Here is a 52,447-nt window from a genome sequence, read left to right as displayed (position 1 = left end):
TTCCCGGAAATGAATTCCCCAGGTAATTCGAAAAAGCGTGCAGTTGCCTTTGCAGCCATTTCCGGATGGGATGTGAATTTCCATTCCGAAGGGCTCCGACCACCATGCCTGTGCTCACCCGGCTCGTCCTGCCGCACGCCGCTCCCCGGGTGACCACCGCGCGCCCCGCGGACGAGGGGGACGTGGTGTTCGGCCTGCTGCGCGCCCGCTGGCACGACCGCGGCCTGGAACTCACCGGCTTCGCCCGCCCCCAGGGCCTGGACACCCGCCGCCCCGGATCCGCCTGGACCTGGCTGACCCTGCGCCACGAGGACGCGGACGCACCGCCGCTGCACCTGCGCTCCAGACCCCGCAGGATGCCCGAGGTCACCGACGACAGCGCCCGGCCCGAGCACAACCACGACTGGTCCGGTTTCACCGTCCTGCTGGCGCCCGGCCGGCTGCGCCGGGACGGCCGGTGGCTGCTCGGCGACTGGCGGATCGAGACCACCCTCTTCACCCGCCCGCGCGCCGTCCGGGTGCGCCGCCACTACGGCGCCCTGGCCCCGCACTGGTGCGGCTCCGGCGAGTACCCGCCGGCCTGCTGGGTGGACCACGACGTCCGCCTCCAGCCGTACTTCGAGGACGGCCGGCTGCGGCTGCGGCTCGAACGCCCGGCCGTCCGGATCACCCGGGCCGCCCGCACCGCCGTCGGTCTCGGCCTCGGCGGCGTCGCCGACTCCTGCCCGGCCGGCACCGTGCTGCGGCTGCGCCACCGGCAGAGCGACGCGGTGATCGAGCAGCCGCTCACCCGTGGCGGCGACAGCTTCACCGTCCGGCTGCCGTACCGGCCGTTCACCGCCGAGGGGCGCGGCCGCGGGGACCTGGAGCACTGGGACGCCGAACTGCTGCGGCCGGACGGCGGCACCGAGCAGCTGTGCCTCGACGAGCGCGGCGGCCCGGTGGCCGGCCAGCACCCGCTGCCCGACACCCACGACCGCGTGCTCTACCTCAAGCACCTCGCCGACGGCCGCCTCCAGCTCTGCGTCCAGCCCGCGGTCGGCCTGGTCGACCGGATCGCGGTGCGGGCCGACGGCTTCGAGCTCTCCGGGCACTGCCCGGAGCCGGCCGCGGACCGCCTGGAGCTGGTGCTGCGGCACTCCGGCACCGCGAGCGAGGTCCGCGGCCCGGTCGCGAGCGGCCCGGACGGCCGCTTCCTGGCCCGGGTGCCCGCCACCCGCACCGGCTCGGACGGCGCCGCACTGCCGCTGCGCAAGGGCATCTGGGAGGCCTCGCTGGAGCCGCCCGACGGCGCCGGGCCGGGCCGGTCGCTGCTCGCCGCCCCCGCCGCACTGCCCGCCGTCCCCGCCGCCGCCACGGCCGGCGGCAAGCGGATCCTGCTGCAGCGCCGCTGGCACGACACCCTGCTGGTGGACTCCACCCCGGTGCTCAGCGCCGCCGAGCGCAGCGCCTGGACGCAGCGCCGGCAGCGCGCCGAGCACTACCCGGCCGCCCGCCGCGCACCGCTGCGCGACGCGGTGCTCTACGACGTGTTCGGCGGCCGCGGCTACGCCGACTCCCCGCGCGCGGTGCACGCCGAACTCGTGCGCCGCAGCGCGCCGTTGGCGCACCTGTGGGCCGTCGACGACGCGCAGGCCGCGGTGCCGGCCGGGGTCACCCCGGTGCGGGTCTGGAGCCCCGAGTGGTACCGGGCGCTGGCCACCTGCCGCTACCTGGTCGGCAACACGCACTTCCCGGACTTCCTGGAGCGCCGCCCCGGCCAGGTCGTCGTGCAGACCTGGCACGGCTCGCTGCTGAAACGGATCGCCCACGACGTCGAGAACCCCTGGCTGGCCGACCACGGCTACCTGGCGGCGCTCGACCGGGAGACCCCGCAGTGGAGCCTGCTGCTCTCCCCCAGCCCGTTCGCCACCCCGATCCTGCGCCGCGCCTTCCGCTACGGCGGCGAGGTGCTGGAGTCCGGCTACCCGCGCAACGACGTGCTCGCCCGCCCGGACCCGCGGACCGCCGCGGCCGTCCGCCGCCGGCTCGGCGTCCCCGACGGCAAGCGGATCGTGCTGTACGCGCCGACCTGGCGCGAGGACCAGCGGCGCGGCGACGGCGACGGCTTCCGGCTCGACCTGCGGCTGGACCTCGACCACGCCCGTCGGCTGCTCGGCCGGGACCACGTGCTGCTGGTCCGCCCGCACGCGCACGTGCGCGAGCCCCTGCCGGGCGCGGGGGACGGCTTCCGGTACGACTGCGGCGACTACCCCGACCCGCAGGAACTGCTCCTGGTCGCGGACGTGCTGGTGACCGACTACTCGTCGATCATGTTCGACTTCGCGATCACCGGCCGTCCGATGTACTTCTTCACCTACGACCTGGAGCACTACCGCGACACCCTGCGCGGCTTCTACTTCGACTTCGAGCCGAACGCCCCGGGCCCGCTGGTGCCGACCTCCGCCGAACTGCTCGGCGCGCTGCGCGAACTCGCCGACCGCGGCGGCGGGTTACCCCCCGGCTACGCCGAGCGCTACCGGCGCTTCCAGGCCGAGCACTGCGCGCTGGACGACGGCGGTGCGGCCCGCCGGGTGGTCGACCGGATGCTCGGGGCGCAGCCCGCCGCGGGCCGGTCCCGGGCGGCGCCGGGAGCGCGCCGGAACCGCCGTCAGGAGAAGGAGTAGCTCCGCCAGGGCCGCCAGACCTCGTCCGCGTCGAACCGGGAGAGACCGAAGCCCGGCACCACGAAGGACGCCCGGAAGCCGCGCGCCTGCTCGTACGCCTGGTCCAGCACGTCGTCCGGCAGGCCGTGGGCGACCGTCACGTGCGGGTGGTACGGAAAGGCCAGCTCGCGGGCCAGCGGGCCGGAGCGGACGTCCGCCTCCAGCAGCCGGCACTCCTGCGCGCCCTCCTCGACCCGGACGTACACCACCGGGGAGACCGGGCGGAAGGTGCCGCTGCCGCGCAGCAGCATCCGGAACGGCCGGTGCGCGGCGGCGACCGCCGCCAGGTGCTCCTCGATCTTCGGCAGCGCGTCGGCCGGCACCTCGGTCGGCGGCAGCAGCGTGACGTGCGTCGGTATCGACCGGGCCAGCGGATCGCCGTGCCCGGCCCGGGCGTCCTGGATCGCCGCGCCGTGCGGGTCCGGGACGCTCACGGACACGCCGATGGTGACGACCTCCGGGAGGTCGCCACCACCGGGCAGGTGTGTGAGGGGAGTCACCGCTTGGCGGCCGGGAGGAAGCCGATCCGGTCGTACACCGTCTCCAGCGTCGCCGACGCCACGTCGCGGGCCTTCTCGGCGCCGATCGCCAGCACCCGGTCCAGCTCGGCCGGGTCGTCCAGGAAGGTGCGGGTGCGCTCCTGGAAGGGGGTGACCCACTCGGTGAACAGCTCGGCCAGCTCGGTCTTCAGGGCGCCGTACATCTTGCCCTCGAAGTGCGCGACCAGCTGCTCGACGGACTGCCCGCTGAGCGCGGAGTGGATGCGCAGCAGGTTGGAGACGCCCGGCTTCTCCTCCTCGTCGTAGGACACGACGGTGCCGGTGTCGGTGACGGCGCTCTTGAACTTCTTGGCGCTGACCTTCGGGTCGTCCAGCAGGCTCACCAGACCCTTGGGCGAGGAGGCCGACTTGCTCATCTTGACGGCCGGGTCCTGGAGGTCCTGGATCTTCGCCGTCTCCTTGAGGATGTACGGCTTCGGCACCGTGAAGGTCGGGCTGTAGCGGGTGTTGAAGCGGTCGGCGATGTCGCGGGTGATCTCCACGTGCTGGCGCTGGTCCTCGCCCACCGGCACGGCGTCGGCCTGGTAGAGCAGGATGTCCGCGATCTGCAGGATCGGGTAGGTGAACAGGCCGACGGTGGTGCTCTCGGAGCCGTAGCGGGAGGACTTGTCCTTGAACTGGGTCATCCGCGAGGCCTCGCCGAAGCCGGTGAGGCAGTTCATCACCCAGGCGAGCTGCGCGTGTTCGGGCACGTGCGACTGGACGAAGAGCGTGCAGTGGTCCGGGTCCAGGCCCGCGCCGAGCAGCTGGGCGGCGGAGATCCGGGTGTTCTCGCGCAGCGTCGCCGGGTCCTGCGGCACCGTGATCGCGTGCAGGTCGACGACCATGTAGAAGGCGTCGTTGTCCTTCTGCAGGTCGACCCACTGGCGCACCGCGCCCAGGTAGTTGCCGAGGTGGAACGAGCCGGAGGTGGGCTGGATGCCGGAGAGCACCCGGGGACGCTCCTTGACCGGACCGGTGACCGCTGCGTTGACCATGCGGGCCATTCTTCCAGTTCCACCGGTCGCTCAGGAAACGTCCGCCCCCGGAGGTTCGGCCAGTGTGACGGCACTCACCCTCACCCGGGCGATCCGCCGGCCCTCGACCTTGGCCACCGTCAGCAGCACCCCGCCGCCGCCGTCCAGCGGGACGCGCACCTGGTCGCCGTCCCGGGGCAGCCGGCCGAGCGAGGCGACCAGGCAGCCGGCCACCGTCTCGTAGGGACCCTCGGGCAGGGTGACGCCGGTCTCCTCGGCGAAGTCCCCGAGGTTGAGCAGGCCGTCCAGCTCCATGCCGCCGCCGGCCAGCCGACGGGTGGGGGCGGACTCCGGCCGGTCGTACTCGTCGCGGATCTCGCCGATCACCTCCTCGACCAGGTCCTCCAGGGTGACGATCCCGGCGGTGCCGCCGTACTCGTCCACCACGATGGCCAGGTGGTGGCCCTCGCGGCGCATCTCGCCCATCGCCTCCAGCACCCGCTTGGTGCCGGGCAGCAGCTTCACCGGGCGGGCCAGGTCGCGGACCTTGGCGGCCTGCCCGCCGCGCGCGCCGTACAGGTCGCGGACGTGGACGAAGCCGACCACCGCGTCGGCGCTGCCCTCGACCACCGGGTAGCGCGAGTGCGGGGAGGTGTCGGCCTGGTGCCGCACGGCGGCCAGCGGGCGCTCGGCGTCCAGGAAGGTCACCTCGGTGCGCGGGACCATCACCTCGCGCAGCTGGCGCTCGCCGGCGGCGAACACGTCGGCGATCAACGCCCGCTCGTCGCTGCCCAGTTCGGTGTTGGCGGCGACCAGGCCGCGCAGCTCCTCGGAGCTCATCGAGCCGCGCCCGGCCGTCGGGTCCCCGCCGAGCAGGCGGACCATCAGGTTGGTGGAGTGGCCCAGCAGCCAGATCACCGGGCGCAGCACGACCGACATCACGTCCACCACCGGGGCGGCGATCACCGCGATGGACTCGGCGCGCTGCAGGCCGATCCGCTTGGGGGTCAGCTCGCCGAGCACCAGCGAGACGTAGCTGATCACCAGGGTGAGGCCGACCAGGGCGACCGCGTCGGCCACGCCCTCGGACAGGCCCGCCCGGACGAACACCGGGGCGAGCTTGCCCGCCAGGGTGTCAGCGCCGAAGGCGGCGGACAGGAAGCCCATGCAGGTCACCCCGACCTGGACGGCGGCCAGGAAGCGGTTGGGGTCGGCGGCCAGGTGCGCGGCCCGCGCCGAGCGCCGGGTGCCGTGCGACTCCAGCGTCCGGATCTGGCCCTCGCGCAGCGAGATCAGCGAGATCTCGGCGACGTTGAAGAGCCCGCCCAGCAGGATGAAGACGAGGACGAGCGCGGCGTCCCCGAGGGTTTCGTTCACAGCGGGCCAGTGTAGGGCGGCCGGTGCGGGGCCCCGAGGCCGGACACGGCGGCGGCCCGCCGCTTCCCCGGGGGGAAGTCGGCGGGCCGCCGGTGCTGCGGTGCGGGCGGGCTCAGATGAGGCCCAGCTCCTGGACCGCGTCGCGCTCCTCGGTCAGCTCCTGGACCGAGGCGTCGATGCGGGCGCGCGAGAAGTCGGAGATCTCCAGGCCCTGGACGATCTCGAACTTGCCGTCCTTGGTGGTGACCGGGAAGGAGGAGATCAGGCCGGCCGGGACGCCGTAGGAGCCGTCGGAGACGACACCCATGGAGGTCCAGTCACCCTCGGCGGTGCCGTTGACCCAGGTGTGGACGTGGTCGATGGCGGCGTTGGCGGCCGAGGCGGCCGAGGAGGCGCCGCGGGCCTCGATGATGGCGGCGCCGCGCTTGGCGACGGTCGGGATGAAGTCGTTCTCCAGCCAGGCCAGGTCGCTGCCGACGGCCTCGAAGGCCGGCTTGCCGGCGATCTCGGCCTGGAAGACGTCCGGGTACTGGGTCGCGGAGTGGTTGCCCCAGATGGTGACGCGCTTGATGTCCGAGACCAGGGCGCCGGTCTTGGCGGACAGCTGGCCGACGGCGCGGTTGTGGTCCAGGCGGGTCATCGCGGTGAAGCGCTCGGCCGGGACGTCCGGGGCGTTGCGCTGGGCGATCAGGGCGTTGGTGTTGGCCGGGTTGCCGACGACCAGGACCTTGATGTCGTCCGCGGCGTGGTCGTTGATGGCCTTGCCCTGCGGGCCGAAGATGCCGCCGTTGGCCTGCAGCAGGTCGCCGCGCTCCATGCCGGCGGTGCGCGGACGGGCGCCGACCAGCAGCGCGACGTTGGCGCCGTCGAAGGCCTCGTTCGGGTTGTCGGTGATCTTGATGTCGCGCAGCAGCGGGAACGCGCAGTCGACGAGCTCCATGGCGGTGCCCTCGGCGGCCTTCAGGCCCTGCGGGATCTCCAGGAGGCGCAGGTTCACCGGCACGTCGGCACCGAGCAGGTGGCCCGAGGCGATGCGGAAGAGCAGCGCGTAGCCGATCTGGCCGGCGGCTCCGGTGATGGTGACGTTGACGGGGGTGCGGGTCATTTCTACCTTCTCCAGCAAATCGCCAGGTGCCCCAGGCACACCGGCGCACTGGAGCCGAGGATGGTCTCTCGACATCGAGAGACCGGCGTCAGGTTATCGCAAAGGGAAGCGTACGCCGCGTGTGCGGGCGTGGCTGATGCGTCACAGACGCACCGCGGCCCCCGCCCCGCCCCGGGAGTCCGGGGAGTGGGGCGGGGGCCGCGGCGGGCCGGACCGGTCGGCGCCCCGGCCGGTCGGTGCTGCCGGTCAGTGCTTGGGCCGGCCCATCAGCTGGCCGATGTTGTCCAGCAGCGGAATCTGCACCCACGGGTTCGGCTGGGCGACCAGGGTCAGCAGCACGATCGAGGCGCCCAGGAAGGTCAGCACGATCACGTCGGTGAAGCGGCTGCGCACCGCCAGCATCCCGACCTCGGGCAGCACCAGGCGCAGCACCGCGCCGAGCAGCACGCCGCCGCCGAGGATCAGCAGCCCGTACTTGAAGCCGTCCTTGAAGTCGGCGAACCAGGTGACCGCGAGGCCGGCGCCGACCACCAGCAGGACCAGCGTTATCGGCCACTGCCGGACCGGCAGGGCGTGCTCGCGTCCGAGGGCCGCGGCCGAGCCCTCGGGCGGCAGGGTGCCGGTGGTCTTCACCGGCCTGTGCCGGGACCGCGCCGGTCGCGGTTCAGTCATGTTCGCCGTCCCAGGGGTGTCAGATGCCGGCGCGGCGCTCGGCCGCCTCGACGATGTTGTTGAGCAGCATCGCGCGGGTCATCGGGCCCACGCCGCCGGGGTTCGGGGAGATCCAGCCGGCCACCTCTGCCACGCCCGGGTGGACGTCGCCGACGATCTTGCCCTCGCTGCGGCTGACGCCCACGTCCAGCACCGCGGCGCCCGGCTTGACGTCCTCCGGCTTGACCAGGTGCGGCACGCCGGCGGCGGCCACGATGATGTCGGCCTTGCGCAGGTGGGCGCTCAGGTCCCGGGTGCCGGTGTGGCACAGGGTCACCGTGGCGTTCTCGGAGCGGCGGGTCAGCAGCAGGCCGATCGAGCGGCCGACCGTGATGCCGCGGCCGACCACGACCACCTCGGCGCCGTTGATCTCGACGTCGTGGCGGCGCAGCAGCTCGACGATGCCCAGCGGGGTGCAGGGCAGCGGGCCGTCGATGCCCAGGGCGAGCCGGCCCAGCGAGGTCGGGTGCAGGCCGTCGGCGTCCTTGTCCGGGTCCATCAGCTCCAGGACCGGGTTCTGGTCCAGGCCCTTGGGCAGCGGCAGCTGGACGATGTAGCCGGTGCAGGACGGGTCGGCGTTGAGCTCGCGGACGACGTTCTCCACGTCCTCCTGGGAGGCGGTGGCGGGCAGCTCGCGCTGGATCGAGGCGATGCCGACCTCGGCGCAGTCCTTGTGCTTGCCGTTCACGTACCAGCGGCTGCCCGGGTCGTCACCGACCAGGACGGTGCCGAGGCCGGGCGTGACGCCCTTCGCCTTGAGGGCCGCCACGCGGGCGGCGAGTTCGGACTTGATCGCGGCGGCGGTGGCCTTGCCATCGAGAATCTGGGCAGTCATGACCCCATTCTCCCGGATCGCGGCAGGGAGCCGTACCACGGGCGGCCGGGTCCCGCGGCGGCGGCCGGTCGGACGGCCGGACGGGTACGGAACGTCCGTACCGCATTGCGGTTGCGCCACAGTCTCGACCCGGCGCCGGAACCGGCTGGACAGGGCGCTGCCGTCCGGATGACGATGTTGCCCGCATACCCTGCCGCAACCAGGCCCGGTGACGGGCCGACGGATACCGCGGCGGGGCGTATCCGGGGGAAAGAGCCAGTGATCCGACCACAGCAGTCCGAGCAGCCCGACCGCCGCAGCGCCGCGTCCGCCGCACTGCGCCCGTCCCGGTCCGCGCTCGCCCGTTCATCACGCTGCTGAGCCGGTCGTACCGCCCGCCACCGCCGCCGGGCTGTCACCGCGCCCCGATACCGTCCCGTGCTGTCGCCGACCCGACTCGCGACCGCACCAGGGGCCTCCGCCGTCCCGTCCCCGCGTCCCCGTAACTGCCCGGAGGCATCGATGAGTTACCCGCCCGACCCGAACAACCCGTACGGCCAGCCGCCGGCCGCCCCGGGCTACGGCTACCCGCAGCAGGCCCCGCCGGCCGCGTACGGCTACCCGCAGCAGCCCCCGGCGTACGGCTACGCGCCGGTGGCGCCGCCGCGCTCCATGCCGGGCCTGGTGATGACCGCCCGCGTCCTGCTGTTCGTCGTGGGCGGCGTGCAGGTCCTCCTCACGGGCCTGCTGCTGATCGTGGCCGCGAGCGCCAAGACGGTCGCCAACCAGCACAGCACCAGCAGCGACACCGCGATCTTCGGCAACGCGGCCGCGGGCGTGCTGCTGGTCCTCGGGATCCTGTACCTGCTCGCCTCGGTGCTCTCGATCACGCTCGGGGTGAAGTTCGGCAAGGGCGGCCCGGCGACCCGGATCACGACCATCGTGTACGGCTCGGTCGCCCTGCTGCTCGGCGCGCTCGTGACGATCAGCGCGATCACCGGGAGCACCCAGGCCCAGGCCGCGGGCAGCGGCTTCGGCGTGGTGGTCGGCGTGCTGTGGATCGGGATCTGCGTGCTGTGGATCGTCGCCATGAGCACCCGGGAGGGCGTCGACTGGTTCAACCGGCCGCGGTACTGACCGGCCCGTAGGAACCCCGCCCGTACCGCATGACAGAGCGGCCCGGCTCCCCTCGGGGGCCGGGCCGCTCTGTCATGCCGTCACGTCATCAGTGGAAGAAGTGCCGCGCACCGGTGAAGTACATGGTCACGCCGGCCTCGGCGGCCGCCGCGACGACCTCCTCGTCGCGGATCGAACCACCGGGCTGGACGATGGCCCTGACCCCGGCGGCGATCAGGATCGCCGGGCCGTCCGCGAACGGGAAGAAGGCGTCCGAGGCCGCGTACGCGCCCTTGGCCCGCTCGCCGGCCCGCTCGACCGCGAGCTTGCAGGAGTCGACCCGGTTGACCTGGCCCATGCCGACGCCGACCGAGGCGCCGTCCTTGGCCAGCAGGATCGCGTTGGACTTGACAGCCCGGCAGGCCCGCCAGGCGAAGGCCAGCTCGGCCAGCTCGGCCTCCGACAGCGCCTCACCGGTCGCGAGCGTCCAGTTCGCCGGGTCGTCGCCCTCGGCGTGCACCCGGTCGGCGTCCTGCAGCAGCACGCCACCGGAGATCGGGCGGACCTCCTGGCGGTTGGCCGGGGCCTCGGGGGCGAGCAGCACCCGCAGGTTCTTCTTGCGGGTCAGCACCTCCAGGGCGCCGTCCTCGTAGCCGGGGGCCACGACGACCTCGGTGAAGATCGGGGCGATCTGCTCGGCCAGCTCGACGGTGACCGGGCGGTTGACCGCGATGACGCCGCCGTACGCGGAGACCGGGTCGCAATCGTGCGCCTTGCGGTGCGCCTCGGCGACGTCGGCGCCGGTCCCGATGCCGCACGGGTTGGCGTGCTTGATGATCGCCACGGCCGGCTCGGCGTGGTCGTAGGCGGCGCGGCGGGCGGCGTCGGTGTCGACGTAGTTGTTGTACGACATCTCCTTGCCGTGCAGCTGCTGCGCGCCGGCCAGGCCGCCGGTGCCGTCGCTGTAGAGCGCGGCGCCCTGGTGCGGGTTCTCGCCGTAGCGCAGCACGTTCTGCCGCTCCCAGGTCGAGCCCAGGAACTCGGGGAAGTGCTCGTCGCTCGGCGCGTAGCCGGCCTCGAACCAGGAGGCGACGGCCACGTCGTAGGCGGCGGTGTGGGCGAACGCGGCACCGGCCAGGCGCTTGCGGGTGGCCAGGTCGAAGCCGCCCTCGCGGACGGCGGTCAGCACGTCCTCGTAGCGGGCCGGGTCGACCACGACGGCCACCGAGGGGTGGTTCTTGGCGGCGGCGCGGACCATGCTCGGGCCGCCGATGTCGATCTGCTCGACGCACTCGTCCGGGGTGGCGCCGGAGGCGACGGTGGCCTTGAACGGGTAGAGGTTCACCACGACCAGGTCGAAGGGCTCGACGCCCAGCTCGGCCAGCTGCGCGCGGTGCGACTCCAGGCGCAGGTCGGCCAGCACACCGGCGTGCACGCGGGGGTGGAGCGTCTTCACGCGCCCGTCCAGGCACTCCGGGAAGCCGGTCAGCTCGGAGACCTCGGTCACCGGGACACCGGCGGCGGCGATCCGGCCGGCGGTGGAGCCGGTGGAGACGATGGCGACCCCGGCGGCGTGCAGGCCCTGGGCCAGCTCCTCCAGACCGGTCTTGTCGTACACGCTGATCAGCGCGCGACGGATCGGACGGACGTTCTCCGAAACGGGCGTGGTGGTGGAGCTGGCACTCATGCCGGGATCCATACCTTTCGGTCCTCGATGCGGTGACCCTCGCGGGCCAGCCGGCCCACGACGTCGACGAGCAGCTTGCGCTCGACAGTCTTGATGCGCTCGTGCAGCGCGTCGCCGCCATCGGCGTGGTCGGCGTCGACGACCTCGACGACGCCCTGCGCGATGATCGGCCCGGTGTCCACGCCGGCGTCGACCAGGTGGACGGTGCAGCCGGTGACCTTCACGCCGTACGCGAGCGCGTCGGTGACGCCGTGGGCGCCGGGGAAGGCGGGCAGCAGTGCGGGATGGGTGTTGACGATCCGCCCGGCGAAGGCGGCGATGAACTCGGGGCCGAGGATCTTCATGAATCCGGCCGTGACCACCAGGTCCGGCTCGTACTCGGCGACGGAGGCGGTCAGCGCGCGGTCCCAGGCGGCCCGGTCCGGGAAGTCCTTCACCCGGTGAACGAAGGTCGGCAGGCCCGCCTTCACGGCGCGCTCCAGGCCGGCGATCCCGTCCCGGTCCGCCCCGACGGCGAGGACCTCGGCGCCGTAGGCCGGATCCGCGACGGCGTCCAGCAGCGCCTGCAGGTTGGTTCCGGAGCCGGAGACCAGCACCACCAGGCGAGCCGGTCCGGACGTACGGGGCGGGAAGTGCTGGGCGGGGGCGGCGGCCACTGCGCGATTCTCCGTAGGTCGGGCGCCGTGCGCTGGTACGTCCACCGGCGGTGGGGCCACTACGAACGGCAGGTCGAGCGAGGGGGAACACCAGGAAAACCCGCCGCGACGCGGGCCCCGGGAACCGATGTGAGCTGCTGACCGTCACCACGATAACGGCTGGTCGGACGGCCTCCGAACCCTCCCGGCGGCGCTACGCGCGTAGTTGAGACGGGGATCTCCTCGGGCCCGCCGCACCGGAGTTGTGCCCGGCCCGGCGGGGGCCGACCGGGCCCGGGCACCGGCCCGCCGGTCGGTCGGCGAACGGCTGCGGGATCATTGGGGGGCGCGGGAGACCGCGCCGACCGCGCCGACCGCGGGACCGCGACGACCGCGGGCCCCGGCCCGGCTCCCGCCGAGCTCCGGCCGAGCTCCGACCGACAAGGATTGGCTGAACCCATGAGCAGCGGCGACGACACCGACGAGCGCAACCCCTTCGCGCCGCCGCCGGCGGACGCCCCGGACCAGCCGTGGCAGCCGCGCAGCCCCTGGACCGGCGGGGACGGCTCCGGCGGTCAGGGTGGCGAGCGCCCGCAGCTCCCGCCGCCGTGGGGCTCCGGCCAGGGCGAGGGCGAGCCCGGTCGGCGGCCCCCGGCCCCGCAGCCGCCCCGGCTCGACCCCACGAACCCGGCCCACCGCCGGGCCCGCAACGCCGCGCTGGCCGGGCCGTTCGCGCTGGTCTGCCTGTTCACGGGGTTCCACTGGATCGCCCTGCTGGTCGGGGTGCTCGGCATCGTCTGGGGCGTCGCCGCCCTGCGGAGCCCGCGGCCCGCCCCGGGCGCGGCCGGTGCGCCGGCGGGTCCGGCCGCCACGGCGAGCCCGGTCGGCCCGGTCGGCCCGGCCCGCGGGGGCTCGGCGCCGAACCCGCTCGTCCCGGCCGCGCTCGCCGGGATCCTGACCGGTGCGATGACCGTCGTGGTCGCCACCTCGGTGGTCGGCCTCAACTACCACTACCGCGCGTACGTCACCTGCGTCCGCGACTCGCTGACCTCCGTCGGAGCCCAGAACTGCGACCGCTACGCGCCGCCGTGGTACGTGGACTTCACCGGGAACGCCGAGTAGCCCGGGCGGCCCGCCCGCGCGACGGTCCGTCAGTCGAGCGGGTCCGCCTCCGGCTCCGCGGGCTCGCGGGCGGGCCCGGACAGGTGCAGCACGAGGGCGTACGTACGGGCGCGCAGTCGCAGTGCGCCCCGGTGCGCCTGCCGCGCGAGCCTCGCGTACACGCCCCCGCCGTCCGCGGGGGCGAGCACCAGGTGCCGGACGAGCAGGGCGCCCGGGACGGCCACCAGCGCGAACCAGCCCGCCGCCGCCAGGCCCGTCGACCACGGCACCGGCCCCAGCCGGGCCATCCGCCCGCCCGCCAGCGCCCCGCCGGACAGCCAGCCCAGCAGCGCCGCCCCCGCCCCCACCACGAGGGCCGCCGCCAGCGCGGCCGTCACCGTCGCGGCGGGCGGCCAGGGCCCGGCGCCCTCCTCGTCGCCTCCGGTCGCCCCGGCCGGGCCCCGCCGGCCCGCCGCCGCCCGGCCGAGCAGCACCGCCGGCACCACCCCGGCCAGCAGCGGCAGCACCAGCGCCGCCCACCGCCAGCCGCCCGGACCGTCGGCCGGCAGCAGCGCGAACAACGGGAACTCCGGCACCGGCCCCAGCGCCGTACCGTCCGGCGACACCACCGTCCCGGCGCCCACCGCGAACCCGGGGCCCAGCGCGTACGCCGCGCCCCACAGCACCGCGTTCGGCAGCAGCACCAGCGCGAGCAGCGACAACCCCAGCACCGCGGCGGGCCCTCGCCCCAGCAGCGCCATCCCGCGGCCGCCGCCGGTCGCCGCGTCCAGCACCGCCGACAGGGCCACCAGCACCCCACCCGCGGCGACCAGCCCGGCCCCGGCCGCCACCGCCGCGGCACGCACCACCGCCGCGCCGCCGGCCGGACGGCACGGCGGCGGGAGGCGGTCCAGCGGGAAGCCGGCGAACGGGCCGCCCCCGGCGTCGACCGAGCGGACCCCGGCAGCCGTCGCGAGGGCCGCCACCAGCGCGACCACCAGGACGTCCGGCATCACCCTGCTGCGGAACAGCCCGGCGCCCGCACCGTGCAGCGCGACCGCGACCGCGACCGCCACCGCGCAGTAGCCCGCCCACAGGGCCACCGGCCCGCCCCAGCGCGAGCGCAGTCCGCGCCGGGCCGCCACTGCGGCGCCGGCCCGGTGGAGCCGGACCACGGCCAGGACGCCCAGCAGCAGCGGAGTGACGGTCAGTGGGGTGTCCGCCTCCCCGCGCAGCACCGGCGCGCCGTGCCCGAGCAGCCAGAGGACCCCCGCCAACCGGGTGGCAGCGGCCGCGCCGTCGTCCGCGTACGGCGTCACCACCCACAGGCCGAACACCGGCGCCCCGACCGCCGCCAAGCCGACCAGCGCCGTCCGCACCCCCGCCAACAGGTCGGCCAGCGCGGGGCGTCCGCCCAATTCTCCCGGCGCCTCCAGGATCGGACGGCCCATCAGCTGCGTCATGCGCCACATCGTGCCAAGGCGACTCGCCATGCTCCGTGAAGCGGCAAACCGCCGCCGTGTCCCAGATTATTGGCTTATGCGCATTTTCAGACCCTGCCCCCGCACCGTCGGCACCCCGGCCCGGAGTGTCTGATGACCACGCCGCCGACCGCGGACTCCCCCACCCCCGAGCGCCACCGCGACCCCGCCCGCGCCGACCACTCCCCGGCGCGCCTGCTGCGGAAACTGACTCCCCGTGAGGCCCAGACCCTCGCCCACCTCGCCGCCGGCCACGACCTCCCCCGCACCGCCGCCTCCCTCGGCGTCACCCCCACCACCGCCCGCAGCTACCTCCTGCGCGCCATGCGGAAGCTCGGCGCCTCCAGCGCGGCCGAGGCCGTCACCCTCGCCGCGGGCTCCCTGCCGTACGTCCCGCCCCCGGGCCCGGCGAACTTCGCCGGTCTCACCCCGTCCTCCCTCGGCCCCGTCTCCTCCAACGGCCGGCCGACCGCCTACGGCGCAGCCGCACCGACCGGCGCGCAGGCGTCGGGGCGCCCCGACGCCGCGGGCGCGCCGGACGGGCTCCCGGTCTCCGGGAGCGGCGCCGGACGCGACGCCGGACGCGACGGCGGACGCGACGGCGGACGCGACGGCGGACGCGACGGCAACGCCCGCGTGGCACCAACCGGGCCGACGGCGGCGCCCCCGCCCGCGAACCCCCGGGCCGCGGCCCCCACGGTCCCGGACCGGGAGGAGGCGCCCACGGCTGACGGGCGGGGCCCGGCCACCGGCGCCCGACGCGGCCGGTCGGCGCAGCGCGCCCGGCCGGAGCGCGGAGACACGGCGCACACGCCCGCGCGCGGGCGTCCGGCCACCCGTCCCGACCGCGCCACCCCGCCGAACCGCCCCGACACCGCTCCGGCAGCCGACGAGGGGCCGCGCACCGGCGCCGTCAGCGGCCCGGCACCGTCGGCCGCCGCACGGCGAGGACGACGGGGCCGTACCGCACCGGTCGTCGCGACTACGGCACCGGTCGTCGCGAAGGAGACCGCACCGGCTGAGACGGCGGCACACGGGAGAAGCGGTGCCGCGGACGAGGACGGACCGCGACCGGCCGACGTCGGCCGCGCGCAGCAGGCCGCCCGGGAGGAGCGCGACGGCAAGGCCGAAGCTCCCGCTCCGGAGCACCGGCAACCCCCCTCCGCCGACCGCACGGCCCCCTCGGGCGCCGTACCGGACCGCGAGGAGCCGACGGGGACTCCCCAGGCCGCCACGGCGGAGGGGCCGCAGCGCCGCTCCGGCGGCGGGCGGGCGCAACCGGGTCCGGACACGCCCCCGCCCGCCGCGGCCGGGCAGGACCGCGACCCGTCACCGGCCGTCCCGCCGGCCGCACCGCTCCCCGCCGACCTCCCGGCGCCGACCTTCGAGGAGCTGTACGAATCGGCGCACACCCGCCTGGTGCAGCAGGCGTTCCTGCTGACCGCCTGCCGCCACCGCGCGGTGCACTGTGTGCGGCGGGCCTTCGGGGAGGCGCGGCGCAGGTGGCCCGCGGTGGCCGGATCGGGTGATCCGGAGGGGTGGGTGCGGCTGCGGGCCTTCGAGCTGGCACTGTCGCCGTGGCACCGGGGCGGGCCGCGGCGGGCGCACGCGTGGAGCCTTCCGCACCGGCGGATCAAGGTGCGGCCGGCGGACGAGTCGCAGGCGGTCCTGCCGGACCACGACCGGCTGACCGACCGGGACCGCGCGTTGCTGAAGGCCCTCAAGCGCCTGTCGCGGCCGCAGCGCCGGGCGCTGGTGCTGCACGACGGACTGGGGCTGACGGCGGCGGCCATCGCCGTGGAGGTGGAGTCGACGCAGGCGGCCGCCGAGGGGCGGGTGTGGACGGCCCGGACGGCGCTGGCGCTGTGGGTGCCGGACCTGGTGGGGCCGGATCCGGCGGCGCCGGGGTTCGCGGACGGGCTGAGCCGGCTGCTGCACCGGGCGGCGGTCCGGGGTTGCCCCCAGCCGCACCGCTCGCCGATCCCGGTGCTGCGGGCCCGGCACCGGTTGTGGACGGCGAGCCGGACGGGCGCGGCGGCGCTGCTGACGGTGGCGGTGGGCGGGGCGACGCTGGCGACTCTGGCGGGGGTGCGGCCTGCGGTGCTGTTCCGGCCGTCGGATCCGCCGACGCCCTCGCTGTGCCTGCCGGTCGGCGAGGCGCAGGAACCGGGCGTGCCGGTGCTGCCGGGCGGGGCGCCGAACGGGATCAGCAGCCTGTGGTGCAGCCCGGCGCCGGGGCTGGAGGCGGTGCTGGTGGAGCCGCACACCCAGGCGGTCGCGCGCTGGGAGCTCCCGGCGGCGGCCCGGGGAGCGGACGCCCCGCCGCCGCGGGGTCCGGCGGCCTGCCGGATGTGGTCGCCGCTGCCCTGCACGACGGGGCCGACGGGTCACTGAGGGACAGGCCCCGAGAGAGGGGTCGCCGAGAGACGGGCCGCCGAGAACAGGCGAGCGCCCCCGCCCGGGGAGGGCGGGGGCGCTCGCTGCGCTTCGGCGCGGGGATCAGGCCTGGGCGGCGATGATCTCGCGGGCCAGGCGGGCGGTCTCGGACGGCGTCTTGCCGACCTTGACACCGGCGGCCTCCAGGGCCTCCTTCTTCGCCTGGGCGGTGCCCGAGGAGCCGGAGACGATGGCGCCGGCGTGGCCCATGGTCTTGCCCTCGGGGGCGGTGAAGCCCGCGACGTAGCCGACGACCGGCTTGGTCACGTTCGCCTTGATGAAGTCCGCGGCACGCTCCTCGGCGTCGCCACCGATCTCACCGATCATGACGATGATCTCGGTCTCCGGGTCCTCCTGGAAGGCCTTGAGAGCGTCGATGTGGGTGGTGCCGATGACCGGGTCGCCACCGATGCCGACGGCCGAGGTGAAGCCGATGTCGCGCAGCTCGTACATGAGCTGGTACGTCAGGGTGCCGGACTTCGAGACCAGGCCGATCTTGCCGGAGGTGGTGATGTCGGCCGGGATGATGCCGGCGTTCGACTGTCCGGGGCTGATCAGACCGGGGCAGTTCGGGCCGATGATGCGGGTCTTGTTGCCCTTGGCACCGGCGTGCGCCCAGAAGGCGGCGGTGTCGTGCACCGGAACGCCCTCGGTGATGACGACGGCCAGGCCGATCTCGGCGTCGATGGCCTCGACGACGGCGGCCTTGGTGAAGGCCGGCGGCACGAAGAGGACCGAGACGTCGGCGCCGGTCTTCTCCATCGCCTCGGCGACGGAGCCGAAGACCGGGATCTCGGTGCCGTCGACGTCGACCGTGGTGCCGGCCTTGCGCGGGTTGACACCGCCGACGATCTGGGTGCCGGAGGCGAGCATGCGGCGGGTGTGCTTCATGCCCTCGGCGCCGGTCATGCCCTGGACGATGACCTTGCTGTCCTTGGTAAGGAAGATAGCCATGGTGTTAAGTCCCCTTCCTTACTTGTTGGCCAGCTCGGCGGCGCGGTCAGCGGCGCCGTCCATGGTGTCCACGCGCTGGACCAGCGGGTGGTTGGCGTCGTCGAGGATCTTGCGACCCAGCTCCGCGTTGTTGCCGTCCAGGCGGACGACCAGCGGCTTGGTGACGTTCTCGCCCTTGCTCTCCAGGAGCGCGAGGGCCTGGACGATGCCGTTGGCGACCGCGTCGCACGCGGTGATGCCGCCGAAGACGTTGACGAAGACCGACTTGACGTCGGGGTCGCCCAGGATGATCTCCAGGCCGTTCGCCATGACCTCGGCGGACGCGCCGCCACCGATGTCGAGGAAGTTGGCGGGCTTGACGCCGCCGTGCTTCTCACCGGCGTAGGCGACCACGTCGAGGGTGCTCATGACGAGGCCCGCGCCGTTGCCGATGATGCCGACCTGGCCGTCGAGCTTGACGTAGTTCAGGCCCTTGGCCTTGGCGGCGGCCTCCAGCGGGTTGGCCGCGGCCTTGTCCTCCAGGGCCTCGTGCTCGGGCTGGCGGAACTCGGCGTTCTCGTCCAGGGAGACCTTGCCGTCGAGCGCGATGATCTTGCCGTCACCGGACTTGATCAGCGGGTTGACCTCGACAAGGAGGGCGTCCTCCTTGATGAAGACGGTCCACAGCTTCTGCAGGACCTCGGCGACCTGGTCGGCGATCTCGGCCGGGAACTTCGCCGCGGCGACGATCTCGGCGGCCTTCTCCGGGGTGCAGCCCTCGTTGGCGTCGACCGGGATCTTGGCGAGCGCCTCGGGGTTCTGCTCGGCGACGACCTCGATCTCCACGCCGCCCTCTACGCTGGCCATGGCCAGGAAGGTGCGGTTGGTGCGGTCCAGCAGGAACGAGACGTAGTACTCGTCCTTGATGTCCGCGGTCTGGGCCAGCATCACCTTGTGAACGGTGTGGCCCTTGATGTCCATGCCGAGGATCTGCTCGGCCTTGGCGACGGCGTCCGCCGGGTCGGCGGCGAGCTTGACGCCACCGGCCTTGCCTCGGCCACCCACCTTCACCTGAGCCTTGACGACGGCGCGGCCGCCGAAGCGCTCCGCGATGGCGGCAGCGTCTGCGGCGGTCTCGATGACATCGCCGTCAAGCACGGGCACGCCGTGCTTGGCGAAGAGGTCCCTCGCCTGGTACTCGAACAGGTCCACGTGTTTGTCCTTGTTCGTGGTCGCGGATTGTGTCTCTACGAGCGTGCCACGGCAGGATCTTCGCTGCGGGTCGTCGGGGCGGTGCGGGTACGCAGAGGTACGGCCTTGCGGCCCACACAGCCACGGGCGCACACGTCAATCAACACGCGCGTCACGTCCGTCTGGCAGGTTATCCCCGTGGGACGGGACTGTTCCGCCCGGGGGCCTGCCCGTCTTGGGTGAGAACCGTCACAGACACCCTAGAGCGTCCCGGTGAACGCCCCGTCCACCGATCGGGTGGATTCCCGCGTCCGGGTGAATCCGTCACACCCCCTGGTCAGGCACCGCGATCGGGCGCTTCTCGATGGCCGCGGCCATGATCCCGGGGAAGGCGTCCGGGGTGCAGGCGAAGGCCGGCGCGCCGAGGGCGGCCAGAGCGGCGGCGTGCGCGTGGTCGTAGGCGGGCGCACCTTCGTCGGAGAGCGCGAGCAGGGCGATGAACTGGACGCCAGCCGCCTTCATCGCGGCGACCCGCTTGAGCATGCCGTCCCGGATGCCGCCCTCGTAGAGGTCGCTGATCAGCACGACGACGGTCTCGGAGGGGCGGGTGATCCTCGACTGGCAGTAGGCGAGCGCGCGGTTGATGTCGGTGCCGCCGCCGAGCCGCGTCGCGAACAGGACGTCCACCGGGTCGCTGAGCTGCTCGGTGAGGTCGACCACCGAGGTGTCGAAGACGACCAGCCGGGTGTCCAGGGTGCGCATCGAGGCGAGCACCGCGCCGAAGACCGCCGAGTGCACGACCGAGGACGCCATCGAGCCCGACTGGTCGATGCAGAGGATGACGTCCTTCTTCACCGCGCGCTGGGCGCGGGCGTAGCCCACCAGCCGCTCGGGGACGACGGTGCCGTGCTCGGGCAGGTAGTTCTTCAGGTTGGCCCGGATCGTCCGGTCCCAGTCGATGTCGCGGTGCCGGGGGCGGTCGACCCTGGCACTGCGGTCCAGGGCGCCGCCCACGACGGCCCGGGTGCGGTCGGCGAGCCGGCGCTCCAGGTCGGCGACCACCTTGCCGACCACCGCCCGGGCGGACTCCCGGGTGGTCTCGGGCAGCGCGTGCTTCAGCGAGAGCAGGGTGCCGACCAGGTGGACGTCCGGTTCGACGGCCTCCAGCATCTCCGGCTCCAGCAGCAGCCGGTCCAGGCCGAGCCGGGTGATCGCGTCCTGCTGCATCAGCTGGACGACGGTGGACGGGAAGTACGTCCGGATGTCGCCCAGCCAGCGGGCCACCTGCGGGGCCGAGCCGCCCAGTCCGGCGCTGCGGCGGCCGCCGCGGCCCGCCCGGCCGCCGTCCTCGGGCGCGCCGCGGTAGAGCGCGGCGAGGGCGCCGTCCATCGCGGCGTCCCGGCCGCGCAGGGTGCAGCCCGTACCGTCGGCCTCGCCGCCGAGCACCAGCCGCCAGCGGCGCAGCCGTTCGTCGGTCGTGGGCGTTGCCATCTCGTCCTCCTCCTTCAGCGGATGTCGGGTGGTGCGGGTGTCGGTGGTGCGGGTGCCGGGCGGGCCGGGCGTGGCGGGCGGGCCGGGCGTGAGGGGTGCCGGGCGGGCCGGGTGCCGGGTGCCGGGCGGGTCAGGTGTCACGGCCGGTGGCCTGCCGGGGGATCCTCGGGCGGACGCCGAGCAGCAGCGCCACCACCGGGACGGCGGCGTCGGCGCGGGCCCGGTCCAGCTCGCCCGCCGGGGCAGGGTCCGCCGGTGGTTCGCCGAGCGGGCCGGCCGCGACCCGGCCGCCGATGGTCGTCCGCACGCCCGCCTCCAGCCCGGCGAAGGTACGGCGCAGCAGCGGCAGGACGTCGGTGAAGGCCGCACCGCTCACCCCGGTCAGCCACTCGTCCAGCAGGGCGAGCAGCCGGGGGTCGTGCAGCAGCAGGGCGCCGCCGCCGGCCAGGAAGCCCTCGACCCAGCCGGCCGCGTCCACCGGGGCGTTCGCGACGGACAGGACCAGCCGCAGGCGGCGGCCGGCCTCCTCGGAGCCGAGCCGGCCGTCGTCCAGCAGCAGCCGGACGGCCCGGCCGCGGAGCAGGCCGGGGGCGCCGGTCGCCGGGCCGCCGGACGGCTCGCGGGCGGCCAGCGAGCGCAGGGCGGCGGCCCAGCGGTCGGCCAAGCCGACCGGACCGTCGGGAGCGCCCGGGGCACTGGAACCGGCAGGGGTGTCCGGGGCGTCGGCGTCGACCGGCTCCGGTGCGGCGGAGCTGCCCCGGAGCCCGGCGGAGGTCAGCAGGCCGATCGCGCCGTGCACCTCGTCGAGGCGGCCGCGCATCGCCGCCGCGTTCTCGGCGTCAAGCCCGACGCACGCGGGCGGCAGGCCGACGCAGACCCGCTCGGCCAGGCCGGCAGCCGCCCCGGCGAGCGCGCCGTGGTCGGTGCCGCGCACGTCGCCGTAGCGCAGCGCGCGGACCAGTGCGGGCAGCGCGCCCGCCAGGTGGGCGACGTCGGTGTCCAGGGCCGCGCAGTCGGCGAGCGCCTGCATCACGGCGGGCAGCGCGTCGGACAGCCCGGCCAGCAGGCAGGTCTCCACCAGGCCGGTCAGCTCGGCGAGTTCGACGGCGGCGCGGGCGGTGCCGACCGCCTTGCCGGTCGCCGCGCCCTCGACCGTGGTGCCCCACTGGGCGGCCTCGGCGATCCGGACCGCGAACTCCGGCTGCCAGCACAGCCGCCAGCTCTCCCGGAACGTCCCGGTCGAGTTGACCGGGGAACGGGCCGGCACGCCCCAGTCCACGCCCAGCAGCCGCAGCCGGTGCAGCAGTCGGGAGCGGGCCGCGTCGGTCTCCTTGCGCAGGTCGAGGTCGATGTCCTTCGGTGCGGCCTCGGGCTTGAGCCGCAGCGAGCGCTGCAGCCGGGCCAGGTCGCGCTGCAGCGGCACCGCCGGTGCGGCGTCCGGCACCTCGCCGAGCGCGTCGCCGACCACCAGGCGGTCCCGGACCAGCTCCAGGGCGACGTCCGAGCCCTCGCAGAGCACCGCGCGGACGGCGTCCAGGGTCTCGGTCAGCCCGGCGAGCGGGCGGCCGCGCAGCACGGCCAGGGTCTCGGCGAGCCGGACCGCCTCGATGACGTGGGCGGAGGAGACCGGGTGGTCCTCGGCGCGCAGCAGGTCGGCGGCCCGGGTGAGCCAGCGCGGCACCGGGTCGCCGTCGGTGGTGAACAGGTGGTGGTACCAGCCGGGCGACTGCACGCCCGCGCCGTACCCGGTCGACTGGGAGAGCCTGCGGTGCGTCCACGGCACCCAGGTGATGTCCGTGCGCACCTTCTTCGGCAGCCCGGCGAGCAGTGCCCGGTCGTGCGCGACGGTGGGCATGGCCGCCAGCGCGGGGACGTGGAAGGCCCCGCAGACCACGGCGATCCGCCGGTGCCCGGCGCGGCGGGCGGCGCGGATCCGTCCGCGCATGTACGCCTCGCGCACCAGGTCCCGGCGGGACTCGAAGAGCCCTTCGGCGCGCAGCGCGCCCATCGCCTCGGCGACGGCGGCGAACGGGGCCAGCGCGTCGGCGCCGGGCGTGCGGTGCTCGACCACGTCCTCCCACCAGCGCTCCGGGTCGTCGTGCCCGGCCGCCTCGGCGAGCAGCGCCACCGGGTCGGCGGGCAGCCCGTCGGCGTCGTCGGTACCGGGCGCGTCCCCGGGATCGGGCCCTTCGCCGCATTCGGCCGCGTCCTCGGGAGCGGCCGCGAAGCCGTACCCGGCGGGCAGGTCGATGAAGTGCACCGGCAGGTCGTGCTCGACGGCGTGCCGGATCGCCACCCACTCCGGGGAGAACTCGGCGTACGGCCAGAAGGCGGCCTTCGCCGGGTCGTCCACCGCGTGCGCGAGCAGCGCGACCGGCGGCACCAGGTCCTTCTCGGCGGCCAGGTGGACGATGCCGTCGGCCTCCGGCGGGCCCTCGATCAGCACCGCGTCCGGCTGCCACTGCGTCAGCGCGGCGGCCACCGCCCGGGCGGAGCCGGGGCCGTGGTGACGGACGCCGAGCAGGGCCACCTCGGCGGCGCTCATGCCGCCACCCCGCTGCCCTCGGCGGGCGCTCCGCGCAGCCGGCACCGCCCGACGGTCCGCTCTCCCCCGCCCCCGGGCCGGGAGCACTCCCGTCGCCCGTTCACGCCGTCACCTCGCGGGCGGCCCGGTAGAAGTCCTTCCAGCCGTCGCGCTCGCGCACCACCCCTTCGACGTACTCGCGCCAGACCGCCTGGTCCGCCACCGGGTCGCGGACGACGGCGCCGAGGATGCCGGCCGCCACGTCCCCGGCGCGCAGCACGCCGTCGCCGAAGTGGGTGGCCAGGGCCACGCCGTTGGTGACCACCGAGATCGCCTCGGCGGTGGAGAGGGTGCCGCTCGGGGTCTTGACCTTCGTCCGGCCGTCTACCGTGATGCCGGCCCGCAGCTCCCGGAAGACGGTCACCACGCGCCTGATCTCCTCGGCGCCGCCGGGCAGTTCGGGCAGCTCCAGGGAGCGGCCGAGCTGGTGGACCCGGCGGGTGACGATGTCGACCTCCTCCTCCAGCGAGCCCGGCAGCGGCAGCACCACGGTGTTGAAGCGGCGGCGCAGCGCGCTGGAGAGCTCGTTGACCCCGCGGTCGCGGTCGTTCGCGGTGGCGATCACGTTGAAGCCGCGCACCGCCTGCGTCTCGGTGCCCAACTCCGGTACCGGGAGCGTCTTCTCGGACAGGATGGTGATCAGGGCGTCCTGGACGTCGGCCGGGATGCGGGTCAGCTCCTCGACCCGGGCGATCCTGCCGTCGGCCATCGCCCGCATCAGCGGCGAGGGCACCAGGGCGTCCGGGCCGGGGCCGCGGGTCAGCAGCCGGGCGTAGTTCCAGCCGTACCGGACGGCCTCCTCGGGGGTGCCCGCGGTGCCCTGCACCAGCATCGTGGAGTCGCCGCTGATCGCGGCGGCCAGGTGCTCGGACACCCAGGTCTTCGCGGTGCCGGGCACGCCGAGCAGCAGCAGCGCGCGGTCCGTCGCCAGGGTCGTCACGGCGACCTCGACGACGCGGCGCGGGCCGATGTACTTGGGGGTGATCCGGGTGCCGTCCGGCAGTTCGCCGCCGAGCAGGTACGTCGCCACGGCCCATGGCGACAGCTTCCAGCGCTCGGGGCGCGGACGGTCGTCCTGCGCGGCCAGGGCGGCCAGTTCGCCGGCGAAGGCGTCCTCGGCGTGCTGCCGCAGAACGTCGGTCATGGGGGCTCCTTCGGGTCGGCCGCCGGGTGCACGGGTGCCACGGCGGCGGGATGATCGGGGGGAGCCAGGTCGGCGTCCCGGCCTGTGGGAACCACCCTGCACCGACCCACTGACAACGCCCGGCGGCCCGCGGGAGGCCCGGGTGGAGGCCCGCGGACGGGCAGTCAGCCGCTGTCAGTGCCGCCGCCTACGGTCGGTCGCATGGAGGAACGCTGGAGCACCGAACACGTCCTGTCCCTGGCGCCTGACGCCGCGTCGCAGAAGGCGGCGGGCAAGCTCTCCTCGCCCGCGCCGTGGTCCGGCGCCGGCACCGACGGCACCGCGGTCTGGGGCGAGTGCAGGGGCAGCGGCCGCACGCCGTACCGCACCGTGATCGAACTCGCCACGCCCGCCTACCAGTGCAGCTGCCCCAGCCGGAAGTTCCCGTGCAAGCACGCGCTCGGGCTCCTCCTGCTGTGGAGCGGCTCCCCCGGGGCCGTCCCGGCCGCCGAACCCGCCGACTGGGCAGCCGACTGGCTCACGTCCCGCCGGGAGCGCGCCGAGAAGCGCGCGACGGCCCCGGTCGACCCGGAGGCCGCCCGCCGCCGGGCCGAGAAGCGCGGCGCCCGGGTCGCGGCCGGCGCGGCCGAGCTGCGGCTGCGCCTGGCCGACCGGATCCGGCACGGCCTGGCCGACCGGTCCACCGCCGGCCCGTGGGAGGAGGTCGCCGCCCGGATGGTCGACGCGCAGGCCCCCGGCCTGGCCGCCCGGGTCCGCGAACTCGACACCGTGCCGCAGGAACGGCTGCTGGAGGAGTACGCGATGCTCCACCTGCTCGCCACCGCCGCCACCCGGGTCGACGAACTGCCCGCCGAGCTGGCCGCGACCGTCCGCGCCCGGGTCGGCTACACCCTGGACGCCGCCGAGGTGCTGGCCGGCCCGACCGTCCGCGACCGCTGGCTGGTGCTCGGCAGCCGCACGGTGCCGATGGAGGGGGGCTCCGACGACCGGCTCACCACCCGCCGGGTCTGGCTGCGCGGCGCCAAGACCGGCCGTCCGGCCCTGCTGCTGGCCTTCGGCCGCCCCGGCCAGGCCCCCGACCTCGCCCTGCCCACCGGTCACCTGCTGGAGGCCGACCTCGCCTACCATCCCGGCGCCCGCCCGCTGCGCGCCGCCCTCGGCACCCGCTACGGCGCGCCCGAGGCCGGCCCGGCCGACCCGCCCGCCGGGCTCACCGTCGCCGAGGCGACGGCCGGCTACGGCACCGCCGTCGCCGACGACCCGTGGCTGGAGGCCTGGCCGACCGTCCTCGGCGACGTCGTCCCGGTCCGCACCCCGGACGGCTGGTACCTGACGGACGGCCGGCACACCGTGCCCGTCCACGCCCCGGCCGTCCCGGAGGCGGCGCTGTGGCGGCTGGCCGCGGTCTCCACCGGCCGCCCGCTGACGGTCTTCGGCGAGTACGGCCACCAGGGCTTCGCACCGGTCACCGCCTGGCCCGTCGGGCACCGGCCGGTCGGCCTCACCAACCCCTAGGAGCACCGAGAATGACGATCACCCAGGACCCGTGGGAGACCCTGCGCACCAGCGCCCTGCTCGGCACCGACCGCCGCCCGCTCCCGGCCACCGTCCTGCCGCTCGCCGACGCCGTGGACACCGCCGACCAGGCCACCGCCCTGCTGGAGCTGGCCGCCCTCGCCACCGTCCGCCGCCGGGCGGGCGCGCTGCCCGTGCCGGCGGCCGAAGCGCCCGGCCCGCCCGCGCCCGGGGACACCCGCCCGGAGCTGCCCGAACCGGCCGCCCGCCGGCTGGCGGTGCTGCTGGCCGGCCGCACCGGCGGCGGGGGCGGCGGCACCCTGGCCAACCTCACCGAGTTGCTGCCGCAGTGGCTCGCCACCGCCCGCGCCCGGGGCCTGCGGCCGCCCGCCGCACTGGTGCCCGGCCTGCTCGACGCCGCCCGCGCACGCAGCGAACTGCGCTCCGACGCCGTCGCGTTGGCCGGTCCGCTGGGCCGCTGGCTGGCCGGGCGGAACCCCGACTGGCGGTTCGTGCTGCGCACCACCGCCCAGGAGCCGGCCCGGGAGCAGGACGACCCGGCCGACCACCAGCTGTGGCACGAGGGCCTGTTCGCCGAGCGCGTCACCCACCTCACGCTGCTGCGCCGCCACGACCCGGCGGCCGGCCTGGAACTGCTGCGCAGCACCTGGTCCACCGAGCGCGCCGAGGACCGCCTGCTCTTCCTGGACGCCCTCCAGGACGGCCTGTCCCCCGCCGACGAGCCGTTCCTGGAGGCCGCCCTCGGCGACCGCAGCAAGAACGTCCGCGCCACGGCCGCCGAACTGCTCTCCACCCTGCCCGGCTCCGCCCTGGCGGGCCGGATGGCCGGCCGGGCGCGGGCCGCCGTACGCCTCGCCGGGACGGGCACCCACCTGCTGGTCACCCCGCCCGCCGAGTGCGACGCGCAGATGCAACGCGACGGCATCACGCCCAAGTCCCCCACCGGGCGCGGCGAACGGGCCTGGTGGTTCGGCGAGGTGGTGGCCGCGGCGCCGCTCGCGCTCTGGCCGGAGAGCACCGGGCTGACGCCCGAGCAGCTGCTCGCCCTGCGGGTCGGCGACAGCATGGACGAGACCGACAGCAGCTGGGCCGACGACCTGCGGGAGGCCTGGGCGCGCGCCGCCGTCCGTCAGCACGACGCCGCCTGGGCCCGGGCGCTGCTCGGCCCGGCGCCGGTCCCGCCCACCCGGGGCGCCGGCCGGGCCCGTTCCCCGCGCGCCACCGGCGCCCCGGCCAAGCTGCTGGCCGTCCTGCCGCCCGAGGAGCGGGCCGCCTGGACGGCCGCCTTCATCGAGGTGCACGGGCTGGGCGAGGCCTTCCAGCTGCTCGGTGCCTGCGCCACCCCGTGGACGCCGCCGCTGTCCACCGCGGTGGTGGACGCCCTGGCCCGGGCCGCCGCCTCCGGCGCGTACCCGTGGAGCCACAGCGGGGTGCTCGGGATGACGGAACGCGCGCTCGCGCCCGAGACGGCCGACGCGGTGGAGGAGTTGGCCGCCGGTGCCGCCCCGGACTCCGCCTGGGCCGAGACCTTCGCCCGGCTGGCGGGCACCCTGCGGTTCCGGGCCGCGATGCTCGCGGAGCTGGCGGGCTGACGCCGGACGGCCCGACCGACGGCGGAAGCGGAGACGGCGGAGCGGGCCTGCCCCCGGGGGGCAGGCCCGCTCCGCCGTACCGACGACCGGCTCGTCCGGAGCCCGGTTCGCCCGAAGCTCAGCTCGCCCGAAGGTTGGCCTCGACCCAGGCGACCACGTCCCGGGTGGGCGTGCCCGGCGTGAAGATGTCCGCGACGCCCATCGCCTTGAGCTCGGCGATGTCCTCGTCCGGGATGATCCCCCCGCAGAAGACCTTGATGTCCGCCGCGTCGCGCTCCTTCAGCAGCTCCAGGACCCGCGCACACAGCGTCATGTGGGCGCCCGAGAGGATCGACAGCCCGATGCCGTCCGCGTCCTCCTGGATCGCGGTGTCGACGACCTGCTCGGGCGTCTGGTGCAGCCCGGTGTAGATGACCTCCATACCGGCGTCGCGCAGGGCGCGCGCAATGACCTTGGCGCCACGGTCGTGACCGTCGAGCCCCGGCTTGGCGACCACCACACGGATCGGCCCCGACACACTCATCACTGCCTCCTGGACCTCGTCGTCCATCACCCCACCGGGCCTCGTGGGCCACGGGTGCGGTTAACGGTCAATAACCAACCTGAGGGGAGGTTAGCGCCACCCGACCCGGTTGACCGAGCCCCCTCCCAAGAGGAGGGCAAAGTCACAGCTCCGGGCCTTGCTACCAGTGGGTATACCCTTCTCACCCCCGACCTCCCCACAGACCCCCCGGGCGCCCCCTTGACAACACGGGGTTTTTCCGGAGCGTCGGCCTTCCGGCTACAGTCACGGCTGTTCGACCTCGACCGACGCCGTGACCGAGGCCCACCGAGGAGGCAGCCCCCGATGGCTCCCGAAGCAGCCGCCCGTCCGACCCGCGCGGAGCTGCGCCTCGCCGCCCGCGAGCAGTCCCGCGCCCAGCGCCGCGGCGCCGCCAAGGCGGCCACCCGGACGGCACTGCTGCGGGTCGCGCTGCCGTCGGTGGCCGCGCTCGGGGTCGCGGCCGCGGCGGCGATCACGGTGCAGGGGCAGGCCGACCAGCAGCGCGCCCAGGCCGCCGGACGGATGCCGGTGCAGGCGTCGGCGGACGACGCCCCCGGCCACGCGGCCGCCGGGGCGGCGGCCGCCCAGGCCGTCGCGACCGGCGACCGGGCCCAGGCCTCGCGCGGCGACGCCCGCCAGCCTCTGGCAGGCGCCCAGCCCACCGGGGCCCCGGACGCGCAGCCCACCCCCGAGCCGGCCCCCGAACCGGTCAAGCCCAAGGTGGTCATGCCGGTCGCGCAGCACGGCCTCGGCGAGCTGTTCGGCGAGGCGGGCACCCACTGGGCCAACCGCCACACCGGCATCGACTTCCCGGTGGACGGCGGCAGCCAGGTCATGGCCGTCGCGGACGGCACCATCCGCACCCAGTGGAACCCGTTCTACGGCTACATGTCGATACTCAAGATGTCCGACGGCACCGAGGCCTGGTACTGCCACCTGCGCGCTTACAAGATCCGCAAGGGGCCGGTGAAGCAGGGCGACGTCATCGCCTTCGTCGGCAGCAGCGGCAACAGCACCGGGCCGCACCTGCACTTCGAGATCCGGCCGGCCGGCAGCGGGCCGATCGACCCGCTGCCGTGGTTCCTGGCCAACGGCCTGGACCCCCGCTAGGACTGCGACGTCCCGACGGCTTCCCGCCGGGACCACAGCTTCTCGGACTACAGCTTCTCGACCGGCGCGTAGCGCAGCAGCAGCTGCTTGCGCCCGTCCGTGCCGAAGTCGACGGTGGCCTGTGCCCGGTCGCCCACGCCCGTCACGGCCACCACCGTGCCCAGCCCGAAGCTGTCGTGGGTGACGCGGTCGCCGACCGCCAGCGAGACGACGTCGCGCTCGACGACCTTGCCGCCGCGCCGCGCGGACTGCCCCCAGCCCGCCTTCGGTGCGGCCGAGGCCGAGAACGAGGAGGACGAGGACCCCGAGGAGGAACGCGAACTTCCGCCCCCGGAGGAGGACTTGCCCCAGGACGAGCCCGAGGAGTAGCCGCGCTGGGCCGGCGCGTGCACCCCCCCGGTGCGCTTCCACTCCACCAGCGTCTCCGGGATCTCCTCCAGGAACCGCGAAGCCGGGTTGTACGCCGGCTGCCCCCAGGCGCTGCGCAGCACCGAGCGGGTCAGGTACAGCCGCTCGCGCGCCCTGGTCAGCCCGACGTACGCGAGCCGGCGCTCCTCCTCCAGCTCCTTGACCTGGTTCAGCGCCCGCATGTGCGGGAAGATGCCGTCCTCCATGCCGGTCAGGAAGACCACCGGGAACTCCAGGCCCTTGGCGGTGTGCAGGGTCATCATCGTGATGACGCCCTGCCCCTCCTCGTCCTCGTCCGGACTTCCTCCTTCTGTCCCGTACTGCTTCGCATCCGGGAGCTGGTCGGAGTCGGCGACCAGCGCGACCCGCTCCAGGAAGTCGGCCAGCGAGCCGACCGGCGGCGCGCCGTCCTCCCCGGCGTCCGGCCGCTCGCCCGGGTCCTGCTCGTACTCCAGGGCGACGGACGCCAGCTCCTGCAGGTTCTCGACCCGGGTCTCGTCCTGCGGGTCGGTGGAGGACTGCAGCTCGGCCAGGTAGCCGGTCTCCTCCAGGACGGCCTCCAGCACCGCCGCCGGGCCCGCGCCCGACTCGACCACCTGGCGCAGCCCGGCCATCAGGACGTTGAACTTCTTGACGGCGTTGGCGGAGCGCGCGGCCATCCCGTACGCCTCGTCCACCCGCACCAGCGCCTGGGCGAAGGAGATCCGCTCCCGCGCGGCCAGCGCGTCGATCATCGCCTCGGCCCGCTCGCCGATGCCGCGCTTGGGCACGTTGAGGATCCGGCGCAGCGGCACGGTGTCCTCCGGGTTGGAGAGCACCCGCAGGTACGCCAGGACGTCCCGGACCTCCTTGCGCTCGTAGAAGCGCACCCCGCCGACCACCTTGTACGGCAGGCCGACCCGGATGAACACCTCCTCGAAGACGCGGGACTGGGCGTTGGTCCGGTAGAAGATCGCGACGTCGCCGGGCTTGGCCTCGCCCTTGTCGGTGAGCCGGTCGATCTCGTCGGCGATGAACTGGGCCTCGCCGTGCTCGTCGTCCGCGACGTAGCCGACGACCTTCTCCCCGTGGTCGCCGGCCGTCCAGAGCTTCTTCTCGCGGCGGTTCGCGTTGCGCTCGATGACGGCGTTGGCGGCGCTCAGGATGGTCTGCGTGGAGCGGTAGTTCTGCTCCAGCAGGATCGTGGTCGCGTTCGGGTAGTCCTCCTCGAACTGGAGGATGTTGCGGATGGTCGCGCCGCGGAAGGCGTAGATCGACTGGTCCGCGTCACCGACGACGCACAGCTCGGCCGGCGGCACCTCGGCGAGGTGCGCGGCGGCCGGGTTCACGAAGTCCCCGTCCGCGGTGCGCTTCGGCGCGGCCGCGACGGACCCGCCGCTCAGCTCCCGGACCAGCATGTACTGGGCGTGGTTGGTGTCCTGGTACTCGTCGACCAGGATGTGCCGGAACCGGCGCCGGTAGTGCTCGGCGACGTCGGGGAAGGCCTGCAGCAGGTTCACCGTCGTCATGATGATGTCGTCGAAGTCCAGCGCGTTGGCCTCGCGCAGCCGCCGCTGGTACAGCGCGTACGCCTCGGCGAGCTTCTTCTCCGTCGGGTTGGCGGCCTGGTCGGCGAAGGTCTCCTCGTCGATCAGCTCGTTCTTGAGGTTGCTGATCTTCGCCGTGAAGGACTTCGGCGGGTACTGCTTCGGGTCCAGGTCGAGGTCGCGGCAGACCAGCGACATCAGCCGCTGCGAGTCGGCCGAGTCGTAGATCGAGAAGCTGGAGGTGAACCCCAGCTGCTTGGACTCGCGGCGCAGGATCCGCACGCAGGCGCTGTGGAAGGTGGACACCCACATCGCCCGGGCGCGCGGGCCGACCAGCGCCTCGACGCGCTCGCGCATCTCCCCGGCGGCCTTGTTGGTGAAGGTGATCGCCAGGATCTCCCCGGGCTGCACCCCGCGGGCGCCCAGCAGGTGGGCGATCCGGTGGGTCAGCACCCGGGTCTTGCCCGAGCCGGCGCCGGCCACGATCAGCAGCGGCGACCCCGCGTGCAGCACCGCCTCGCGCTGCGGGTCGTTCATCCCCTCCAGCAGCTGCGCCGGGTCGATCATCGTGCGGGCGGCGCCGTTGCGGTACCAGGCGTCCCGCTCCGCCTGCGCGGCGTGGTCGGTCTGGAACAGCCCGTCCGGGATCGCCTCCTCGTACGCGTCGTACGGGACCTCGTCCTCGTACGGCGGCGGTTCCTCGTCGACGGGGGCGGCGGGGGCGGCGGGGGCGGCGGGCTGCTTCGACCCGGCGGCGGGTGCCTCGAAACCGGGGAGCGGGAGGTCGTCAAAGAGGCTACTCATGGCACTCCGAGTCTATGGCCACCCACCGACAAGCCCGCCCGGCCGGAGCAGCTCCATCGCTGCGGACCGGCCGGGCGGGCTCGACTGCGGGCGCGGCTCAGACCAGGCGGCGGGCGGTGGCCCAGCGGGTCAGCTCGTGGCGGTTGCTCAGCTGGAGCTTGCGCAGGACGGCGGAGACGTGGCTCTCGACGGTCTTCACCGAGATGAAGAGCTGCTTGGCGATCTCCTTGTAGGCGTAGCCGCGGGCGATCAGGCGCAGCACCTCGCGCTCGCGCTGGGTGAGGCGGTCCAGGTCCTCGTCGACCGGCGGGGTGTCGGTGGCGGCGAAGGCGTCCAGGACGAAGCCGGCCAGCCGGGGCGAGAACACCGCGTCGCCGTCGGCGATCCGGAAGATCGCGTTCACCAGGTCGGTGCCGGTGATGGTCTTGGTGACGTAGCCGCGCGCGCCGCCGCGGATGACGCCGATGACGTCCTCGGCGGCGTCCGACACCGACAGCGCCAGGAACTTCACCCCTCCCTGCTCGCCCATCACGCCGACCGAGCGGCGCAGCACCTCGACACCGCCGCCGCCGGGCAGGTGGACGTCGAGCAGGACCACGTCGGGCCGGGTCTCGGCGACCACGCGGACCGCGGAGTCCACGTCGTCGGCCTCGCCGACCACGTCGATGCCGGTCACGTCGGTGCGGCCGATCTCGGCCCGGACACCCGTCCGGAACATCCGGTGGTCGTCCACCAGCACGACCCGCGCGGTACGCCCGGCCCCCTCCGCCGGGACCCCCGTCGGCGCTGCCTCAGTCATTCGCTCTCTCCATCTCCAGCTCGACCTCGGTACCGCCGCCCGCTGCCGGCCGCACCCGAGCGGTGCCGCCGTTGCGCTTCATCCGGCCGATGATCGACTCCCGTACGCCCATCCGGTCCTCGGGCACCGTGTCGGGGTCGAAGCCGGGGCCGTGGTCGCGGACGAACACCGACACCGTCCTCCCCTCCACCTCGGCGTAGACCTGGACCGGTCCCCCGCCACCGTACTTGGCCGCGTTGACGGTCGCCTCCCTCGCGGCCTGCATCTGTGCCGCGATCCTCTCGTCCATCGGGCAGTCGCCGACGATCACCAGCTCGACCGGGACGCCGTGCCGGTCCTCGACCTCGGCGACGGCGGCGCGCAGGGTCTCCGCCATGGTGTCCGGCGCGGCCTCGGCGGCGGCCTCCGGGCGGTACAGCCACAGCCGCAGCTCGCGCTCCTGCGAGCGGGCCAGCCGCAGCACCTCCTTGGGGTCCTCGGCCCGGCGCTGGATCAGGGTCAGGGTGTGCAGCACGGAGTCGTGGATGTGCGCGGCGATCTCGGCCCGCTCCTGGGCGCGGATGCGGGCGGTGCGCTCGGCGCCGAGGTCCTGCCACAGCCGCAGGCCGTACGGGCCGAGCAGCACCAGCACCCCGGCGAGCACCGCGAGCGAGGCCTCGATCACCGAGCTGAGCGTGGAGCCGCTGCCCTGCATGGCGAGCAGCGCGATGGTGCCCGCCACCGCGAGCAGCACGCCCGCGCCGACCCGGGTGTAGGCACCGCGCCGGCGCTCGCCCTCGATGCCGAACCAGCGCTGCCAGCGCGAGTCGTCGGCCTGCCGCCAGACCAGCGCGACGCCGACGCCGATCGCCAGCAGCGGCCAGGTGTACGGCTTGGCGGTCTGCACGCCGAGCACGTTGAGCAGGGCGATCAGGCCGATCACGACCATGACCAGGGCGGCGAGCTGGCCGAGCCCGCCCTGCCCGTTCTTGCCGGCCGGCGCCGCGTCCTCGCCCTCCGCGGGCGCCGTCACCGGCTCGCCCTGGAGGGTGTGCTGGAGCAGCTGGCGCAGCCGCCCGAGCCGGCCGCCGGCGGGGCCCTTGCTCAGCAGGCCGCCCTGCAGCCCGGGCGCGGCCGGGACGAACACCCCGTTGAGGTACACCCACTGGGCGCCGCCGCGCTGCGAGGGCTCGCCGATGCCGATCGGCACCACGAACCAGAACGCGGCGTACAGCAGCGCGCCGATCCCCTGCGCGAAGAACAGGAGGACGAAGGCGAGCCGCACCCAGCGCACCGGCAGCCCGAGGTGCACGGCCAGGCCGTGCGCGACGCCGCCGAGCATGCGGCCCTGCGGGCTGCGGTAGAGCCGGCGGTAGGGCGGCTTCCCGCCGTCGGGCGCGTTGGGGTCGGCGCCCGACGACGGCGCGGCGTCGGGGGCGATGGTTCGGGGATCGGTACCGGGGGCTGCCACGCCACCGATGGTTCCACGCACGCCCGTACGGGCGCATCAGGGTGTGTCCCTGGCCCTTATCAGGGACAAGTCAGGGTACGTGCAGGGGTGCTCCCGGTTGGGCCGGACCGGCACCTGCCGGAAGGATGGTGCCCATGACCGAGGACCCCCGCATCGAGGAGGCCGGGCCCGCCGCCCCGCCGGAACCGGAACGCCCGCCACTGACCAGGGCCGAGCACCACCGCGTGGTGGCCGGCGTCTGCGGCGGCCTCGGCCGGCACCTGGACATCGACCCGGTGGTCTTCCGCGTGGTCACCGTGGTGCTCTGCCTCTCCGGCGGCCTCGGGCTGTTCCTGTACGGCCTGGCGTGGCTGATCGTCCCGACGGACGACGACCCCAAGGGCCGCGGCGGGCGCACCGAGCTCCAGCGGGTGCTCACCGGCCGGGTGGACGGCCAGTCGGTCGGCGCGGTGCTGCTGACCGTGATCGGCACCGGGGTGTTCTTCTCCTCGATGGGCGACGGCGACCAGCTGTTCCCGCTGCTGCTGCTCGCCGGCCTGGTCTTCCTCGCGGTGCGCTACGACCCGGACCGCCGTCGCGGACGGGGGCGCGGCCACCGGCAGGGCGGCCCGTACGACCGCGACTTCCCCGAGTCCGAGGCCGGGGCGGCCGGGGCCGGGGCCGAGGGCTACGTCTGGCCGCGGCCGGCGTCCGACGAGGCGGCGCGCGCCCACCACGCCGCCGACCGGGCCGCCGGAACGGTCCCCACCGACGCCCCGCCCCCGGGCCCGAGCGGCTACCTGTGGGACCCCCGCCACCCCGAGCGCAACCCGTACGGCGCCGCCTCCGCGAACCCGACCCCGCCGTTCGGCACCCCGGTGCCGCCGGCCGGCGGCCCGGCCCAGCCCTGGTGGCAGCGCGCCGACCTGCCCGAGGGCGACCCGCTGCGCAAGGCCGGTCCGAAGCGCCGCGCCGAGGCCGCCGCCGTGCGGCACTCCCGGGAGGGCTCGGCGCTCGGCTTCTTCGGCTTCCTGCTGGCGATCGGCGCGGCCACCGCGGTCTGGGCGTCCTCCCGGAACCACCACGACCCCACCGCGCTGAGCACGACCGCGCTGGCCGCCGCGCTGCTGGTGGTCGGCCTGACCCTGCTGGTCGGCGCCAAGTTCGGCCGGGCCCGCAAGCTGGCCGCGACCGGCCTGCTGCTGACCCTGGCGCTGGCCTTCGTCGGCCACTCGCCGGACTCGATGAAGAACGCCGTCGGCCCGCGCGAGTGGACGGTCACCGCGACGTCCGACCTGCACGACCGCTACAACCTCGGCGCCGGATCCCTCCGGCTGGACCTCTCCGGACTCGACCCGGCCGGGGCCACCCTCGCCACCAAGGTCGACCTCGGCGCCGGCGACATGACCGTCGCCGTGCCGGCCGACGTGACCGTGAACGTGGTCGCCCGGGTGGGCCTCGGCGACATCGACGTCCCGGGCGACCGCAGCGACAGCACCGGACGGCACACCTATCTGATCGGCCCGGTCAACGGCCAGGCCTCCAAGGGCACGCTCAACCTCGAACTCGGAATCGGGCTCGGCGACATCAAGGTGGTCCAGCAGTGAGGAAGCACCGGCTCGACCTGTTCTCGCTGATCGCGGGTGGGCTGTTCACCGTGCTCGCCGTGCTCTACCTGGTCGCCGCGCTCAACGACCAGTCGGTGAACGGGCGGATCGTCATCCCCGTCACGTTCATCGTGCTCGGCGTCGGCGGTCTGGCCGGCGCGGTCGCCGCGGTGGCCCGGCGCGGCCGCCCCGACCGCGAGGAGTGACCCGCCCCGCGGCCGCCCGGACCGCGGGGAGTGACCCGCCCGGGCCCCGCCCCGGGCCTCAGCTCTGCTGCGGGCCCAGGGTCAGCTTGTCGCCGTCCTTGGTGACGGTGTACTTCGGCAGCGGCTTGACCGCCGGCCCGTTCACCACCGCACCCGTGGCGGCGTCGAACCGGGAGCCGTGGCAGGGGCAGTAGAGCCGGCCGTCCTTCGGGGCGTCCACCGCGCAGCCGGAGTGGGTGCACACCGAGGACAGGCCGCAGTACTGGCCCGCCTTGGGCTGCACGATGTAGACGGCGTCCCCGGTGGCCGGGTCCTTGACCTGGGCCGAGCCGCCGACCGGCACGCTCGCGACGGGCACCGTGGGCGCGGACGCCGGGGCGGCGGAGACCGGGGCCGCCGACTGCTTGGGCGCTGCCTTGTCCCGGCCGAAGGTGCGGGTCAGCGAGCCGGAGAGCAGCCCGGCGCCGCCGATCGCGACGGCCGCGATCCCGCCGTCCACCAGCGCCCGGCGCTTGACGTGGTCCTCGCCCAGCCCGCGCGCGCGGTCCCGGTCGGCCCGGCGGGCGAGGTAGCCGTCCAGCGACAGGTACGGGGTGCCGGCCAGCACCAGCGGGGTCCAGGCCATCAGGTAGGCGAGGTCGTTGCCGAGGTAGTACGGCGAGACGCTCCAGCTGACGGTCAGCCAGAGGCTGAGGTTGAGGAGCGCGCCGCCGAGCGCCGCGACCCGGCCCCAGAGACCGAGCAGGGTGCCGAGCCCGACCGCCAGCTCGCCGAAGGCGACGGCGAGCGCGAACAGCGTCGAGTGGTGGAGTGCCGGGCCGAGCAGGAAGGAGATCGGGCTGCCGCCCGCCTTGGCCGCCTGGGTCTGCGAGACGAAGGAGGCCGGGTCGCCCGCCCCGGCCAGGAAGTGCCCGTCGGAGAGCTTGTCGAGGGCGGCGTAGACGAAGGTGACGCCGAGGAAGAGCCGCAGCGGGAGCAGCGCGTACTTCGACGCGAGCGCGCGCAGCTGCGCCGCCCGGTCGGTCCGACCGGCCGCTGCCCCGCCGGCCGGCATCGGCTTGCTGGCCTCCGACATCCCGCACACCTTCCCTCTCGGCCTGCCACTCCCTGACAGGTCCGGTCCGCATTCTGCCCGCTCCTGCCCGCTTTCGGTGGGAGGTCCCACCACGGGGAGCGGTCCCGCACCGCGAACGGCCGCGCCGCCGCTCCCTTCAGTACGGGAACGACGGCGCGGCCGTTCAGGCTCCGGCCGGAGTCCGTCGGCGACGGTCCTCAGCGGCCGGTGGGAGTGGTCACTCCCACTCGATGGTGCCCGGCGGCTTGCTGGTGACGTCGACGACGACGCGGTTCACGTCGCGGACCTCGTTGGTGATCCGGGTGGAGATCCGGGCCAGCACGTCGTACGGCAGGCGCGACCAGTCCGCGGTCATGGCGTCCTCGGAGGAGACCGGACGCAGCACGATCGGGTGGCCGTAGGTGCGGCCGTCGCCCTGCACGCCCACGCTGCGCACGTCGGCGAGCAGCACGACCGGGCACTGCCAGATCTCGCGGTCCAGACCGGCCGCGGTCAGCTCCTCGCGGGCGATCGCGTCGGCGTCGCGGAGCAGGTCCAGGCGCTCCTCGGTGACCTCGCCGACGATCCGGATGCCCAGGCCGGGGCCCGGGAACGGCTGGCGCTGGACGATCTCCTCCGGCAGGCCCAGCTCCTGGCCGACCATCCGGACCTCGTCCTTGAACAGCTTGCGCAGCGGCTCGACCAGCTGGAACTGCAGGTCCTCGGGCAGGCCGCCGACGTTGTGGTGCGACTTGATGTTGGCGGTGCCGGTACCGCCACCGGACTCCACCACGTCCGGGTACAGGGTGCCCTGGACCAGGAAGTCGACCGACTCGCCGTGCTCGCCGGCCTCGGCGATGATCTCGGCCTGGGCCTGCTCGAAGACCCGGATGAACTCACGGCCGATGATCTTGCGCTTCTCCTCGGGGTCGGTGACCCCCTTCAGCGCGTCCAGGAAGCGCTCGGCGGCGTCGACGACCTTCAGCTGCACGCCGGTGGCGGCCACGAAGTCCTTCTCGACCTGCTCGGTCTCGCCCTTGCGCATCAGGCCGTGGTCGACGTAGACGCAGGTCAGCCGGTCGCCGATGGCCTTGTTGACCAGGGCGGCCGCGACCGCGGAGTCCACGCCGCCGGACAGACCGCAGATCGCGCGCTTGTTGCCGACCTGCTCACGGATCAGGGCGATCTGCTCCTCGACCACGCTGCCGGTGGTCCAGGTCGGAGCGATGCCCGCGCCGCGGTAGAGGAAGTGCTCCAGGATCTGCTGGCCGTGGTCGGAGTGCAGCACCTCGGGGTGGTACTGGACGCCGTACAGGCGGGCCTCGTCGTTCTCGAACGCGGCGACCGGGACCAGGTCGGTGGAGGCGGTGACGGTGAAGCCCTCCGGCGCGGCGGAGCAGGCGTCGCCGTGCGACATCCACACCGAGTGCTGCGCCGGGACGCCCTCGAACAGGGTGGAGCCGGCGCGGGAGACGGTCAGCGGGGTGCGACCGTACTCGCGGGCACCGTTGTTGTCGACGGTGCCGCCCAGGACCTTGGCCATCAGCTGGAAGCCGTAGCACATGCCGAAGACCGGGACACCGGCCTCGAAGATCGCGCGGTCGAGCTGCGGCGCGCCCTCTTCGTAGACCGACGACGGGCCGCCGGAGAGGATGATCGCCTTGGGGTTCTTGGCGAGCATCTCGGCGACGGGCATGCTGCTCGGCACGATCTCGCTGTAGACCCGCGCCTCACGCACCCGACGGGCGATGAGCTGGGCGTACTGGGCGCCGAAGTCGACCACCAGGACGGTGTCGTTGTCCGGCGCGGACTGGACGGGAATTGCAGAGGACACAGACGGCCTTCCGGCAGCGGTATCGGGGTGTCACGCGGAGCCGCCTCCCCCTGCGGGGCTGCGGTGGCGACGGGCGTGGGGTGTCTGGACACCGATTCTACCGGGCTGTCCGGTTTCACTCGTCTGCCCGTCCAAAGAACCGTGACCGGACGGGGCCCCGGTTCGTTGCTTCAGACGACCGCACGGCCGCGCCGCGTCCGCCAGACGCGCCGACCGACCCCCGCGGGGGCACCGCCGTACGGCTGCAGGACCACGCGTGGAGCTCCACCCCAGTCCACCGGCGCATGTGGCGCCGCCGCCCGGCCCGCCGGGTGCGCGGCTCCGTGGGACCGTGCGCGGGTGCCGCGGCCGGCCAGCAGGGGACAGCGAACCCGGCCGCGACTGGGCCGAGAGGTGGGACGGCCGGAGTCCGGGGACGCCCGGGACCGGCCGTCGCACCCCCGGCCCGATCCGGGGCGCAACCGGCGCACTCCCCCTGTCCGTCCCACGCCGCTACGCGCGTCCGCGTGCGCCGCAACCACCCGAACCACTACGCACCGTGATCATCGACGGTCGTCCCGCCGGTAAATGAGCCGGGTCGAACTGTGCCGAATCGGTTGCAGAGCAAGCCCTTCGTCCAGCACGATGCTCGTTGTAGGCGGTTCTCCCGGCGACCTGACGGCTCACCGAGGGGCTCGCCGACGACCTTCCGCAGCCGCCGCGCAGCGAGGCGACAGCGGTTTGCACTTCACGCTCCGTGAGCAAGGGGCCGGCGTGAACCGACACGCACCCGCCGCTCCACGAGCGTGCGCGCCCTTCACCACCGGCCACCCACGCCGGAGCCGCGGGGCGCGATCCGAAGCCGACCGACACGACGGCGCTCCTCCCCCGGCGCCGTCACCCCAGCACCGGCGCGGCCCTGACGCCGAGTGCTGAACGACAAAGGGCCCCGTTCCCCCGCGGGGCCCTTTGCCCGTTCCGGACGCGTCCGGTCGCCCGCGCACCCGGTGCCGTCCGGCCCCGGCGCCCCCGCTCCTTCCGGAAGCCGGGGGCGCTCCGCCCGGCTCAGGGGTGTTCGCGCCAGACGGTCGGGTCGACCGGCTCCTCGCCCCGGGGCTGCGGCACGTCGGCGGGGACCGGGATCCCGCCCGCGGGAGTGGGCGGCGCCTCGTGCGAGCCCAGCACCTCGCTCACCCCGGCCGCGGGGGCGGGCGGCGCGTCCGACGGCGCGGCGGGCTGCGCCGGGACGCCCGGAGCGGAGACCACCGGCGCGGGAGCGCCCTGCTCGGGAACGCCCTGTGCGGGAACGCCGTGCGACGGCGTCGGCCCGTACGGCGGCGCCGGCGGCACGGGCGCGTACGGCTGCGGATGCGCGGCGGCACCCTGCGGCGCGCCGCCGTCCGGCACACCCCCGTAGGACACACCTCCGTACGGGGCCCCGGCGTACGCGGCGTCCTTGGCGGCGCCCCCGCCCCGGACCGCCGTCAGCAGCGGCGGCACCAGCAGCGCACCGACCACCGCCCAGACCGCGTTGGCCGCCAGGACGGTGAGGAAGGTCAGCCCGACCGAGTTCTCCTGGCCCGCCACACCGGCGGTGGTGCTCAGGCCCGTCACGGACGAGGTCCGGGTCATCATCGCCCCGGCCACCGCCATCAGCAGGGTGAGCGCCGCGGCGTGCACCGCCGCCAGGCGCAGCCGGTCGACGGCGTCCAGCTGCCGCCGGTAGGCCGTCCAGCCGAGCGTTCCCGCCGCGAACAGCGCCAGCAGACCGGCCCAGCGCCAGTCGGCGGTCACCTCGTCGGGCAGGTCGAAGAAGGAGATGTTCAGGTCCTCGCTGCGGTCGCCCCAGCCCGTCCCGCCGCCGGACACGCCGCTGTGGGCCTGGAACGTCGCCCCCGAGCCGAAGCCGAGCAGGGTGAGGCCGAGGTTGGGCAGGAAGGCCAGCGACAGCCCGATCTGCCCGCCGCTCGTGCTGTTCGCCGCGACCAGGACGAAGGCGGCCGCCGCGGACAGCGCCACCGACACCGCCACGGCCCTGCCCGCGGTCAGCGCGGCCAGTGCCCAGCCGCGCACCGCCCGGCTGCGCCAGGCGGCCCAGCGCAGCGCGTCGGTGCCGTAGACGACGAAGGCCAGCAGTCCGGCCAGCAGGACGGTCCAGCCGACCGCCTCCAGCCAGCCGGCTTCCGCGGTGACCGCCGGCCGGGACAGGTCCCGGCCGCTGGTGGTGGTGTAGTCGGGGACGCCGTAGGTGTCCTGGGGCTGCCAGGTCGTGCCGCCGAACGCCCAGAGCAGCGTGGTCACCCCGGCCAGGACCAGGGCGGTGCGCAGCGCCTCGCCCGCGGCCTGGCCCCGGGTCAGCTGGCCGGCCACCGCCTTGCGCTGCTGCAGCCCGGCCCGCAGGCCGAGCCAGAGCGCCAGGCACCACAGGACGGTGACGGTCATCGGCGCCACCCGGAAGACGATGTCCATCCGGTCGGCGTGGCCCCGGCTCAGCGGGCTCTGGTAGCCGAGCCTGAACGGCGCGCCGAGCGCGTTCAGTGCCATCGCCAGCGTCGCGCCGAAGCGGTCGCCGAACTCGGGCGAGTGGAAGCGGTACTCGTACTGGTAGTCGCTCGGGACGGCCGCGATCAGGGCGGCCAGCAGCAGCACGACCGTCGGTGCGACGGCCGCCTTGAGCGCCGGGCGCCAGTCGGGCCCGGTCAGCAGTCGGTGGACGGGCGCCGGCTGGGCGTACGGCGTCCCGGCGCCCCAGCCGCCCACCGCGGGCGGGGCGGGCGCCGGGACGCCGGGGCCCGCGGTGGGGCCGTACCCGTGCGGCGGGGGCGGCGGCGGGACCGGGGGCGGGACGGTCCCCGCCGGATACCCGGGCGGCCCGGCCGGCGGCACCGCCGGCGGCACCGCCGGCGGGCCGACGGCGGGTGGGGGCGGCGGGCCGACGGCGGGTGGGGGCGGCGGCGGGGGCGCGAGCGGCCGCCCGCACGAACCGCACGCCGACGCCCCCTCCACCGAAGTCGCACCGCACGCTGCGCAGTTGGCCATGGACCGGTTCCCCCCGTTCGACGAGTCCCTGGGCTGCCCCAAGGAGCCCGTTTATCCCATCGGACCCAAACGAATGTCAACCGACCACCGGGGCAGGTGGATTGGGCGCACGGACCGGCTTCAGTCGCGCTTCTTCGGGACTTCCGGGACGGGCAGCATCGGCAGCCGCAGCGCGCCGAACGCGCCCTCCGGCACGGCCGGCCGCACCGGCGCCACCGGGGTGACCCGCCGGTACGCCTCGTGCTGCTCCGGGCGCCGGTCCGCCTCGCCCTTGTTCGGCCACATCGACAGGGCGCGCTCGGCCTGCGCGGTGATGGTGAGCGAGGGGTTGACGCCGAGGTTGGCGGAGACGGCCGCGCCGTCCACCACGCTGATCCCGGGGTGCCCGTACAGCCGGTGGTACGGGTCGACGACACCGGTCTCGGGGGCGTCGCCGATCGGGCAGCCGCCGAGGAAGTGCGCGGTCATCGGGATGTCGAAGATCTCGCCGACGGTGCTGCCCGCGAAGCCGTTGATCTCGGCGGCCAGCGCCTGGGCGCCCTTCTCGGCGGCCGGGATCCAGGTCGGGTTGGGGGCGCCGTGGCCCTGGCTGGAGGTGAGCCGGTCCTTGCCGAGCGGGCCCTTCTTCAGCGAGACGGTGATCGAGTTGTCCAGGGACTGCATCACCAGGCCGATGATCGTCTTCTCGGACCAGCCGCGCTGGTCCATCGAGCGGGCGAAGGTCACCGGGTGGAGCACCGAGTTGCCCAGGTAGCGCAGCCAGCGCGGGGCCCGTCCGCCGCCCTTGACCTGGGCGATCGACAGCGCGCCCATCGCGTTGGAGCCCTTGCCGTAGCGGACCGGCTCGATGTGGGTGTTGGCGTCCGGGTGGATCGAGGAGGTGATCGCGACGCCCTTGGTGAAGTCCGCCTTGGCGCCGTAGCGCCGGTCGGTGGTCTGCGCGCCCACCAGGGCCTCGGAGTTGGTGCGGGTCAGCTCGCCGAGCCGCGCCGAGATCCGGGGCAGGTGCCCGGCGGCGCGCATCCGGTGCAGCAGCGACTGGGTGCCGTAGGTGCCGGCCGCGACGACCACCCGGGCGGCGGTGATGGTCCGCGCGCCCGCCTTGACCCGGTCCGTCTTCGAGCGGGAGTCGGTGCGGCGCACGTCCACGGCGAAGCCGCGCTCCCCGTCGTCCCCGTCGATCTCCCGGATCCGGGCCACCGTGGTCAGCGGGTGGATCTCCGCGCCGCCCCGTTCGGCCAGGTAGAGGTAGTTCTCGGTGAGCATGTTCTTGGCGCCGTGCCGGCAGCCGGTCATGCACTCGCCGCACTCCACGCAGGCCTTGCGGGCCGGGCCGGCGCCGCCGAAGTACGGGTCGGGGACCTCGTCGCCGGGCGCCGCCTTGGACGTCCCTCCCCCAGACTCCGTCCGGGAGGTGCCCCCAGTGTCCTTGCCGTCGCCGAAGAACACCCCGACCGGGGCCATGTGGAAGGTGTCGGCGACGCCCATCCGCTCGGCGGCCGCCTTGAGGTGGACGTCGGAGGGGGTGACGGTCGGGTTGAGCCGGACCCCGAGCATCCGCTGCGCCTGGTCGTAGAACGGCGCCAGCTCCTCCTGCCAGTCGGTGATGTGGCGCCACTGGCGGTCCTCGAAGAAGGCCTTCGGCGGCACGTAGAGGGTGTTGGCGTAGTTCAGCGAGCCGCCACCGACCCCGGCGCCGGCCAGGATCAGCACGTTGGCCAGCAGGTGGATCCGCTGGATGCCGTACAGCCCGAGCTGCGGCGCCCACAGGTAGTTCGGCAGGTCCCAGGAGTTCTTGGGCAGTTCGTCGCGGTCGAAGCGCCGTCCGGCCTCCAGGACGGCGACCCGGTAGCCCTTCTCGGTCAGCCGCAGTGCCGCGACCGACCCTCCGAAGCCGGACCCGACCACGACCACGTCGTAGTCGAACTCCGACGCACCACCGGACTCCACCATCTGCCACTGCTCCTTCACCGTGATGATCATGCGTGTGGGAACCACGAGCCGGGCCCCGCCCGGAGCCGGGGCCCGCGTGCCACCGGGGCCTACCGGAAGCGCAGCGCCTTGAGCGCGCGCAGCCCGCCGGTCATCAGCCCGGCGAACTGCTTGTCGTCCAGGCCGAACGAGGGCGCGATCGGCAGCAGCCGCTGGGTCGCGACGGTCTGCGCCTCGGTGAAGCGCAGGATGCCCTCGGCGCCGTGCCGGCGGCCCAGCCCGGAGTCGCCCATGCCGCCCATCGGGGAGGCGATCGAGCCGTACGCGGCCGCGTAGGCCTCGTTGACGTTGACCGTCCCGGTGCGCAGCCGGGCCGCGACCGCCCGGCCGCGGCGCAGGTCCCTGGTCCAGACGCTGGAGTTCAGGCCGTACGGCGTGGAGTTGGCGGCGGCCACCGCCTCGTCGTCGGTGTCGAAGCGGTAGACGGAGACGACCGGGCCGAAGGTCTCCTCGGCGCAGACCGTCATGTCCGGGGTGACGCCGTCGAGGATGGTCGGCTCGTGGAAGAACGGGCCGAGGTCCGGTCGGGCACGGCCGCCGGCCAGCACGGTGGCGCCCGCCTTCACCGCCTCCTCCACGTGCCGGGTGGTGGTCTCCAACTGGCGGACGGAGACCAGCGAGCCCATGTCCGCGCCGTACGCGAGGCCGCCGCCGAGGCGCAGCGCCCGGGTGCGGGCGGCGAAGCGCTCCAGGAAGGCGTCGGCCACCGAGCGGTGCACCAGCAGCCGCTCGATCGAGATGCACAGCTGCCCGGCGGAGGAGAAGCAGGCCCGTACGGCGCCCGCGGCGGCGGCGTCGAGGTCGGCGTCGGAGAGCACCAGCATGGCGTTCTTGCCGCCGAGTTCGAGCGAGGCGCCGACCAGCCGCTCGGCGGCGCGCCGGGCGACGTCCCGGCCGGTGCGGGTGGAGCCGGTGAAGGAGACGTAGTCGGCGTGCTCCACCACGGCCGGGCCGATCACCGGGCCGTCGCCGATCACGATCTGCCACAGGTCGGCCGGCAGCCCGGCCTCGACCAGCAGTTCGCGGGCCCACAGCGCGGTCAGCGCGGTCTGGGTGTCGGGCTTGTTGACCACCGCGTTGCCGGCCACGAAGGCGGGCAGCGCGTCGCCGACGGACAGCTCCAGCGGGTAGTTCCAGGGCGAGATGTGGCCGACCACGCCCTTGGGACGGCGGGCCTCGACCGTGTGGGTGAGCACCGGCAGGGCGCCGCCGCGCCGCTTGTCCCTGAGGTAGGCGTGCGCGGCCCGCCCGTAGTGCCGGGCGGCCATGGCGACGGCCATCACCTCCTCGAAGGCGTGCAGCCGGGCCTTGCCGGTCTCCGCCTGGATCAGGTCCAGGACCTCGTCCTGCCGCTTGAGCAGCAGGTCGTGGAAGCGCAGCAGGACGGCGGCGCGGCGGCGCACCGGCAGCGCGGCCCAGGCCGACTGGGCGCGACGGGCCAGCTGGAAGGCGACCTCGACGTCGGCGGGGGTGGACTGCGGCAGGCCGGCCAGCCGCTCGCCGGTCAGCGGGGCGACGGTCTCCACGAGGTCGGGCTCGCCGGCGGCGGTGACGCCGGCCGCCAGCCGGTCGACCAGGGAGGGCGGAACGGCCGACGCGACCGTCCGGCCGCCGCCGGGGGCCGCCGGGTTGCCGGCGCCGGGGTGCTCGGTGGTCACTGCATCTGCTGTGAGGTCCGACATACGGCGCAGCCTAGGCCTTCGGGAGCCGGTCCGGTACCCGTCGGTAACAAGAATCTGCCGCAGTCGGGCGAAAGCGGGGCGCTCCGCCCGTACCGCGTCCCGCTCGGCTCGTCGGCGGGCCGGCGGGCGGCGTCGGCGGAAGGACCAGCGGGCCGACGTGCGACGTCAGCGGGTCGGCGTGAAGTAGTGGAGCACCGCGTTGAAGCGCTGCTCGGCCTCGTTCCACTCGTTGCCCTTCTCCGGGCTGGACGAGTAGATCGCGTAGCTGGTGCCGTCGTCGTCGATGAACTCCGCCTCGACCGCCCGCCGCCGGCCGCCGCCCTGGGCGGCGTAGCTGAACTCCCAGACGGCCGCCTCGTGGCCGTTGACCGCGACGGCGGTCATCTTGTGCTGCTTGTAGTCCTTCAGCGACTTGGAGACGGTGCCCTCCATCTCCCGCATGTGCTCCAGCGGCTTGACCGACTGGCCGACGGTGACGGCGAACTGCAGGTAGTGCACCTTGTTGTCGGGGCTGTAGTAGATCTGGTTGTCGGACGTGGCGGAGCGCTGCCACACCGGGCTGCCCGAGGGCAGCGGGAAGCGGAAGCCGGCCGGGTCGTCGACCCAGTGGTAGCCGCCGGGCGCCGCCGGGGGGCTGGCGTCGCCGCTGGGCCCCGGTCCGGTCGACTCGGTCGGCGCGGTCGGCGCCGGGTCGTCGGGGCCACCGCCCACCACGTACCGGGTGGCGCCGAAGGTGCCCGCGGCCGCGAGCAGGCCGACGGCCAGCGCGATGGCGACGATCCTCGCGGTGCTGCGGCGCTTGGCCGGGCCGCGCGCGGGCGTGACGGAGTGCGCCGCCGGCGCGACGGGAGCGGTGTGCGCCTGCGAGGCGGCTGCCGAGCCCCCGGTGGTGTCCTGAACGGCGGGGGACGCCGCGACGGGGACACCGGCGGCCTGCGGCTCGGTCGGCCCCTCGGAGCCCGCCGGCGGAGCCTCCGCGGGCTCCACGGGGCGCTCGCTGCGGTCCACCACCGGCACCGACTGGGTGGGCGATCGCATCGGCGCGACGGCCTTGAAGCCGATCGTGTGCCCGGCCTGCACCTCGGCCAGCATCCGGGCCGCCTCGTCCGCGGTCGGACGGTCGGCCGGGTCCTTGGCCATCAGCGCGGCCAGCACCGGCCCGAGCGGCCCGGCCCGGCGCGACTCCGGCAGCGGCTCGTCGACCACCGCGGCCAGCGTGGTGATCGGCGAGTCCCGGCGGAACGGCGACTGACCCTCGACCGCCGCGTACAGCGTCGCGCCGAGGCCCCACAGGTCGGAGGCCGGCCCGGGCCGCTGGCCCTGGGCGCGCTCCGGCGCCAGGTAGTCCGGCGAGCCGACCAGGTCGCCCGGCCGGGTCAGCTCGGTCGAGCCCTCGTACTTGGCGATCCCGAAGTCCAGCAGGACCACCCGTCCGGTGCCGCGCTCCAGCAGCACGTTGGCCGGCTTCACGTCCCGGTGCAGCACGCCCAGCTGGTGGCCGCGGTGCAGCGCCGCGAGCACCTGGCTGCCGACCTCGGCGGCGGCGCGCGGCTGCAGGGTGCCGTCCTGGCTGATCACGTCGGCCAGCGAGCGGCCGTCGACCAGCTCCATGACGATCCACGGCCGGCCGTCCTGCTCCAGCACGTCGTGCACGGTGATCACGCCCGGGTGCTTGATCCGCGCGGCCGCGCTGGCCTCGCGCTTCATCCGGGTGTGCAGGATCTGCAGGTCCTCCTCGGGCAGGTGGTTGACGGTCAGCTCCTTGACCGCGACCTCGCGGTCGAGCATCCGGTCCCAGGCCCGCCAGACCGTGCCCATGCCGCCACGGCCGAGCCGCTCACCGAGCTCGTACCGCCCGGCGAGCAGCCGCTCCACCTCGGCCGCCTCCGGCCGGTCCTGCACACCCATCTGCGACCGCTCCCCCACACATTCCGCCAGCCGTCACCGCGACGGAGGGCCTGGTGCAGACCACTGTTCGAACAAATCCCACGCACACATTAGGCGTACCGCGCGGCCCCCGGTAATCACGCCCACCCCCCGGAGCGGGGCTGCCCGATCCGTCCGGGCCGTCAGCCTGCGAACATCACCACGGCGGCCATTCCCAGCGCCAGCAGAGCGAATACTCCCCCCACCAGCAACGGGCCGAGCAGCGAGGGGGGTATCCGCGGCGGTTTCGCGTCGCCGCCGGACCGCTTTCCGGCGCCGCCGGCCGCGCCGGCATTCCCGGTGTCCCCGGAGTTTCCACCCCGTCGGCCGCCACGGCGCGTCCGCACCGGCACCAGCGGCGCCTCCGGCTTCAGCGTCACCGCCCGCGCCACCCGCTCCTCGTCCACCGGCTCCGGCGCGCCCGCCAGCAGCTCCGCCAGTTCGCGCCACACCGCCTCCGCGGTCGGCCGCAGCACCGGATCGGGCTGCAGCAGCCGCTCGACCAGCGGCCCCAGCGGCCCGCAGACCGCGGAATGCTCGCGCCGCCCGTCCCGCACCGCGGTCACCAGCTCCGGCACGCCGCCCTCCGGGTACGGCGCGCGGCCGGTGACCAGCCGGTGCACCAGCACGCCGAGCGCCCAGCAGTCGCCCGCCGGGCCGCCGTCCAACGGCCAACGCTCCGCCACCGGGCCCACCAGGGTGGCCCGGACGTCGTACCGGCGCCGCCCGCCCGGCCCGCCGAGCTCCTCGGCCAGCGCCTCCTGCGCCACCCCGGCGAGCAGCCCGCCGAGCATCGCCGCGCCGTCCTCGCAGACCAGCACCGACTCCGGGGTCACGTTGCCGTGGGTGAGCCCGGCCGCGTGCAGCGCCCGCAGCGCGCCGGCCAGGTCCGCCGCCAACTCGGCCGCCCGGTACGGCGGTACCGGCCCGCCGACCAGCAGCTCGGCCGCCGTCTGTCCGGCCGGCCGTTCCTCGGCCGTCCACAGCGACTCACCGTCCACGAAGGCCCCGACCCCGCGCAGCAGCCGCGGGTGCGCGGCCGGCGCGGCCGAGCCGACCGCCGCCACCCGCCGCACCAGCCGGTCCGCCTGGGCGGGCGCCTCCTCCTCCGGGTCCTGACCGGCGGTCAGCAGGGCGGGCAGCTCCAGGGCGCGCAGCAGCACCGATTCACCGGTCCGCTCGTCCACCGCGTGTGCGCGGAAGGGTTCGGGACGGTCCGTCAGCCGGTACCGTCCCGCCAGCAACTGCCCGGGGCCGCCTCGCATGCCAGTTCCTCTCGCTCACCGAGCAGCCTACTGAGCGGTTCCCCTACGCTCGGCCCATGGACTGGACCGATCTGATCGACACCGCCTTCACGGTGGCGGGGAACACCGACCGAGCCAACCGGGCGGAGGCCGTCCGCACGGTGGAGGCCGCCGTCGTCGACGGCGAGGAGCCGGTCGCCTCCACCGCCGGCCGCCACCCCGACCACTTCCGCAAGGGGGTGCTCGTACTGACCACCCACCGGCTGCTCTTCCTGAAGGACGGGAAGCCGCCGGTACCGGTTCCGCTCACCGCCGTCACCGACGCCACCGTGAACCGCACCAAGCTCAACGGCGAGGTGCTGACGGTCGTCGCGCTGACCGGCTCGCACCGCTTCGAGGACGTGGTCAAGGCGGACGTCTTCGCCGAGCAGCTCCGGGAGTCCGCCCGGCTCGCCCGCACCGTCGCGGCACCGGGGAAGCCGGCCGCCGCCGCGCCCTCCGGCGGCGAGCAACTCGTCGGACAGCTGGAGCGGTTGGCCGCGCTGCGCGCGTCCGGGGCGCTCACGGAGGACGAGTTCAGCCGGGCCAAGCAGCGCCTGATCGGCTGAACCCGCCTCCCGTGCGCTACGGCGCCGGCTGGAAGCTGTTGAAGACGACGTCCCGGACCGGGGCCTGCGCGGCCCACTCCGCGTCCGGGACGATCCAGTAGATCGAGTAGCCGTACTTGGCCGGGGTCCCGGTCACGAAGCCGCGGTTGAGCGAGTGCATCCTGGGCGTGCCGTTGGTCCACTCCCAGTCCGCCGCGTTGGTCCACTGCCGGTAGGTGATCGGCGCCAGGTTCAGCCGCTGGTAGTTGGTCACCTGGCCGCGCACGTTGGGCTCGGACTCCTGCCAGTCGGCGACGGCGCTGGCGCCCGGCGTGGTCGTCCACTCGATCCGCAGCTGGCTGCCGTCGGCGGCGTTCTTGAAGATCCGCCGGTTGGCGTCGGACCCGGACGGCTGCAGCCAGTCCGGCAGGACGACCGAGAAGCCGCTCGGGTCCTTGTACTCGTGGTACCCGGCCGGCACCGCGCCGCCCGGAGCGGGCTGCGCCGGGCCCGGGGCGGGTGCCTGCGACTGCACCGGAGCCGCCGGCGTGGTGGCGGCGGGCTGCGCGGGTGCCGGAGCGGGGACCGCGGGCGTGGCGGCCTCGGCGCCCGGTGTCCCGGTGGCCGTGGCGGCGGGCGCGGGTGCGGGTGCGGAAGCGGGCGGCGCCGCGCTCTCGCCCGGCGCGGCGTCCGTGGTCGTCGCCACCGGCGAGCCGGACCCGGCGCCGTGGGTGGACGCGCCCTTGGCGCTGCCGTTCCCGCCGCCGACGGCCTGGAGCACCGCGACCACTCCCGCGATCAGCAGCAGCACCACGATCACGGTGGCGATGGCCAGCCGCCGCCGACCGGTGCGCGGGTTCGCCCCGGCGGCCTGCGTCGCGCCCATCGTCCACTCGCTGGTCACCGGCCGGATCGGCTCGGGCGCCGGCTCCGCCGCCTTCGCGGCGGGCTCCGCCACGGCGGCCGCGGGCGGCTCCTCGTCCCGGGCCCGGCTGCCCACCCGGACCGTCCCCAGCAGCCCGCCCACGGGCCGCTTCCGGCCCTCCTCGGGCTTCTCCGGCTTCGGCTCCGGCTTCGGCTCCGGCTCCGGCTTCGGCTCGGTCGCGGGCTCCGCCCCGGATCCGGTCTCCGGCTCGGTCCTCGGCCCGGCCGCGGACTTCGTCCCCGGCGCGACGGCCGGTTGCTCCACCGGCATCGCGTACTCGGTGGTCGACTCGGACTTCACGGTCGCCTCCGCGACCACCCGCTTGAGCATCGACCGGGTCTGCGTGGCGTCCAGCCGCTCGGCCGGGTCCTTCTCCAGCAGCCCCTCGATCACCGGCAGCAGCGGCCCGGCGTTCACCGGCGTGGCCAGGTCCTCGGTCATCACCGCGGTCAGCGTGGCCAGGGCCGAGCCGCGGTCGTACGGCGGCCGCCCCTCGACCATCGCGTACAGCGTGCCGCCCAGCGACCACAGGTCGGCCGGCGGCCCGGGCTTCTGCCCGCGGGCCCGCTCCGGGGATATGTACGAGGGCGCGCCGACCAGCATGCCGGTGGAGGTGACGGAGGCGTCGCCCTCGACGCTGGCGATGCCGAAGTCGGTCAGCACGACCCGGCCGTCCTCGCCGATCAGCACGTTGGACGGCTTGACGTCCCGGTGCAGGATGCCCAGCGCGTGCGCGGCGATCAGCACCCCCAGCACGTCCAGCGCGATCTCGGCGGCCCGGCCGGGCGCGAGCGGCCCGTCCTCGCGGATGACGTCGGCCAGCGAGCGGGACTCGACCAGCTCCATGACGATCCACGGCCGGTCGTCCTCGTCGACGACGTCGAAGACGGTGACCGCGGAGTTGTGCCGGATCCGTGCGGTCGCCTTGGCCTCGCGCAGCGTCCGGACGATCAGCCGGTGCTTCTCCTCCTCCTCGACGCTGGCGTTCATCCGCAGTTCCTTGACCGCGACGGTCCGGCCCAGCATCTCGTCCTCGGCGCGCCAGACGGTGCCCATGCCACCGCGTCCGAGCACGCCGTTCAGCCGGTAGCGGCCGGCCAGGAGGCGGCCGGTGGAACCCTGCGCCTGGGTCATTCGGAACGTTCCCCCATGTGCTGCTGGCGGTCGTGGTGACGGCGTGTCGGACCGGCCGGGCCCGAACGCCCAAGCCTCCATCATCCCCTGTCCCGGTGGCTCAGGACCACCCGCCCCCCGTCCCAAGCCGGGACGAACCGGAACCGGTGCGGCGCTCCGTGCCCGATCTGTGATCGAAAACTCGCCAAGATCCGTTCGAATCACTGCTACCGTTCGGCAGCTCATCGTCTTTTCCGGGGGGATTCGGCGCCCATGACCGCACCCGCACCGGGCGCTGACGGCCCATCGCCCCGGCCGCACACCGCCCAGCACTACTCGGTCGCACCCGCACCGGCCTCCCCCGAAGGCTACGTGGTGCCCGGCATGCCCGGCGCCCCGGTGGCCGGCTACGACCCCGTCGCCCCAGCGGCCCGGACCGCCCCCCGCCGCCGCACCGCCGCGGCCGTCGCCCTCGCCGTCCTCGCCATGCTGCTCGGCGGCCTGGCCTACGGCTGCGCCCCGTTGCGGGCCGCCGACAGCCTCGGCTGGCTGGCCATCGCCCAGGCCGGAGTGGTGGCCCTCCCGCTCGGCCGGCTCGGCGGCCGCAACCGGCTGCTCCCGCCGCTCGGCGCACTCCTCGCGGCCGGCGCGCTCCTCCTCGGCCAGCTGGCCGAACACCTCCGCCTGGTGGACTCCGACGGCCCCGGCCCGCGCGGCCTCCTGCACGACGCCCTGGCCGGCTGGCGCGCCGACCTCCGCCCGCTCGACGCCGCCTTCTACGCCATCGCCCTCATCGGCGGCTTCCTCCTCACCCGCCGCACGGCCGACCGCAGTTGACGCCCCGCCGACGACCGGGAAGCCCCCGGACAGCCCGAAGGCCCCCAGCCGTGCTCGGCGGGGGCCTTCGTCAGCCGACGGCTCAGCGGTGGTCGAGCGCCGGGTTGACCGTCACCTCGACGCGCTGGAACTCCTTGAGCTCCGTGTAGCCGGTGGTGGCCATCGCACGGCGCAGCGCACCGAACAGGTTCATGGTGCCGTCCGGGGTGTGCGACGGACCGGTCAGGATCTCCTCGGTGGTGCCGACCGTGCCGAGGTCCACCCGCTTGCCGCGCGGCAGCTCCTCGTGGACGGCCTCCATGCCCCAGTGGAAGCCCTTGCCCGGGGCGTCGGTGGCGCGGGCCAGCGCGGCACCGATCATCACGGCGTCGGCGCCACAGGCGACGGCCTTCGGGATGTCGCCGCTGTAGCCGACGCCACCGTCCGCGATCACGTGCACGTAGCGGCCGCCGGACTCGTCCATGTAGTCGCGGCGCGCGGCCGCCACGTCGGCGACGGCGGTGGCCATCGGCACCTGGATGCCGAGCACGTTGCGGGTGGTGTGGGCGGCGCCGCCGCCGAAGCCCACGAGCACGCCGGCCGCGCCGGTCCGCATCAGGTGCAGCGCCGCGGTGTACGTGGCGCAGCCGCCGACGATCACCGGGACG

The 52,447-nt window shown here is 74.9% G+C and carries 38 protein-coding genes (1 of these 38 cut by a window edge); 11 read left to right on the top strand and 27 right to left on the bottom strand.

All coding sequences use genetic code 11. From position 1 onward, the window contains the following. Nucleotides 1–104 precede the first annotated feature (104 nt). Entirely contained in the window at nucleotides 105–2,666 is a 2,562-nt protein-coding gene (locus ACIGG8_RS19020) for a CDP-glycerol glycerophosphotransferase family protein (RefSeq protein ID WP_396549266.1), read from the top strand. On the opposite strand, the gene ACIGG8_RS19015 is transcribed toward ACIGG8_RS19020, so the two are convergent. From ACIGG8_RS19015 to ACIGG8_RS18990, 6 genes are all read right to left on the bottom strand, one after another. Further along, complete coding sequence (locus tag ACIGG8_RS19015) at nucleotides 2,651–3,205, bottom strand: 2'-5' RNA ligase family protein (protein ID WP_396549264.1); 555 nt, start codon at nucleotides 3,203–3,205, stop codon at nucleotides 2,651–2,653. The two genes, ACIGG8_RS19020 and ACIGG8_RS19015, sit on opposite strands and share 16 nt — an antisense overlap. Then, the gene (trpS, locus tag ACIGG8_RS19010; RefSeq protein ID WP_350519976.1) at nucleotides 3,202–4,242 is read right to left on the bottom strand and encodes a tryptophan--tRNA ligase; all 1,041 of its coding nucleotides are present in this window, start codon (nucleotides 4,240–4,242) and stop codon (nucleotides 3,202–3,204) included. Before trpS ends, ACIGG8_RS19015 begins: the two co-directional genes overlap by 4 nt. A gap of 30 nt (nucleotides 4,243–4,272) precedes the next feature. Beyond that, nucleotides 4,273–5,598, bottom strand: coding sequence for a hemolysin family protein (locus ACIGG8_RS19005; RefSeq protein ID WP_396549262.1), 1,326 nt, complete (start codon nucleotides 5,596–5,598; stop codon nucleotides 4,273–4,275). A gap of 112 nt (nucleotides 5,599–5,710) precedes the next feature. Then, complete coding sequence (locus ACIGG8_RS19000) at nucleotides 5,711–6,703, bottom strand: malate dehydrogenase (protein ID WP_350519974.1); 993 nt, start codon at nucleotides 6,701–6,703, stop codon at nucleotides 5,711–5,713. A 246-nt stretch (nucleotides 6,704–6,949) separates the two neighbouring features. Next, the gene (locus tag ACIGG8_RS18995) at nucleotides 6,950–7,375 is read right to left on the bottom strand and encodes a DUF3017 domain-containing protein (protein WP_350519973.1); all 426 of its coding nucleotides are present in this window, start codon (nucleotides 7,373–7,375) and stop codon (nucleotides 6,950–6,952) included. A gap of 19 nt (nucleotides 7,376–7,394) precedes the next feature. Then, nucleotides 7,395–8,249, bottom strand: coding sequence for a bifunctional methylenetetrahydrofolate dehydrogenase/methenyltetrahydrofolate cyclohydrolase (locus ACIGG8_RS18990; RefSeq protein WP_350519972.1), 855 nt, complete (start codon nucleotides 8,247–8,249; stop codon nucleotides 7,395–7,397). Between the two features lie 501 nt (nucleotides 8,250–8,750). On the opposite strand from ACIGG8_RS18990, the gene ACIGG8_RS18985 reads away from it, so the two are divergent. Further along, nucleotides 8,751–9,365: a hypothetical protein gene (locus ACIGG8_RS18985; protein ID WP_350519971.1), complete on the top strand. Its 615-nt coding sequence runs from the start codon at nucleotides 8,751–8,753 to the stop codon at nucleotides 9,363–9,365. Between the two features lie 88 nt (nucleotides 9,366–9,453). On the opposite strand, the gene purH is transcribed toward ACIGG8_RS18985, so the two are convergent. Then, nucleotides 9,454–11,031, bottom strand: coding sequence for a bifunctional phosphoribosylaminoimidazolecarboxamide formyltransferase/IMP cyclohydrolase (gene purH / locus ACIGG8_RS18980; RefSeq protein ID WP_396549259.1), 1,578 nt, complete (start codon nucleotides 11,029–11,031; stop codon nucleotides 9,454–9,456). After that, nucleotides 11,028–11,687, bottom strand: a complete 660-nt coding sequence (gene purN, locus ACIGG8_RS18975) for a phosphoribosylglycinamide formyltransferase (protein WP_396549257.1) — start codon at nucleotides 11,685–11,687, stop codon at nucleotides 11,028–11,030. The genes purH and purN overlap by 4 nt, the downstream gene beginning before the upstream one ends. A gap of 438 nt (nucleotides 11,688–12,125) precedes the next feature. On the opposite strand from purN, the gene ACIGG8_RS18970 reads away from it, so the two are divergent. Then, nucleotides 12,126–12,788 (top strand): hypothetical protein, encoded by a 663-nt coding sequence (locus ACIGG8_RS18970; protein WP_396549255.1) that lies wholly within the window; start codon nucleotides 12,126–12,128, stop codon nucleotides 12,786–12,788. A 29-nt stretch (nucleotides 12,789–12,817) separates the two neighbouring features. On the opposite strand, the gene ACIGG8_RS18965 is transcribed toward ACIGG8_RS18970, so the two are convergent. Continuing rightward, on the bottom strand, nucleotides 12,818–14,230 hold the full coding sequence (locus ACIGG8_RS18965) for a DUF6350 family protein (RefSeq protein WP_396549254.1): 1,413 nt from the start codon (nucleotides 14,228–14,230) through the stop codon (nucleotides 12,818–12,820). A 132-nt stretch (nucleotides 14,231–14,362) separates the two neighbouring features. On the opposite strand from ACIGG8_RS18965, the gene ACIGG8_RS18960 reads away from it, so the two are divergent. After that, nucleotides 14,363–16,642 carry a LuxR C-terminal-related transcriptional regulator gene (locus ACIGG8_RS18960; protein WP_396549252.1) on the top strand — a complete coding sequence of 760 codons (2,280 nt, stop codon included), beginning with the start codon at nucleotides 14,363–14,365 and terminating at the stop codon, nucleotides 16,640–16,642. Between the two features lie 105 nt (nucleotides 16,643–16,747). Here the strand turns inward: ACIGG8_RS18960 and sucD are convergent, their stop codons facing one another. The 5 genes from sucD to ACIGG8_RS18935 all read right to left on the bottom strand — a co-directional run bounded on the left by sucD (nucleotide 16,748) and on the right by ACIGG8_RS18935 (nucleotide 24,027). Next, the gene (sucD, locus tag ACIGG8_RS18955) at nucleotides 16,748–17,638 is read right to left on the bottom strand and encodes a succinate--CoA ligase subunit alpha (protein ID WP_350519965.1); all 891 of its coding nucleotides are present in this window, start codon (nucleotides 17,636–17,638) and stop codon (nucleotides 16,748–16,750) included. An 18-nt stretch (nucleotides 17,639–17,656) separates the two neighbouring features. Next, nucleotides 17,657–18,829: an ADP-forming succinate--CoA ligase subunit beta gene (sucC, locus tag ACIGG8_RS18950; RefSeq protein WP_396549251.1), complete on the bottom strand. Its 1,173-nt coding sequence runs from the start codon at nucleotides 18,827–18,829 to the stop codon at nucleotides 17,657–17,659. Nucleotides 18,830–19,132: 303 nt separating this feature from the next. Beyond that, nucleotides 19,133–20,299, bottom strand: coding sequence for a VWA domain-containing protein (locus tag ACIGG8_RS18945; RefSeq protein ID WP_396549250.1), 1,167 nt, complete (start codon nucleotides 20,297–20,299; stop codon nucleotides 19,133–19,135). 130 nt (nucleotides 20,300–20,429) lie between these two features. Then, a complete protein-coding gene (locus tag ACIGG8_RS18940) occupies nucleotides 20,430–22,844 on the bottom strand; it encodes a DUF5682 family protein (RefSeq protein WP_396549248.1) in 2,415 nt (804 codons plus the stop codon). Nucleotides 22,845–22,944: 100 nt separating this feature from the next. After that, nucleotides 22,945–24,027 carry an AAA family ATPase gene (locus tag ACIGG8_RS18935; RefSeq protein WP_396549246.1) on the bottom strand — a complete coding sequence of 361 codons (1,083 nt, stop codon included), beginning with the start codon at nucleotides 24,025–24,027 and terminating at the stop codon, nucleotides 22,945–22,947. Between the two features lie 201 nt (nucleotides 24,028–24,228). Here ACIGG8_RS18935 and ACIGG8_RS18930 point away from each other — a divergent pair, with 201 nt between their 5' ends. Next, on the top strand, nucleotides 24,229–25,542 hold the full coding sequence (locus ACIGG8_RS18930; protein ID WP_396549245.1) for an SWIM zinc finger family protein: 1,314 nt from the start codon (nucleotides 24,229–24,231) through the stop codon (nucleotides 25,540–25,542). A gap of 11 nt (nucleotides 25,543–25,553) precedes the next feature. Then, nucleotides 25,554–27,155: a DUF5691 domain-containing protein gene (locus ACIGG8_RS18925; protein ID WP_396549243.1), complete on the top strand. Its 1,602-nt coding sequence runs from the start codon at nucleotides 25,554–25,556 to the stop codon at nucleotides 27,153–27,155. A 118-nt stretch (nucleotides 27,156–27,273) separates the two neighbouring features. Here ACIGG8_RS18925 and ACIGG8_RS18920 read toward each other — a convergent pair whose 3' ends face one another. Continuing rightward, complete coding sequence (locus ACIGG8_RS18920; protein WP_189916109.1) at nucleotides 27,274–27,678, bottom strand: cobalamin B12-binding domain-containing protein; 405 nt, start codon at nucleotides 27,676–27,678, stop codon at nucleotides 27,274–27,276. Between the two features lie 324 nt (nucleotides 27,679–28,002). Here ACIGG8_RS18920 and ACIGG8_RS18915 point away from each other — a divergent pair, with 324 nt between their 5' ends. Continuing rightward, nucleotides 28,003–28,809: a M23 family metallopeptidase gene (locus ACIGG8_RS18915; protein ID WP_396549241.1), complete on the top strand. Its 807-nt coding sequence runs from the start codon at nucleotides 28,003–28,005 to the stop codon at nucleotides 28,807–28,809. Between the two features lie 47 nt (nucleotides 28,810–28,856). Here the strand turns inward: ACIGG8_RS18915 and pcrA are convergent, their stop codons facing one another. The 3 genes from pcrA to ACIGG8_RS18900 form a co-directional block, all read right to left on the bottom strand. Further along, complete coding sequence (gene pcrA / locus ACIGG8_RS18910) at nucleotides 28,857–31,547, bottom strand: DNA helicase PcrA (protein WP_396549239.1); 2,691 nt, start codon at nucleotides 31,545–31,547, stop codon at nucleotides 28,857–28,859. Between the two features lie 97 nt (nucleotides 31,548–31,644). Further along, complete coding sequence (locus ACIGG8_RS18905) at nucleotides 31,645–32,346, bottom strand: response regulator transcription factor (RefSeq protein WP_350519956.1); 702 nt, start codon at nucleotides 32,344–32,346, stop codon at nucleotides 31,645–31,647. Further along, nucleotides 32,339–33,796, bottom strand: a complete 1,458-nt coding sequence (locus tag ACIGG8_RS18900; RefSeq protein ID WP_396549237.1) for a PspC domain-containing protein — start codon at nucleotides 33,794–33,796, stop codon at nucleotides 32,339–32,341. Before ACIGG8_RS18900 ends, ACIGG8_RS18905 begins: the two co-directional genes overlap by 8 nt. A 134-nt stretch (nucleotides 33,797–33,930) precedes the next feature. Between ACIGG8_RS18900 and ACIGG8_RS18895 the strand changes: the two genes are divergently transcribed. After that, nucleotides 33,931–35,382 carry a PspC domain-containing protein gene (locus ACIGG8_RS18895; protein WP_396549236.1) on the top strand — a complete coding sequence of 484 codons (1,452 nt, stop codon included), beginning with the start codon at nucleotides 33,931–33,933 and terminating at the stop codon, nucleotides 35,380–35,382. Beyond that, nucleotides 35,379–35,588, top strand: a complete 210-nt coding sequence (locus tag ACIGG8_RS18890; RefSeq protein WP_350519954.1) for a hypothetical protein — start codon at nucleotides 35,379–35,381, stop codon at nucleotides 35,586–35,588. Before ACIGG8_RS18895 ends, ACIGG8_RS18890 begins: the two co-directional genes overlap by 4 nt. A gap of 58 nt (nucleotides 35,589–35,646) precedes the next feature. On the opposite strand, the gene ACIGG8_RS18885 is transcribed toward ACIGG8_RS18890, so the two are convergent. From ACIGG8_RS18885 to ACIGG8_RS18855, 7 genes are all read right to left on the bottom strand, one after another. Next, nucleotides 35,647–36,663, bottom strand: coding sequence for a ubiquinol-cytochrome c reductase iron-sulfur subunit (locus tag ACIGG8_RS18885; RefSeq protein ID WP_396549234.1), 1,017 nt, complete (start codon nucleotides 36,661–36,663; stop codon nucleotides 35,647–35,649). Nucleotides 36,664–36,880: 217 nt separating this feature from the next. Continuing rightward, nucleotides 36,881–38,476, bottom strand: a complete 1,596-nt coding sequence (guaA, locus tag ACIGG8_RS18880) for a glutamine-hydrolyzing GMP synthase (RefSeq protein WP_396549232.1) — start codon at nucleotides 38,474–38,476, stop codon at nucleotides 36,881–36,883. Nucleotides 38,477–39,520: 1,044 nt separating this feature from the next. Then, nucleotides 39,521–41,215, bottom strand: a complete 1,695-nt coding sequence (locus ACIGG8_RS18875; protein ID WP_396549230.1) for a hypothetical protein — start codon at nucleotides 41,213–41,215, stop codon at nucleotides 39,521–39,523. A 399-nt stretch (nucleotides 41,216–41,614) separates the two neighbouring features. Then, the gene (locus ACIGG8_RS18870; RefSeq protein ID WP_396549228.1) at nucleotides 41,615–43,477 is read right to left on the bottom strand and encodes a GMC oxidoreductase; all 1,863 of its coding nucleotides are present in this window, start codon (nucleotides 43,475–43,477) and stop codon (nucleotides 41,615–41,617) included. A 59-nt stretch (nucleotides 43,478–43,536) separates the two neighbouring features. Continuing rightward, the gene (locus tag ACIGG8_RS18865) at nucleotides 43,537–45,168 is read right to left on the bottom strand and encodes a succinic semialdehyde dehydrogenase (RefSeq protein WP_396549226.1); all 1,632 of its coding nucleotides are present in this window, start codon (nucleotides 45,166–45,168) and stop codon (nucleotides 43,537–43,539) included. A 165-nt stretch (nucleotides 45,169–45,333) separates the two neighbouring features. Then, nucleotides 45,334–47,076: a protein kinase gene (locus ACIGG8_RS18860; RefSeq protein WP_396549225.1), complete on the bottom strand. Its 1,743-nt coding sequence runs from the start codon at nucleotides 47,074–47,076 to the stop codon at nucleotides 45,334–45,336. Between the two features lie 161 nt (nucleotides 47,077–47,237). Continuing rightward, on the bottom strand, nucleotides 47,238–48,359 hold the full coding sequence (locus ACIGG8_RS18855) for a hypothetical protein (RefSeq protein ID WP_396549223.1): 1,122 nt from the start codon (nucleotides 48,357–48,359) through the stop codon (nucleotides 47,238–47,240). Nucleotides 48,360–48,415: 56 nt separating this feature from the next. On the opposite strand from ACIGG8_RS18855, the gene ACIGG8_RS18850 reads away from it, so the two are divergent. After that, on the top strand, nucleotides 48,416–48,946 hold the full coding sequence (locus ACIGG8_RS18850) for an SHOCT domain-containing protein (protein WP_396549221.1): 531 nt from the start codon (nucleotides 48,416–48,418) through the stop codon (nucleotides 48,944–48,946). Between the two features lie 16 nt (nucleotides 48,947–48,962). On the opposite strand, the gene ACIGG8_RS18845 is transcribed toward ACIGG8_RS18850, so the two are convergent. Further along, nucleotides 48,963–50,984: a serine/threonine-protein kinase gene (locus ACIGG8_RS18845; protein ID WP_396549219.1), complete on the bottom strand. Its 2,022-nt coding sequence runs from the start codon at nucleotides 50,982–50,984 to the stop codon at nucleotides 48,963–48,965. A 252-nt stretch (nucleotides 50,985–51,236) separates the two neighbouring features. On the opposite strand from ACIGG8_RS18845, the gene ACIGG8_RS18840 reads away from it, so the two are divergent. After that, entirely contained in the window at nucleotides 51,237–51,800 is a 564-nt protein-coding gene (locus tag ACIGG8_RS18840) for a hypothetical protein (RefSeq protein WP_396549217.1), read from the top strand. 82 nt (nucleotides 51,801–51,882) lie between these two features. On the opposite strand, the gene ACIGG8_RS18835 is transcribed toward ACIGG8_RS18840, so the two are convergent. Continuing rightward, nucleotides 51,883–52,447, bottom strand: partial view of a GuaB3 family IMP dehydrogenase-related protein gene (locus tag ACIGG8_RS18835; protein ID WP_360254715.1) — the 3' portion only. The gene runs 563 nt beyond the window's last position; 565 of the gene's 1,128 nt are visible here — the last part of the coding sequence; the start codon falls outside the window, past its right edge — the gene reads right to left on this strand; the stop codon is at nucleotides 51,883–51,885.

This window comes from Kitasatospora sp. NPDC085464 (genome assembly GCF_044541955.1).
Classification (GTDB): Bacteria; Actinomycetota; Actinomycetes; order Streptomycetales; family Streptomycetaceae; genus Kitasatospora.
The sequence above is the reverse complement of the archived record's forward strand: the minus strand, read 5'-3'. Positions and strand labels throughout refer to the sequence as shown.

What these genes read in the sequence shown, in the direction of transcription:
- ACIGG8_RS19020 (WP_396549266.1), top strand. Translation starts at nt 105, where the DNA reads ATGCCTGTGCTCACCCGGCTCGTCCTGCCGCACGCCGCTCCCCGGGTG.
- ACIGG8_RS18860 (WP_396549225.1), bottom strand. Translation starts at nt 47,076, where the DNA reads ATGGGTGTGCAGGACCGGCCGGAGGCGGCCGAGGTGGAGCGGCTGCTC.
- ACIGG8_RS18870 (WP_396549228.1), bottom strand. Translation starts at nt 43,477, where the DNA reads ATGATCATCACGGTGAAGGAGCAGTGGCAGATGGTGGAGTCCGGTGGT.
- ACIGG8_RS18990 (WP_350519972.1), bottom strand. Translation starts at nt 8,249, where the DNA reads ATGACTGCCCAGATTCTCGATGGCAAGGCCACCGCCGCCGCGATCAAG.
- ACIGG8_RS18960 (WP_396549252.1), top strand. Translation starts at nt 14,363, where the DNA reads ATGACCACGCCGCCGACCGCGGACTCCCCCACCCCCGAGCGCCACCGC.
- ACIGG8_RS18840 (WP_396549217.1), top strand. Translation starts at nt 51,237, where the DNA reads ATGACCGCACCCGCACCGGGCGCTGACGGCCCATCGCCCCGGCCGCAC.
- ACIGG8_RS18965 (WP_396549254.1), bottom strand. Translation starts at nt 14,230, where the DNA reads ATGACGCAGCTGATGGGCCGTCCGATCCTGGAGGCGCCGGGAGAATTG.
- ACIGG8_RS18970 (WP_396549255.1), top strand. Translation starts at nt 12,126, where the DNA reads ATGAGCAGCGGCGACGACACCGACGAGCGCAACCCCTTCGCGCCGCCG.
- ACIGG8_RS18915 (WP_396549241.1), top strand. Translation starts at nt 28,003, where the DNA reads ATGGCTCCCGAAGCAGCCGCCCGTCCGACCCGCGCGGAGCTGCGCCTC.
- ACIGG8_RS18905 (WP_350519956.1), bottom strand. Translation starts at nt 32,346, where the DNA reads ATGACTGAGGCAGCGCCGACGGGGGTCCCGGCGGAGGGGGCCGGGCGT.
- ACIGG8_RS18855 (WP_396549223.1), bottom strand. Translation starts at nt 48,359, where the DNA reads ATGCGAGGCGGCCCCGGGCAGTTGCTGGCGGGACGGTACCGGCTGACG.
- ACIGG8_RS18895 (WP_396549236.1), top strand. Translation starts at nt 33,931, where the DNA reads ATGACCGAGGACCCCCGCATCGAGGAGGCCGGGCCCGCCGCCCCGCCG.
- ACIGG8_RS18845 (WP_396549219.1), bottom strand. Translation starts at nt 50,984, where the DNA reads ATGACCCAGGCGCAGGGTTCCACCGGCCGCCTCCTGGCCGGCCGCTAC.
- ACIGG8_RS18925 (WP_396549243.1), top strand. Translation starts at nt 25,554, where the DNA reads ATGACGATCACCCAGGACCCGTGGGAGACCCTGCGCACCAGCGCCCTG.
- ACIGG8_RS18930 (WP_396549245.1), top strand. Translation starts at nt 24,229, where the DNA reads ATGGAGGAACGCTGGAGCACCGAACACGTCCTGTCCCTGGCGCCTGAC.
- ACIGG8_RS18920 (WP_189916109.1), bottom strand. Translation starts at nt 27,678, where the DNA reads ATGAGTGTGTCGGGGCCGATCCGTGTGGTGGTCGCCAAGCCGGGGCTC.
- ACIGG8_RS18945 (WP_396549250.1), bottom strand. Translation starts at nt 20,299, where the DNA reads ATGGCAACGCCCACGACCGACGAACGGCTGCGCCGCTGGCGGCTGGTG.
- ACIGG8_RS19000 (WP_350519974.1), bottom strand. Translation starts at nt 6,703, where the DNA reads ATGACCCGCACCCCCGTCAACGTCACCATCACCGGAGCCGCCGGCCAG.
- sucD (WP_350519965.1), bottom strand. Translation starts at nt 17,638, where the DNA reads ATGGCTATCTTCCTTACCAAGGACAGCAAGGTCATCGTCCAGGGCATG.
- ACIGG8_RS18865 (WP_396549226.1), bottom strand. Translation starts at nt 45,168, where the DNA reads ATGTCGGACCTCACAGCAGATGCAGTGACCACCGAGCACCCCGGCGCC.
- ACIGG8_RS18985 (WP_350519971.1), top strand. Translation starts at nt 8,751, where the DNA reads ATGAGTTACCCGCCCGACCCGAACAACCCGTACGGCCAGCCGCCGGCC.
- ACIGG8_RS18935 (WP_396549246.1), bottom strand. Translation starts at nt 24,027, where the DNA reads ATGACCGACGTTCTGCGGCAGCACGCCGAGGACGCCTTCGCCGGCGAA.
- purH (WP_396549259.1), bottom strand. Translation starts at nt 11,031, where the DNA reads ATGAGTGCCAGCTCCACCACCACGCCCGTTTCGGAGAACGTCCGTCCG.
- pcrA (WP_396549239.1), bottom strand. Translation starts at nt 31,547, where the DNA reads ATGAGTAGCCTCTTTGACGACCTCCCGCTCCCCGGTTTCGAGGCACCC.
- ACIGG8_RS18940 (WP_396549248.1), bottom strand. Translation starts at nt 22,844, where the DNA reads ATGAGCGCCGCCGAGGTGGCCCTGCTCGGCGTCCGTCACCACGGCCCC.
- ACIGG8_RS18995 (WP_350519973.1), bottom strand. Translation starts at nt 7,375, where the DNA reads ATGACTGAACCGCGACCGGCGCGGTCCCGGCACAGGCCGGTGAAGACC.
- trpS (WP_350519976.1), bottom strand. Translation starts at nt 4,242, where the DNA reads ATGGTCAACGCAGCGGTCACCGGTCCGGTCAAGGAGCGTCCCCGGGTG.
- ACIGG8_RS18850 (WP_396549221.1), top strand. Translation starts at nt 48,416, where the DNA reads ATGGACTGGACCGATCTGATCGACACCGCCTTCACGGTGGCGGGGAAC.
- ACIGG8_RS18885 (WP_396549234.1), bottom strand. Translation starts at nt 36,663, where the DNA reads ATGTCGGAGGCCAGCAAGCCGATGCCGGCCGGCGGGGCAGCGGCCGGT.